Here is a 57,671-nt window from a genome sequence, read left to right on the forward strand (position 1 = left end):
GCCGATGACTTAGTAATAAAAGGAAGAAATGTCACCAATATAAACATCTCTGGGCTTCGGCTTAAAAGTAATTACAGTGGTGGAGTTAGGGCGTTAATATCTATCACACACTCTTCAAAGATAACGATCAGCGACAGTAGTTTTCACCGTTTTAAAAAGCACGGAATCTACTTCAATCACACCCGTGACGGTAATGTTAAAAACTCCAAATTCCAAGATGCCACTGACCTTAGCGGTGGAGGGCATGGTTACGGTGTAGTTTACACAAACGGATGCGAGGGAGGCAGAGTCGATAATAGTTATTTCTATGGCCCCAATATTCGTCATGGCGTAGTGATTCAAGGTGACCCTCAATATGGTCCAAGCCATGGCATCGTGGTGAAAGGAAACTATTTCAAAGAAACGACTCAAGACGCCATCGACTTACATGGCTCAGGCGAATACAACAATCAAATTATGTACAACACAATTGAAGGAGATCCCGCCAAGGGCGGGAAGGGACAAGGAATTGGAATCGGAGAAAACGCCCATAAAGCATCCGGTAGTGGAAATGTGATTAGAAATAACGTCATTCGCAATACGCTTTATGGAATTCGCGTAATGCAAGGCTCTCCAGGAGCTATGATCAAGAACAACGAGATATACAATTGCAAAGAGCACGGCATTTATATCGAAAACGGTATTGGGACCGAGATACGCGGTAATATCATTGAAGGATGCCAACATTGGGGTGTTTTCGTTAAAGATGGAAACAATACAATCATTCGTAAAGGAAAAGACGAAAACAACGAAGACACAATAAACCAAATAAATGGTAACGGGCTATCAAACTCCACAACTGGCTTCGGAGGTATTCGCGTCAAAGCAGGAAATACAGGGGTGTATGTTCTAGACAACGACCTCTGTGAGAATGATAACTACGGAGGCGTAAACCTCTCATTCGAAGGCCAGGGCACGGTTAAAAACAACCTCTGCCAATAACTTCTTTGGGTCCTTGAAATTGCGGGACTACAGCCTGCCGCCCCACCAAGGTCAGGCAGGCTGAACTCGCGTCAACTTGGACCGTCATATGCCTGGCGTCAAACCCCTGGCTTCCATATTGCGCTTCCGCTCTGCGGAGTCAGACGCACTAACCACCCTAAACATCAGAAACAAAGGATATTTTATGAAATCAGCAATAGGAGCCCTGTTTGGGTGCGCGCTCTCTGGCGCCTGTTTCGCCACCAACTTGAACATCATCGACTACGGCGCCACGCCAGACGATCACAGCGACGATGACTCCATCGCCATCAACGCCGCCATTAACGCCGCTCGCGATGGCGATACCGTTATCATCCCTGAAGGCACCTTTCACACCCGCGAGGAAATCATACTGAAGAGTCGTGTTAACTTGAAAGGCGCAGGGTACGCCAAATCGACGATTACTGCGGTATACACCAGTATGGGCAATGACGACGAACATCAGACCTTAATTAAAGGCAAGAACCTGTCATCGGTCACCATATCCGGGCTGAGACTGAAAACCACCCACTCTGAGGGAGTCAGCCAGCTAATTTCCATCATAGACTCTGAAAATGTCAGCGTTAATGAAAGCAGCTTTTATCGGTTCATAAAGCATGCCATTTACTTTAATAACACCATCAACGGCAGAGTCGCTGACTCTCGATTTCAGGATGCGACTATTACAGCAAAGGGTGGACATGGCTATGGCGTGGTCTATACAAACGGGTGTGATAGAGGCAGAGTGGATGACAGCTACTTCTATGGCCCCGATATTCGTCACGGCGTAGTGATTCAAGGCGACAAAAAAACTAACCGACCTAGCCATGGCATCACTGTAAACAACAATTACTTCAAAGACACAAAACAAGACGCCATTGATCTGCACGGAACAGGTGAATACGACAACATCGTTATAGACAATACAATTGTGGGCGACCCCAACGACAAGACGTTAGGCCGAGGAATTGGCGTCGGCGAAGATGTGCACGGCCCTTCTGGTAGCGGGAATATCATTAAAAACAACGTTATTCGTAATACTCTTTACGGCATACATGTCCTTGCAGGTTCGCCCGACGTCAAGATCTCGGGGAATAAAATATACAATTGCGATCGCATGGGTATATTCATTGAGAACGGTCAAAACGTAGATGTACGAGCCAACACAGTAGAAGGGTGCAAATGGTGGGGCATCTATGTGGAGAATGGCGACAATACCACCATTGCCTCAGGAAGCAAGGAGACAAACGAAGTGCACGGCAACGGCTGGGGCTCCAGTGGACGCTGGCGTTACCCAAAGGTATATGGCAACGGCGGCGTACGCGTAATGAGCCAAAACTCTGGGATGAATGTGCGAAATAATAACTTTTGCGATAACGAGAGCAATGGCGGCCCCAACTTCCAGTTCGAAGGGCAAGGTACAGTCCTGAATAATCAATGTCAGTGAGGAGAACTAACTCCTCTCACATATGATTAATGCCTCGCCAGGGCAGCTACAAACTGCCCTGGCAGCTTCCCGCGTCTTCAGTCCAGCCCTATGAATCGCTAATACTCCGTCTTGGGAAACTCATTTTTCGATAACCAGTAATAGAAGATCGAGTAAATGGTGTCGTAAAAGTCCTGTATCCCATATTCCATTCTTTTACTGATCAGGCTGGAAGCGCCCGATTTATAACACTCAATCGCTGTACGTTCATGGGTGGATTCCGTCAGAACGACAATGGGCGTAAAACGATTATGATCCGATTTACGGATCGCCTGCATGACTTCATAGCCGCTGGCGATTGGCAACCCCAGATCCACCAGAATGAGGTCGAAGTGGGCGTTGTGAACCTTGAACATCGCCTTGGCGCCATTGTCCACAAACTCACACTGGCATCGAACTTCCCGACGCTCCAAAACTCTGCGCATAAGGTCCACCGTGTCCTGATCGTCCTCAATCACCAAAACCCTGCGGTTATGCGAAGTGCTGCTTTCCAGTAGATGGTAATCTGCGTAAGACACGGTATTCCGCTCCTTATGAAACGCATTATTCAACTGTTCGCTCAGAGGTTGGCGCCGGGAAGGTCGCATTTCTGCGAGACGCGGACGATGAGTAAACGTAAACGGACATCGGGCTGACCATAACCTGCCAGATGAACCGCTCCCTGACGATAATTCGATTTAAGCATAGTTTAAATCGAGACTTAAGGCCGTGCTTGACCCAGAAACGAAAAAAGCCAGCCTTCTCAGGCTGGCTTTTTCAGCACATGCGACTGGTGTTTAGCCTTGCATTGGCACCAGTTTCAGCTCAACGCGACGGTTGGCTGCGCGCCCTTCGGTCGTGCTGTTGGTGGCCACAGGATAACGCGGACCGTAACCGATAGTTTGTACTCGTGAACTCGCCACACCTTGGGAGATCAGATAACGGCCAACGCTGCTGGCGCGCTGCTCACTCAAACGCTGGTTCAGGTCCAGGCTGCCGGTAGAGTCGGTGTGACCGCTAACCTGGATGATAGTTTTGTCGAACTCTTTCAATACCAGACCAACTGAATCCAGCGTGTCGTAGAAGTTCGCTTTAACTTCCGCACGGCCTGTATCGAAGGTGATGTTGCCTGGCATAACCAGTGTAATCTCGTCGCCGTTACGCACAACGCGTACGCCGGTGCCTTCCAGACGGTGGCGCAGCTCAGACTCTTGCTTGTCCATGTAGTAGCCGATGCCGCCGCCCACAGCGCCACCAGCGGCTGCGCCGATCAGTGCGCCCTTGCCGCGGTCTTTCTTGCTGGATGTGGCCGCGCCGATCGCTGCGCCCGCAACTGCGCCGATCACAGCGCCAGTAGTCGCGTTAGCGGTTTTCTTCTCCCCGGTGTAGGGATCGTAGGTTTGGCATCCAGCGGCCAGGGAACCCGCTACTACAAGAGCACAAAGCTTAAATTTCATTCTCTATCTCCAGATTTATCAGAGTTGGCGGTAATTGTAGTTTCATTTTTCTTAACAGAAGCTGAACGCTGACCAGCGATAGCCCTGTCAAAAGCTTCACTGATCCAGCCAAAGACCCTTGCCCGGATCTCTGGCGACTCATTTACCAGTTGATGACGTCCCGTCTCCAGATATTGCACTTCCGCATTCGGCAACAGGCGCTGTAATTGCGGAATATTATGGCGCCAGTCCACAGTAGTGTCTTCCTTACCTTGCACAATGGTGACAGGTTGCTCCAGCGGGTCCGTGCTTTCAATACGTTTTACCCACCGTCGTAACGCGCCAACCCAGTCAATGGACACCGCCCTCGACTGCAAAGGATCTTTGTCTTTGAGAAACTTAATAAATTCGGGGTCGTTGGAATTGACCATAAATACCCGACGCCAAGTACGGATAAAAGGCCCGAATAACGTATGCAGCATCACTACAGAACGCCACCCTTGCGGACGCACCAGCGGCGCCAAAAACGCCCAATGCAGGAACGGACTGCTTTCAGGCGTAAACCGGTTACTGAACAGATATTCCACTAAAACCGCCCCTCCCGTACTTTGCCCCACCGACATCCAGGGTTTAGGCATATGGCCGTCGCACAGCATCAGACAGGCTTCCAAAATAGACTGATATTGAGCGAAGTTCTTGATCGAAACGGTCTCCCCGCTGGACAGCCCATGACCGGGTAAGTCGTAGGCGACCACCGCGTAGCCATCGCGCAACAAATGTTCAACCAAATGGCCAAACAGCCCCACATGGTCAAAGTAACCATGAAACACAAACACCGTGCCGCGCGGTCGTGGCGGCGTATACATATGACAGGCCAGACGATAGCCAATGGCCTCGAAGTATCCCAGGCGATGCGCCACGCCGGTAATGCGGGTTTCTTTATCGATGCGATAGTAACTGCAGTAGTGTTTTTCTATCTCAGTCAGATGGGGCGCGTCTTTAAATGAAATCGGACGCAGTTGCTTGCGCAGGAGTTCTCTGTCCCAGAATGGCGTCATGAAAAAATCAAACCTTAATTTCAGGTCGGGCCGGCCCGCCCCAGATTCCTTTTGGCGAAGCTATCAGTGCCGCCGCTATCTTCATCGTCGCGCCGGATATCAAACCGACGTCTGTTCAGCATAGACCAATACACGGGCTCGCGGTCCGGGCTAATTTAGCATGATCCGACTTGGGCCAAGATTAACAATAAAAAAGGGAACACCCATCGCATTATCTGCGATGGGTTATTCCCTTCCTTAAGGTCTTATGCAGTCAGTGGATCAGTTGATCTTCTGATCAAGCTCACCACGAGCGTAACGCTGGAACATGGCTTCCAGCGACATCGCCTTGATTTTGCTTGCCTGACCGGCGGCATTGAACGCTTCATAACGCGCCACGCAGATTTCCTTCATAGCCTTGGTGGCTACAGCCAAGTATTTGCGAGGATCGAACTCAGACTTGTTCTGCCCCATGAAACGACGGATCGCGCCGGTGCTGGCCAGACGCAAATCGGTGTCGATGTTCACTTTACGCACGCCGTACTTGATGCCTTCCTGAATTTCTTCAACCGGCACACCATAGGTTTCCGCAATCTCACCACCGAACTCGTTGATGATCGCCAGCCAGTCCTGTGGAACGGAGGAAGAGCCGTGCATAACCAGGTGCGTGGTGGGAATACGTTCGTGAATCGCTTTGATGCGATCAATCGCCAGGATGTCGCCTGTAGGCGGACGGCTGAATTTGTAAGCGCCGTGGCTGGTGCCAATAGCAATAGCCAGCGCGTCCACCTGGGTCTTCTTAACGAAGTCCGCTGCTTCATCCGGATCTGTCAGCATCTGATCGTGGCTGAGAACGCCCTCAGCGCCAATGCCGTCTTCTTCGCCCGCCGTGCCGGTCTCCAAAGAGCCCAGACAGCCCAGCTCGCCTTCCACGGAAACGCCGCAAGCATGGGCCATTTCCACAGTGCGACGGGTGACGTCAACGTTGTATTCATAGGTAGTCGGGGTCTTGCCGTCTTCCCCGAGGGAGCCGTCCATCATGACGGAGGAAAAGCCCAGCTGAATGGAACGCTGGCATACTGCCGGCGAAGTGCCGTGATCCTGGTGCATCACTACCGGAATATGAGGAAATTCCTCAATCGCCGCCAGAATCAAATGACGCAGGAACGGCGCCCCGGCGTATTTGCGGGCGCCCGCAGACGCCTGCACGATCACAGGACTGTCAGTTTGGTCCGCAGCTTCCATAATGGCCCGCATCTGCTCCAGGTTATTGACGTTAAATGCAGGAACGCCGTAACCGTGTTCAGCCGCATGGTCCAGAAGCTGGCGCATGGTAATCAGTGCCATTTCTCTTCCCCTTAGTGTTCAATTTTTAGTTAATTAATCTCTCGCATCGACCATCGCGACGGATACTTGGCCCGTCGCGTTTTCTGAGCCGACAATCTGACTACAGTCTGTCCCCAAAACTTACTCGGCGGCCCGCTTCTGCAGCATGGCCACAGCCGGCAGGGTCTTGCCTTCCACAAATTCGAGGAAGGCGCCGCCGCCGGTGGAAATGTACGAAATCTTATCAGACACGCCATATTTATCGATCGCCGCCAGGGTGTCCCCGCCGCCAGCGATGGAAAACGCATCCGATTCAGCAATGGCTTTGGCCAGGGTTTTGGTGCCTTCGCCGAACTGATCGAATTCAAACACGCCGACCGGACCATTCCACAGAATCGTCTTAGCTGACTTAAGCAGCTCCGCCAAGGCGGCCGCAGACTGAGGTCCGATATCCAGAATCATATCATCGTCCGCCACCTCGGCAATCGGCTTAACGGATGCTTCGGCGCTCTCGCTAAACGCTTTCGCTGTAACTACATCCGTAGGCAGCGGAATTTGCACCTTGGCCGCAATGCTGCGAGCGGTGTCCAGCAAATCCATTTCGCATAGAGATTTGCCGACTTTGTGATCCGCCGCCGCCAGGAAGGTGTTGGCGATGCCGCCGCCGACGATCAATTGATCGCAGACTTCCGACAAAGAGTTCAACACGTCCAGCTTAGTCGATACTTTGGAGCCCGCCACGATAGCGACCATGGGTCTTTGCGGTTTATCCAAAGCCTGACCTAGCGCTTCCAGTTCCGCCGCCAGCAAAGGTCCGGCGCAAGCGACGGGCGCGAATTGAGCAACGCCATGGGTGGAAGCCTGCGCACGGTGCGCGGTGCCGAATGCGTCCATGACAAAAATATCGCACAACGCCGCGTACTTCCTGGACAGCTCTTCGTTGTCCTTGCCTTCGCCGACGTTGAAGCGCACGTTCTCAAACAGAACCAGACCGCCCTCTTCCACCTCGAAATCGCCGTTCAGATAATCACGCAAGACTGGCGTTTCGCGTCCTAACAGGCTGGAAAGATGAGCGCCCACGGGCTGCATGGAGTTTTCTTCGGAGAACTGTCCTTCCTCTGGACGTCCCAGATGAGACATCACCATCACTTTGGCGCCTTGCTCCATCGCCAGTTTGATAGTGGGAAGCGCCGCCTGGATACGCGCGTCGGACGTCACTTTGCCGTTTTTGACGGGCACGTTCAGGTCTTCACGGATCAACACTCGCTTGCCGCGCAAATCCAGATCCGTCATTTTAATCACAGACATAACAGTTCCTCATTTCAACAAAACAGTTGTTATCGTTTAAATCCCTTCCCTAAGGCGTCGGCAGGATAATCCCGGCGAGCGCCGCGGCGGCCGGGATCTGGCGCTAAAGACTCAGCCAATGCGCTGACGTATCCAGCATGCGATTGGCGAAGCCCCATTCGTTGTCGAACCAGGCCATTATTTTTATCAGTCGTCCGCCGCTGACTTTGGTTTGATTGGCGTCCACCACCCCGCTGCGTGGGTCGTGGTTGAAATCACAGGAAGCCAGCGGCTCTTCAGAAAAGCCCAGGATTCCAACATACGCGTTCTGTGATGCGGCCTTGAGCAAGCCATTGACTTCCTCCATATCCGTCTCACGGGATACGCACACCGTGAGATCCATCATGGATACGTTGATAATCGGCACCCGCACTGCGTTCGCTTCAAATTTACCGACCATGGACGGCAACAGCCTTTCTATGCCTTTCGCCAAACCGGTGTTCACCGGAATGATAGACGCCATCGCGCTGCGCGTGCGGCGCAGATCATGATGATGGTAGGCGTCGATGACCGGCTGGTCGTTCATGGCGGAATGGATCGTCGTGATCACTCCACGCTCCACGCCAAGATTGTCGTCCAACACTTTGATGATGGGGACGATGCAATTGGTGGTGCAGGAGGCGTTGGAAACGATGCGATGACTTTGCCGCAATCCGTCGTGATTAATACCGTATACCACGGTGTAATCCACGTCGGCTTCGGCCGGTTGGGAAAACAGCACGCGACTGGCGCCGCTGCGCAGATGTTTTTCAGCGGTCATGCGGTCGGAAAAGGCCCCGGTGCATTCCAGCACCAAGTCCACTCCGATATCCGCCCAGGGGGCCCTGGCCGGATCTTCTTCCCGCAGGATGCGGATTCTGTCGCCATTGACCATCAACTGCCCGTCCCGTAAAGACACCTCCCCACGGAAACGTCCGTGGGTGGTGTCATAACGCGTCAGGTAAGCGATGGTTTCCGCGTCCGCCAGTTCATTGACGGCGACAATTTCCATGGATTGGCGATAGCCGGATTCGTACAACGCGCGCAAGACGCTTTGCCCGATCCGGCCATACCCATTAATGGCAATACGATGGGTCATACCGCTAAGGCGTTCTTCTGTTAGTAAGTGGATTTATGCATCCAGCGAGTCTAACAGATCTTGCGCCTGGGCCACCACGTTATCCACGGTGAAGCCGAACTCTTCAAACAGCAGGTTCGCAGGCGCGGACTCGCCGAAAGTGCTCATGCCCACGATGCGTCCATCCAGGCCCACATACTTGTACCAGAAGTCCTGATGCGCCGCTTCAATCGCGATGCGAGCGCTTACTTCCAACGGCAGCACTTGCTGGCGGTAGTGGAAGTCCTGCTTGTCGAAAACGTCGGTGGACGGCATGGACACAACGCGTACTTTGTGGCCTTGCGCAGTCAACGCTTCAGCAGAGGCGACAGCGAGACCCACTTCAGAACCGGTTGCGATCAGAATCAGGTCAGGCTGGCCTGCGCAATCCTTCAGGATGTAGCCGCCCTTCTCGATATTCGCCACCTGTTCAGCGTCACGGGGCTGATGCGGCAGGTTCTGACGCGAGAAAATCAGCGCGCTGGGGCCGTCTTCACGTGTGATCGCGCTTTTCCAGGCGACAGCGGATTCAACCGCGTCACAAGGACGCCATGTGCTCATGTTTGGCGTGGTGCGCAGGTTGGCCAGTTGCTCGATCGGCTGGTGAGTCGGGCCGTCTTCGCCCAAACCGATAGAGTCGTGGGTGTAAACCAGGATGGAGCGTTGCTTCATCAGCGCAGCCATGCGCACCGCGTTGCGCGCGTATTCCATGAACACCAGGAAAGTAGCGCCGTAAGGAATGAAGCCGCCATGCAGCGCCACCCCGTTCATGATGGCGGACATGCCGAACTCACGTACGCCGTAGTAAATGTAGTTGCCATCAGCGTCTTCTTTGCTAACGCCTTTGCTGCCTTTCCAGATAGTCAGGTTGGAGCCCGCCAGGTCAGCGGAGCCGCCCAACAGTTCCGGCAACAGCGGAGCGTATGCATTGATGCTGTTCTGAGAAGCTTTACGGCTGGCGATGGTTTCGCCTTTGGCCTGACACTCAGCGATATAAGCGTCTGCTTTAGCGGCGAAATCTTCCGGCAGTTTGCCCGCGCTACGACGCAGCAGCTCTCCAGCCAGCTCAGGATGCGCCTGCTGGTAGGCGGCGAATTTCTCAGACCAGGCTTGTTGCAGAGCCGCGCCTTTTTCTTTCGCGCTCCAGGCGGCGTAGATGTCTTCGGGAACCACGAAAGGCTCGTGGGTCCAGCCCAGCGCCTGACGCGCGCCAGCGATTTCATCGTCGCCCAGAGGCGCGCCGTGACACTCTTCTTTACCTTGCTTGTTAGGAGCGCCGTACCCAATGATGGTTTTGCAGCAGATCAGCGTCGGCTGAGAGGTATTGCCGCGCGCTTGCTCAATCGCCTGTTTGATGGCGTCGGAGTTATGCCCGTCCACGCCGGGAATCACCTGCCAGCCGTAGGCTTCGAAACGCTTAGGCGTATTGTCGGTAAACCAGCCTTCCACTTCGCCATCGATGGAGATGCCGTTGTCATCGTAGAAACAGATCAGTTTGCCAAGCCCCAGGGTGCCCGCCAAAGAACATACCTCGTGAGAGATGCCTTCCATCAAACAGCCGTCGCCCAGGAACACATAGGTGTAGTGGTCGATAACGTCATGGCCGTCGCGGTTGAACTGTCCCGCCAGCGCTTTTTCAGCCAGCGCCATGCCCACTGCGTTGGCGATGCCCTGCCCCAAAGGACCGGTGGTGGTTTCCACGCCTGGCGCGTAGCCGTATTCAGGGTGCCCGGGAGTTCTGGAGTGCAGCTGACGGAAGTTTTTCAGGTCTTCGATACCCAGATCGTATCCGGAGAGGTGCAGAAGGGAGTACAACAACATGGAGCCGTGACCGTTGGACAGAACAAAGCGGTCGCGGTTAATCCAGGAGGGATCGGTCGGGTTGTGGTTCAGATAGTCGCGCCACAGCACTTCCGCAATGTCCGCCATACCCATCGGGGCTCCGGGATGTCCTGACTTGGCTTTTTGCACAGCATCCATACTCAACGCGCGAATCGCGTTGGCGAGTTCTTTACGAGATGGCATTCAGCTCACTCCCTCTCAGATCGAGTTTTGGTTTGTGATTAGGGGGGTCAAAAACGAGAGCGTATTTTCATACATTAAAGAGGTAGGAGCAAATTTCATCGCCCCAATCGCCCAGTTTATCTCCCGTTCGTCCCTCAAGCCCGTCTTCAAGGCGGTGACACCGCCTTGTCCTACTGGCATTCACCGAAAAAAACAGCCCATTTTTTACGCCCAACAAACTATATCAAAATTCTTTGATATAGTTCTTGTGCGCATTTTTTGATGTTGCTAAACTTTCGGCCTATGAATGATTCCATGCTCCCACACAGCGACGGCGCGGATACTGAAGCCGCTGCGGACTACGCAGAACTGGCTGGCGTTTATAAGGCCTGCGGCGATGCGTTGCGTCTGGAAATATTGCGTGTCCTGGAACGGAACGCTTACGGGGTGCTGGAATTGTGTTCGATATTTGACGTCAAGCAATCCGCCATGAGCCATCACCTGAAAGTGTTGGCCAAGGCCAGGATGGTGGAAGCCCAGCGGGAGGGCAACAGCATTTTCTACCGGCGTCCTATTCTGGCCGGCGACGACAGCGCCGAGCTGGCGCGGTTACAGTTGTACAGCAATCTGGACCTGTTGCCGTTGACCACGGATACCCGCGACCGTATTGGTAATGTAGGAGAGCAACGCGCGCAGCAAAGTCAGGCGTTTTTCTCCCGGTACGCCGAGCATTTCCAGGCGCACCAGGAGTTGATAGCGGAATATCCGTTATACGCCACGCCTGTGCGGGATATGTTGCAACAGCAGTTGGCCGGTGAGAAGGTCAGCACGCTTCTGGAAATCGGCCCTGGCGAAGGCGCCTTTCTGGAAGATCTGTCGCAGATGGCGAACGCCGTCATCGCCTTGGATAACTCCGAGGAAATGTTGCAAAAAGCACGCGATTTTGCGGACGCCCGACAATTGTCAAACGTGCGCTTTATCGTAGGAGATACGCGCAGCGCCCTCGAACAGGGCGTCAGCGTTGATGTGATTGTGATGAACATGGTGTTGCACCATGTGGCGTCGCCGGCGGACATGATTCGCGATTGCGCGGCCTTGTTGCGTCCAGGCGGCATGTTGATTTTGAGCGACTTGAGCCGCCACGATCAGTCCTGGGCCAGAGAGTCCTGCGGCGATTTGTGGCTGGGCTTCGACAGCACTGAAATTTCCCGTTGGGGAGCGCAGTCGGGCCTGGCGGAAGGCGAAAGCATTTATATAGGCGTGCGCAATGGGTTTCAGATCCAGGTGCGCCAATTTTTATTGCCCAAGAACGGGAGCCGAACGTTGACCGACGCAACCGCATGTCAGTCCGAAGGTTCCGCAACATCAACCCACCCCAGTCATTGTAATCTTTAACCATAAGGACGCATGCGATGAGCGAATATTCCATTTTTACTTCCGAGTCAGTATCTGAGGGCCATCCGGACAAGATGGCGGATCAGATTTCTGACGCTATCCTTGACGCCATCATTAAAGATGATCCGAACGCGCGAGTGGCGGTTGAAACTTTAGTGAAGACGGGCATGGCGGTTATCGCCGGCGAAGTGCGCACCAACACTTACGTGGACTTGGAAGACATCGTCCGCGGCGTCATTCTGGATATCGGTTACAACAGCTCAGACGTTGGCTTTGACGGCGCGTCCTGCGCAGTACTGAACGCCATCGGCAAGCAATCTGGCGACATCGCCATGGGCGTGGACGAAGCCAGCGAAAAAGATTTGGGCGCCGGGGACCAGGGGTTGATGTTCGGTTACGCGACCAATGAAACTGACGTGCTGATGCCCGCTCCTATTTATTACTCCCACCGTCTGGTGGAAAGACAGGCTTACCTGCGCAAGAACAGCATCCTGCCCTGGTTGCGTCCAGACGCCAAGAGCCAGGTGACCCTGCGTTACGAAAACGGCAAGCCGGTAGCGGTTGAAGCGGTGGTGCTGTCCACTCAGCATACTCCTGACGTGAAGCAATCCGACATCCGCGAAGCGGTGATGGAAGAGATCATCAAGCACGTGTTGCCGGAAGAATGGCTGCACAGCGACACTCAATACCACATCAACCCAACTGGCCAGTTCATCATCGGCGGCCCAGTGGGCGATTGCGGTCTGACCGGTCGTAAGATCATCGTCGACACCTACGGCGGCATGGCCCGTCACGGGGGCGGCGCGTTCTCCGGTAAGGATCCATCCAAGGTTGACCGTTCCGCAGCCTACGCCGGCCGCTACGTAGCCAAAAATATCGTCGCTTCCGGTCTGGCGGCCAAGTGTGAAATTCAGGTGTCCTACGCTATCGGCGTATCGGAGCCCACCTCTATTTCCGTGAACACGTTCGGCACCGGCAAAATCAGCGACGACAAAATCGCCAGCTTGGTGCGCGAGCACTTCGATCTGCGTCCGCGCGGCCTGATCGAAATGCTGGATCTGAAACGTCCGATCTATCGTCCGACTGCGTCTTACGGACACTTCGGCCGCACCGGCGACAGCTTCAGCTGGGAAAGAACCGACAAAGCCGACGCACTGCGCGCCGCAGCCGGTATCTGATTCCCATAGCAAAGAGCCTCCCCTGAGGCTCTTTTTGCAACAGACCGAGACTTCCGGCGGGTTCGCCCCGCCCCCCCTCATTAGGATCAGCAATAGGACACCAAACATGGCTCAGTTACAATCTGTAGATAACTTCAGCGACTACAAGGTCAAGGACATCAGCCTGGCGGCATGGGGACGTAAAGAAATCGACATCGCCGAAGGCGAAATGCCTGCGCTGATGACGCTGCGTGAAAAATACCGCGCGCAACAGCCCCTGGCCGGCGCCCGCATCCTGGGATGCATTCACATGACCATCCAGACTGCGGTGTTGATCGAAACCCTGGTGGCGTTGGGCGCAGAGGTGCGCTGGTCCTCCTGTAACATTTTCTCCACTCAGGATCACGCAGCGGCGGCGATCGCGGCGGCGGGCATTCCCGTATTCGCCTGGAAAGGAGAAACTGAAGAAGAGTACGTCTGGTGCATCAAGCAGACTATCACTAAAGACGGACAGCCCTGGAACGCCAACATGGTGTTGGATGACGGCGGCGACCTGACAGAGATTCTGCACAATGAATACCCGCAAATGCTGGACCACATTCACGGCATTTCCGAAGAAACCACCACTGGCGTTCACCGTCTGCTCGACATGATGAAGAAAGGCGAGCTGAAAGTGCCTGCAGTCAACGTCAATGACTCCGTCACCAAGAGCAAGAACGACAACAAATACGGTTGCCGTCACTCACTGAATGACGCGATCAAACGCGCCACCGACCACCTGTTGGCAGGCAAAAAAGCGCTGGTCATCGGCTACGGCGATGTGGGCAAGGGCTCCGCAGCGTCGCTGCGTCAAGAAGGTATGATCGTCAAGATCAGCGAAATCGATCCGATCTGCGCCATGCAAGCCTGCATGGACGGTTATGAAGTCGTGTCTCCCTACATCGACGGCGTCAACACTGGCAAAGCCGACGGCGTCAACCGCGATCTGCTGGCCCATACCGACCTGCTGGTCACCACCACTGGCAACGTTAATGTGTGCGACAAATTCATGCTGCAAGCGCTGAAATCCGGCGCGGTGGTGTGCAACATCGGCCACTTCGACAACGAAATCGATACCCGTTTCATGCGCGATAACTGGGAATGGGAAGAAGTGAAGCCGCAAGTGCATGTCATATACCGCAACAAAGATCAAAATGACCACCTGTTGCTGCTGTCCGAAGGTCGTCTGGTGAACCTGGGCAACGCCACCGGTCACCCCTCCCGCATCATGGACGGCTCTTTCGCCAACCAGGTGCTGGCGCAAATGTACCTTTTCGAGCGTAAGTTCGCGGATCTGCCAGCGGATGAGAAGAGCAAGAACCTGTATGTACGCGTCCTGCCCAAGCAATTGGACGAAGAAGTCGCACGCTACATGGTGCAAGGCTTCGGCGGCGTCATCACCAAGCTGACTCAACCGCAAGCCGAGTACATCGGCGTGGAAGTGGAAGGTCCGTACAAACCAGCGGACTACAAGTACTGATCGACCGCCGGTCTGGCGCGGTTCGCCGCGCCGCCGGTTGTCCAGAGAGATACCCTAAACCGGAGGCAATACGCTAATGGAATCCCAAACTCAGTTTAAACGGCGTTTCAGTTTTGAATTCTTCCCTCCCAAAACCCCTGAGGGAATGGAAAAACTGCAGGCTGTGCGAGACAAGCTGGCCAAGCGCAAGCCGGATTTCTTTTCCGTGACCTACGGCGCAGGCGGCTCCACCCGCGAGCGCACTATCGACACCGTGCTGACGCTGCACAGACAAGGCATTTCCACCGCGCCCCATTTATCCTGTATCGGCGCCACCAAGGAATCCATCGGCGAACTGCTGGACCTGTACCGCTCCAACGGCATTCAACGCATCGTTGCGCTGCGCGGCGACCTGCCTTCCGGCATGGGCGCGCCTGGCGAACTGCGCTACGCCAACGAACTGGTCAGCTATATTCGCGAGCGCACCGGCGATCACTTCTCTATCGAAGTGGCGGCTTATCCTGAGTTTCATCCCCAGGCGCAAAACGCCGAAGCAGATCTGAATAACTTCCGCCGCAAGGTCGAAGCCGGCGCCACCAGCGCCATTACTCAGTATTTCTTCAATGCCGACTCCTATTTCTATTTCGTGGAGCGGTGCGAAAAAGCAGGCCTGAACCTGCCCATCGTGCCCGGCATCATGCCGATCACCAACTACAGTAACCTGGCTCGTTTCAGTGACATGTGCGGTGCGGAAATCCCGCGCTGGGTGCGCAAACAGTTGGAAGCCTACGGCGACGACTCAGCCAGCATCCGCAAGTTCGGCGAGGAAGTGGTCACGCGTCTGTGCGAACGTCTGCTCGCCGCAGGCGCTCCCGGCATCCACTTCTACACCTTGAATCAGGCCGAACCAAGTCTGGCGGTCTGGGACAATTTGAACCTGGGCGACAAAATTTCTTTCTGACCCAGACTCGAACGTCGGCTCAAAAACAGGGCCTGCATGGACTCTCCGGCAGGCCCTCCGTTTAACCAGCTGTTCTCATCTGGCTTTTCAACGCCTCATCCCACTCCCTGATTTTTTCCTCGCCGATAAACCTCAGTGTTTTAAATACTCTCTTATCTGCTACGCAGGAGTTGCGCTGCAGCGCCCGGCGCTTCGCCAAATACCCACCCATTACCTATACTGAATCCATAAACCAGGGGGCAGGCGAATAATGAAGTTGGGGGCCACCGCGGGCAGACTCGCAGCGCTGCTGATTATTCTCGTAGCCTGCGTCATACTGATCCTGCTTGATTACCGCGAACGCACGCGCAATTACTACCAATCCATGCAAGTGGAGCTGCAACAGACGCAGAAGAACGTCAGCGCCTCTACTCGTCGCATCATGGAACACATCGCCATTCTACGCCGCACAGCGGAAAGTTATTTATTGAGCAATCACGAGGATCATCTGTACAGCGAGCTATCCGCCAATCTCGCCTATGACCCCACGCGAAATCTCTTCGCCATGGATACCCTGCAACCGCCATTCACCACAAGCCAAGTGGGCAATCTCACTGGCCTGGGGGATATTCAGGGACGCCAGCCGAATTACTATCGCGAAATGGAAATGGCGCTGGCGTTGACGCCGATCTTCCGCGCCACCAAAGAGAATCTGCCGGAGTCTAATTGGGTTTACTATATTTCCCAGAACCGCTTCCTTTATATTGCGCCCTGGATTGAGTCCGATAAATTCGCCTACACCAATGAATCGCTGTCACTAGAGTTCTTCACCCTGGCCCTGCCCTATCACAATCCCGAACGCACCCCCTTCTGGACCCGGGTGTACGTGGATGAGTTTGGTGAGGGCCTGATGGTCACCGCCGCAGCGCCCATTTACGCCAGTGACGTTTTCAATGGCGCTGTGGCTATCGATATTACTCTCGATGTGCTCAAAGGGTTTGTGCGCAACCCCAACTTGTCGGCGGGAGAGCTGTTTATTGTCAACCAGTCGCACCAGTTGCTGGCGCATCCGACTTTGACGTCCTCCCACGCGAATACCGCCGCCACCTTTCCTGAGGCGTTGCCCAACGGGGTCGACAACTTCATTTCTCACCCCAAGGACATCCCCACCGACACGTTCCTTGAGATCAAAGGCTACGCACTGATACGCACCAATATAGATGAGACGCCCTGGCACCTGCTGCTGAGTGTGGAGCAGTCCGCCATACGCTACGCCATCATTGAGCAAATGACGCCGGAATTGGCGCTGGCGGCGTTAATCGTTCTTTTCGCCGCATTTATACAGCGTTATTTTCTCACCGCCGGTCAACTGGAGCGCAGCCAGCGCCGCTATCGGCAAATGTTTGAACACTGCGACGCCGTGCAGATTATTCTCGATCCCCAGAACAACAAAGTCATCGACGCCAATCCCGCCGCCTGCGATTTCTTCGGATTTTCCAGCGAAATGATGGGAAATATCTCCGCTTCGCGTTTATTTCTCTCTGAAAACAATGAGATGCTGGATGAGAAGTGGCTGCCGTCCTTACAATCCGGAAAGACAGTCATTGCCGCCCGCCGCGGCGACAACCGCTCCAGTCTGGTGGAAATGTACGTTTCCGAAATCAAAGACAAGGTCTGTTCCTACCTGTATTTGATTGTGCATGACATTACTGACCGCAAACGCAGCGAAGAGCAGATCCGCTTGCAAGCTTATTACGACCCTCTCACCCGACTGCCCAACCGCAGTTATCTGTTTGAGCACCTCAATTCGCTGATCGCCAGTCACAAACGGGAACATGCGCGTCTGGCGGTGCTGTTCATCGATCTGGACCGCTTCAAGCAAGTGAACGACAATCTGGGACACGGCGTGGGAGACAAGCTGTTGCAGCAGGTCTCCAACAGGCTCAAGTCGCGGCTCAGAGAAAGCGACATGTTGGCGCGCCTGGGTGGAGACGAGTTCACTGTCGTCCTGCCGCACCTGCGGGAAGAGACCGACGCCATTCATGTCGCCAAGATATTGCTGCAGCAACTGGCGGAATCCTTCAGCGTGGGAGACTACGAACTGCATATCGGCGCCAGCATTGGCGTGACGCTTTTCCCCAAAGACGGCGAAGACGCCTCCACCCTGATCAAGAACGCTGACATCGCCATGTACAAGGCCAAGGATAACGGTCGCAATCAGTATCGTTTCTTTGAGGAGCGCATGAACGAAGCCGTCGCCAGTCGCCTGATGCTGGAGGGCGATATCCGAGAGGCCACCCACAATGAGCAATTCCATTTAGAGTTCCAGCCCATCATAGACCTGAAAAATATGCGCCTGGCCGGCGCGGAAGCCCTGTTGCGCTGGCTGCATCCCCGCTTCGGAGAACTGCACCCCAGGGAGTTCATGTCCATTGCGGAAGAGACTGGCAATATCGTTCAGATCAGCGAGTGGTTGCTGCAAAATGCGCTTAATCTGGCGGCGGAGTGGCAGTATTCCCGACCTGCAGATCAGCAACCGTTCATCGCTGTTAATATGTCCCGGCGCCAGCTGATCAATTCGCAACACGTCAAGCGCTGGCGTGACATCATCCGTCAAAGCGAAGTGCCGCCGAGCTCACTGGTGCTGGAGCTGACCGAGCACAACCTGCTCAATGAATTTGAAGAAAGCCGACGCAGCCTGATGGAGCTGCATCAGATGGGCGTCCGATTATCCCTCGACGATTATGGCCACGGCGCGTCTTCCCTCACGCTGCTGAAAGACCTGCCTATCTCCATGCTGAAACTGGACGGCTTGCTGATCCGCAATCTCGGCCGTAAAACCAAAGAGGAAGTATTGATGGACGCGTTGGTGAAAATGGGGCGCGCCATGGATATGAAAATTGTCGCCGAGGGCGTGGAAACGCCGCAACAGCTCGCCGTGCTCAGGGAATCCGGCTGCGATTACGGCCAGGGATATTTGTTCAGTCCTCCGGCGCAGCCTCGCGAACTTTCCATGATGCTGGAAAAAGTGTTTAGCGTGCAGACCCAGGACGATTAAGCCTTTTGTCGACCTGCAGCCAGACTCCACCCGGGCGCCACCCTATGTCACAATAGGCGGCGAATTTACCGGACATAATTAGGAGCCTGGAATTGACTACCAACGCAGAACTGCGGGAACGCGATCTCAAGCGTGTGTGGCACCCCTGCACCCAGATGAAGGACCATGAGTTTCTCCCTCTGATTCCGATAAAAAGCGGCAAGGGCGTCTGGCTGGAGGATTTCGACGGCAATCGCTACATCGACGCCGTTAGTTCCTGGTGGGTGAACCTGTTCGGCCATAGTCATCCCTATATCAATGACGCCATCAAGTCCCAGCTGGAACAGCTGGAGCACGTCATTCTGGCCGGCTTTACCCATGAACCGGTGGTGAGGCTGTCAGAACGTCTGGCGGAAGTGACGCCCGCGGGGCTCAATAAGTGCTTCTATGCCGACAATGGGTCCTCCGCAGTGGAAGTGGCGCTGAAGATGAGCTTCCATTACTGGCGCAATAGCGGCCAACCGAACAAAACCCGCTTCATCAATCTCAGCAACAGCTACCATGGCGAAACCCTGGGCGCGCTCGCCGTAGGCGACGTCGCCTTGTACAAAGAAACCTACAACGCGCTTCTCAATCCTGTCATCAATGTTCCCGGTCCGGATTGCTTCCACCGCGAAGCTGGCGAATCCTGGGAGGCGTATTGCCGACGCCAGTTTGCGCACATGGAGGAAACGCTACAGAAGCACGCCCATGAAACGGCGGCGGTGATCATTGAGCCGCTGGTGCAGTGCGCCGGCTCCATGCGCATGCACCACCCGGTGTATCTAAAGTTATTGCGGGAAGCCTGCAACCGCCATGGCGTTCACTTGATCGCGGATGAGATTGCAGTCGGCTTCGGTCGCACCGGTACGTTGTTCGCCTGCGAACAGGCGGATATTTCACCGGATTTCCTGTGCCTGTCGAAAGGCCTGACCGCCGGCTATCTGCCCTTGTCCGTGGTCATGACTCACGACTTCATTTACGACGCCTTCTACGACGACTACGCCACCATGCGCGCCTTCCTGCATTCGCACAGCTACACCGGCAATCCAATCGGCTGCAGCGTGGCGCTGGCGACGCTGGACATCTTCCAAAATCAGCCCGTGATCGAGCAAAATAAGCGCCTTGCCGCCTGCATGCGCGAGCATACCGCACATTTTGAGGACCACCCCAATGTAGCGGAAGTCCGCCAGACTGGAATGATCCTGGCGATTGAAATGGTGCAGGATAAGGCCTCGCGCACGCTCTTCCCCTGGCAGGAGCGGCGCGGCATACGGGTCTATCAGCATGCGTTGAAAAATCAGGCGCTGCTGCGTCCCCTGGGCAATGTTATTTACTTCATGCCGCCTTATGTGATCAGCGAAGACGAGATCGCTCATCTGGCCAAAGTGGCCTGGGATGGGCTGCAACTGGCGGTTAAGGACTGAACTTGAGAAACAACCGAATCTTTATCGACCAGCCTCTTGATGGTCTTAGTCAACTGACGCTGACCGGCGATCAGGCCAATTACGTGGGGCGCGTGTTGCGCATGCGTCCCGGCGACGCTTTTCATTTATTCACTGGGGACGGCCGCGATTTTCCCGCCAAAGTCCTGGCGGTGGGTCGCAGGGAAGTGGAAGTGGCGCTGTCCGCACCACTGGCGGTCGACGCGGAATCCCCTCTTAGCGTGCATCTGGGACAGGTATTATCCCGGGGCGAACGCATGGATTACGCGGTGCAAAAGGCCACGGAAATGGGTGTTACGGCGCTCACGCCACTGCTGAGCGAGCGTTGCGAAGTGCGCCTGGATGGAGAACGCCAGGACAAACGCTGGCGTCACTGGCGGCAGGTGTCGATCAGCGCCTGTGAGCAATGCGGGCGCGCCCGCGTTCCCGACATCGGCGACGTATCGCCACTGGAAAGCTGGCTGCAAAACGTTACGGCGGATCTGAAGCTGATCCTGCATCCCGGTGACGCGCGCGCCTGGAGTCCGGCGCAACGTCCCGCCAGCGTATGCCTGTTGATTGGCCCTGAAGGCGGCTTTACAGATGAGGAAGTGTCTCTGGCGGAGCGTCATGGCTTCGTGCATGCGCCGCTCGGCCCACGCATTCTGCGCACAGAAACCGCTCCCGTGGCGGCGCTGGCGTTGATGCAATGGCTGTGGGGAGACTTCAGCGATTCTTCGTCAGCATAAACCAAACTCCCTTACGGCAAGCAGGTAAAGAGAAAGCGGGTGCTTACATACACTTCCTCGAGCGCCCCTGAGAACGCCGATATTTCGTCCTAAAATACCGCACAAAAAATGGGCGCCCTGTGGATAACTTTGTGGAAAAGCGGCTTAACCGGGTCGCTTTTTGCCGCCATTTCCACAAATGTGCGTCCGTCCGTATTTTTGGGCTTTCTTTTTCTTTTATTTTTCAGTCTATTATTGATTCCCTCCGAAAACGGCGGGCACGTTTCAAAACTTTGACGCTTCAACGCCACGTTCAATTAGTGTGCATAACCTATGACATTTTAATGACAATAGCGCGCCCACCTTTGCAGAGAGAGTGAAACGATGGATTGGCAGTGGTTACAGAACCCCGAGTTTTGGAAATATCTGAGCATCCCCCTGGTCGCCGCCCTGATCGGTTGGAGCACCAACTGGCTGGCGATCAAGCTTACCTTTTATCCTCTTGAATTCATTGGCTTTCGCCCCTTCTTCGGATGGCAGGGCATCATTCCTTCAAAGGCCGGCAAAATGGCGGTTATCAGCGTGGATTCAACCATTTCCAAGCTGGGAGCGGTGGATGAGCTATTCGACCAGATCGACCCACAAGCGCTGGCCGGCCACATCGTAGCCGGCATATTGCCCCGGGTGGAGGAATATGTTGACGAAATCATGCTGTCAGAGCACCGCACGCTGTGGGAAAACCTGCCGCAGGCAGTGAAGAACAAGGTCTACGAGCGCGTACGTAAGAACGCGCCCCGTCTGATCGATAATCTGGTTAGCGACATTGGCCGCCAGATTGAGGAGCTGCTGGACCTCAAACATATGGTAACGGAGCGGCTGGTCGCGGATAAGGAGCTGCTGAATCGCATCTTTCTGGAATGCGGCGCCGCAGAGTTCCGTTTTCTGATTCACAGCGGACTCTGGCTGGGCTTCGGTTTCGGCGTTCTGCAAATGGCCCTGTGGTTCTTCTATTCTGTTAACTGGGTGTTGCCGGTATGCGGTTTTCTAGTGGGCTGGGCCACCAACTGGATCGCTCTCAACCTTATCTTCCGACCTCTCAACCCCGCCAAGGTCGGTCCGGTGACCATCCAGGGCCTGTTCCTGAAAAGGCAGCCCCAAGTGGCGGCGACCTTCTGTCGCATCGTCACCCACGATATTCTGACCGTAGGCAACATCGTCAACGCCATGCTCAACGGCCCCAACGGAGCGCGCACCCGCGCCCTGGTGAAGAAACACGTCAAACCGCTGGTGGACGTGACGACCGGCGTCGCCAAACCCATCACGCAAATCGCGTTCGGGCCGACCGCATTCGCCGAGTTAAAAAAGAAAGTCGGCGAGAAAGCCCTGGAAATCTCCAAGACCGCCTTCAAAGACCCGCTTTTCAACGAAGAACGCGCCATCGTGGTGGAAAACATCATGCGCACCCGCATGGAGGCGTTATCCCCGGAAGAGTTTCAGGACCTGCTGCGCCCTTGCTTCCAGGAAGATGAGATCAAATTAATCGCCATTGGCGGCGTATTGGGAGCGTTAGCCGGGCTGGCGCAAGTATTTTTTGTGTTCAACTGATCAAATTAACGCCAAAAACGAGAGGCGCGCCACAAATTTATTAATACTTTTGGCCTATTACTTTTGACAAGTAATGTTATTTATCTACAATTACGCAAAAAGTAACAGAGTGTGACATTCATGGCGATCAATAACATTCCAACAAAGTTATCGCACAACGCCAGCTCAAAGGATCGACTGGAAAGACAGCTGTTCAGAGACGTACAGCGACTCATCCGGTATCTGGACGGCCGGAAGTCGTGCGGCTCCAGCAATCCTGCAATGGTTGAATCCTATGAAAGGATGATCCTTGAGCGTTGCGACGTGCTGGGCCAAATCTCGCGCATGTGATCGCGCCGGAGACTCAATGCCAACGGATGGCGTATTTCCCCTTGGATAGCCGCGCAGGACTGGCTAAACTTTCCGTAACCTTCTGACACGACTCGGCTTTCGGCGTTTACTCGCTTGTAGGCCGAAGACGGCGGGCGACGATTAAGAAAGACTCCGCTATTGCGCGGGAAGCCACGAAAAAACACCAAGGGCGCCGATATGCAGCGAATCATCCGCAGAACGTTAATTGCTCTGTTGAGCATTCTTTGTCTGTTGATTCTGGGGATATGGGGGCTCGGCCCCTACGTCGCCAAAGACGCGCTCACCAAATACTTCGCCGAGCACAACGCAGACTTCTCTGCGGAATCCCTCTCCATCAACCCCTTCACTTCCGAGATCAACGGCCGCGGCGTCAAAGTGACGACCACGCGAGGACTGGAGCTCAAATTCGAAGCCCTGCAGGTCTCCGCGCAGTTGACGCCTTTGTTTGAAAACACCGTGGTCGTCGACAAAGTCACCCTCGACGGACTGCAACTGAATATAGCCCAGGAGCAGAAAGGCTGGCGCGTCGCCGGGGTGCTGTTCCCAACGGGAACCGAAGAGTCTCCGCCCCCTGCTCAGGAATCAGCCGGGGAAGACTGGACGATCAGCCTGCCCTCGATTCAGTTGCGCAATTGCACGCTCAATATCAGCCGGCTGCCGCCAGCGGACGCCGCCGATCAGGCGCCCTTACAAGACGAGATTCGCCTGTTTAGCCTCAACCTGAAAAACATCAAAGGCAAAGGCGCGGAGTGGAACGGTTTCGCTGATGTGATGACGCAGGTGAACGGCGCCGACATCGTTCTCGCCACCGAATTTCGCGTCGGCCCGGACAAGTTCGTGCAGTGGCTGGACATCAGTTCACTCAAGGCACGAATGCAGCAGTTTGCGCATTATCTCCCCGCCGATCTGCGCGACAGCAACGCCAGCCTGGACCTGAATGCGGAAATCGTAGTCGATTGGCGCAATGGCGCCCTGACCCTGACCACAACCACTAAAAAGCTGGATATCTCCCAGGTCGACGTGAAGCTTAAAGACATGACGATCGAAAGCGACATCACCAGCATCGATCTGAACCCTCTGCAAATCAGCATTGCGCCGGACGGCGAGCCGGAAGTCGCTTTCAACGGCAAGGTCCACAGCGGTAAAACCCGCATCAATGACAGCGCCGGGCGTTATATCCTGGCGGGCTGGGACAAACTGGACCTGACGCCCGTCTCCTTCAGCATGGACGAGACGCTTAACGTCAAGGTGGATCAGATCAGCTCGCAGAACCTGGTGCTGTCACGCTCCGCCCTCGACAACGAAGAGCTGCCGCCGCTATTGCAAGCGGGAACTCTGTTTGTGTCGAATGTGGAGGCCAGCGACAAACGGGCCTTTATCGAAATGGTGGAGCTGAGCGATATACGCTCCAATGTGCATCTGGATAAAGAGCGTAATCTGATTACCCTGGCGCCCATGTCGGCGAACGCTCCTGCGGAGGAAGCGTCGCAAACGCCACAAGCCGACGCCCAGGCCGCCGCTGAAGCGCCCTCAGCAGACGATGCGCCGAAAAGCTCGCCATTCAATCTGGTAATCAATCAAATCTCCGTCAAAGGAGACTCACTGCTCAGTTTCACGGATGAGGGCGTGAAGCCGCCTTTTCAGCAGGATATCCGCATCAACTCACTGGTCGCCGAAAGCCTGACCACCGAGAACCCGGCGCAGGCGTTCCATATCACTATGGATGCGCAGACTGACCAATATTCCAAGATTCAGTCAGACACGCGTATCTGGCCGTTCGCGCCCAAGCTGTCCCTCGACACCCGCACCAACATCGCGGAAATAAACCTGCCGCCGGTATCGCCTTACCTGAGCGACGCGCTGGGTTATGACATCAACAACGGGCAGTTTGATATGAACCTCGCCATGACCATTGATGAGGGACGCATCAGCGGCGACACAAAAATCATGCTGCGCGGCATGGATTTGGGGGCGGACAAAAGCGCTGACGCTATTCAGCAAGGCGGGGCGATCCCGTTAAATGTGGCGCTGGGGATGCTGAAGGATGGCAATGGCAACGTGGAGCTCGCCATGCCGCTGTCCGGTGATGTCGACAGTCCCAGCTTCGGCTGGAGCGGTTTTGTCGCGCTGATTGCGCAAAAAGCTATTTTCGAAGCCGCCAGCGGCTACCTCATCAAGACATTCGTGCCCTACGCCAATGTCGTCACGGTAGTGAAGTTTGCAGGCGAGCAGGCGCTGAAAGTCCGAATCGAGCCATTACCCTATCAGGCTGGCCAGTCTGACGTGGGTCCAGAGCAACAAGCGTTCGTCAATGAGTTCCGCCAGCTGCTGTTGGACAAAGAGGACATGCAAGTGAAAACCTGCCCCATCGCCTCCCCCGCAGAATTGAATTATCCGCCCGATACGAAAGCCTTAACGGTAGAGCAACTGAAGACGTTAAAGCAGTTGGCGGAGGAACGGGGCCAGAAGTTCAAAGCGAAGGTGCTGGAAGGCGGAAAGATCGCCTCTTCCCGCATCCTGTTGTGCAATCCTGAGGTGGAAAAAGACGGCGACGGCAAAGGCCGCATCGAATTCGAAATCTAGGGAGAAGGGCGTGGGCGCGCCCTTGCTCAACTCGCCGCTCTCTCCGGCGGCGTCGCCTCTCTGACAAGTGGCTCCTCGCCCCGCACCCAGGACGCCAGGGTCATCTGCCCAAGCGATGCTTCCATTGCCGCCGTCACGCCCTTGGCGATAGCGTCCACGGACTTATCCGAATACAACGAAGCAGGCAGACTGTGCTCCGGCGAACGCAGCACGTGCATCAATTCCGCCAGGGTAATGCGGTCTAAAGGACGGGCGGGAATCAGTGAGTCCGCTTCATCTCCCATAATGGCCAACACGCCCTTCTTCAATAGCTTGTCGATGATGCGCTGTATCGTATCGGGGCCTACCGACAAGGTATCCTCCAGATCAGAGATGCTCTCACCACCTCCCTGCTGATCGAACTTTTTCGCCACCTTGTACACCAGAGCAAGTCCCGTCCGCTCGTCAATCACCGCACAGGGATGCACCCGCCGCTGCCGGGTGATCTGATGGGAATGCTGGGCGTAAAACGCCACTGACGCTCCCATCAACAGGATAAGCCAGGAGATATACAGCCAGATCAGAACCAGGATGCCCACCGCAAACCCCGAATAGATCGCCTCGTAATTGGACGTGCCGACAACGAATTTGGCAAACACATAGCCCGTTGTCTGCCAGGCGATCCCAGCGCCTAAGCCGCCAATGAACGCATACCGGGTGCGCACTTTGGTATTGGGAATAAAGCGATACATGAAGGTGAACAGCGCCACGATGATGACATAAGGCGCCATCCGGGTGGCGAGTGCGAACAGGCGTCCAAAGGGCTCAATGCTCAAAACGGTTTGCGCCACGTCCGTGCCCACCAATGTCGCTGTAGCGCCCATGGCGGAAAACGCCAGTAACGGACCGATGACGATGACGCTGAGGTAAGAACTAAAGCGCTGCGCCAGAGAACGAATCTGCGACACCCGCCAGATTTCGTTAAAGGAGCGCTCCACTTTCTGCACCAGAGAGATAACCGTATAGATCAATAACCCCAGGCCCACCGACCCCAACACGCCGACCTTGACGTTGTCGACGAATGCGAGCACGTTCTGCACCAGTTCTGGCCCTTTTTCCCCGAACGCCTGGAAAACATTTTCCAGCAACGGTTCCAGCTGATTATGAACGCCAAATCCTTTCAATACGGAAAAACTCAGCGCTAACAACGGCACAATGGAAAGCAGAGTTGTGTACACCAGCCCCATGGCGTGCAGTGTGACATGGCCAAATAACACATCGCGCACCACCGCAAACAGGACCCGCGCACTGTGCCACAACACTCGCATGAAGCCGCCTGCAGCGCCGCCGGTTTCATTTTCCCAAAGCCAGCGATCCAATCGCGACACCCAGGTTTCTATCGTCGCTTTACTCATAGTTGCTCTCGTCTTGCGCCGAATTCAGACATATCAGGTTGTTCAAAAGCAGCCATCCTGTGTTGTTTTCTCCAAATTGTAGCCGCCACCCCGCACACACCGCCATGCAGGCAGCGCTCGCCATCGCATGGCGTACGTATGACATAAAAGTGAACGTCTTGAAAGGCTTGTTGGAAAAGCCCGGTAAAAACATTGTATATCAATGGGCTGGTTCGTATGTACGCCAAAAGTCCTGCTCCCAATGGCGGAGCGCTAGCGACTTGATAGAGACGGACTAACGTTGCATGGCGCAGGCGAAAACAGGAAAACGGGGGCCTTCAGATAGCACCCGCTATATATAGCCAGCCCACGCAATAAAGCGACCATTTTCTATTAGGCTCTATTCGCCCCAAATAGTCGCTACGACTTTTCTCACGCCGCCATGATTGCGGTGTTCGCAGAGATATATGCCTTGCCATGTTCCGAGATTAAAACGTCCATCAGTGATCGGCAGACTAACGCTGCTCCCCAACAGGCTGGATTTAAGATGAGCCGGCATATCATCGGAGCCTTCATCAAGGTGCCGATAATAAGGTTCATTTTCTGGAACCGCACGATTGAAATAACTTTCAAAATCCTGGCGAACGGTTGGGTCCGCATTTTCATTTATCGTCAATGAAGCGGAAGTATGCTTTATAAAGAGCTGCATCATCCCAACTCTGAATGTCTTGAGTTCCGGAAGTTCTCGTACTATTTCATCAGTAATCAAATGAAAGCCCCGTTGCCTGGGCTTCAAGCGTATTTCTTTCTGCAGCCACATATATCCGCCATCTCAACTCATATTGCTCCAAATGGGAACTTTACCACAGGCCAACAGCGAACGCCTGACGTTCCTTAAGCGTTCCCGCTTCCCGCTTTTTTACAAGCGCCAGTTCTCCTGAATATACGGTTTGTTCTATATCGGCAGCCGTCTTAAGCGGTATGTAGGTTGGATTTAGGTTCGAGATATTGGAAACAAGCTTTCCAGTTTTTGGTCTGGATAGATTAATCCAATTCGCCTTTTCCTACGTAAGCTGGCGCCAGCGTGTAAATGGCGAATTTCAACGTCCCTACATAAATTTGAAACATCACTGAAGGGTTATCCCAATAATACAGTCCATATAAGTTATAGCGATTATCTGCACACATCCCCCTCCTCCACCGAAGCTACCACCCAACTCAATGACGTCGCTAACCTAATGCCTCGTCTGGCTTTTTCCAGCTTCACAATGATGAGTTCGCGCTAGATTAAAAGCCTCCTGAATATGATAGTCAGCGTCCCGACAGCAGCGCTTAGTGGCGGGAGAATGAGACAGTGGTCATGCACTTTAAATATTCTCGACGAAAGTTATTTGCCTCCTATTAACATTCGATAATAATATTTCTTATAATTTTCTGGAAATTTAAACTGTTAACGACTATAAAAACCAGAACGCCGTTGTTGCATTAACCAGAGGAGATAAGAATGAAAAAACTAAACGCTTATAATTCCGCTATTGCTGAGCTTGAAGCACTGCAAAAAAGGATCGAAAGTCTGGAAAAAGACGAAGGTCTGAAGAAAGAGCTGGAGTTTAAAAAGAAGCTTGAAGATCTGATGGCCAAATACGACGTCAACCTGGACGATGTATTGAAGATGTACGGCAAAGAAAAGACTTCGCCGAAGCAAGACAAACGTCGCGGCAGCCGTCCTTTAAAAGTGTATAAAAACCCAAAAACCGGTGAAGTTGTTGAAACCAGAGGCGGCAATCACAAGTTGCTAAACGAGTGGAAACAAAAGTTCGGCAAAGAGAAAGTTGAAAGCTGGCTGGTTGCATAATTAACGCCAGTTATATTGCCGGACCTAAGCGTCGCGCAACAGCGTAATAACAATAAGGATGTAATATTTACCGCTAATCAGAATGATCGAAGTCGTCGACCCGGAATGCGCCGGCGACTTCTGACGCCGCAACTTTTTTAATATTGCGGCGTATCCTTCTCAAACCGTTTTCCTGTTTGCTATAAACGCACCTGCCGTTCTTCGCGATGAGCGAATGCCGCAATATTTTCTCCCGTTTTATCCACCAGTCTTTGTCTCGCTTCCCGACTGGCCCAGGCGCAATGCGGTGTAATAATAAGATTGGGGATATCCTGGGCCAGCAACAGATTGCCATTCACCGGCGGCTCTTCCGTCAATACATCGAACCCGGCCCCACCAAGGCGACCGTTACGCAGCGCATCCGCCAGCGCCGCCTCGTCCACCAGCCCGCCGCGGGCTGTGTTGATTAACAGGGCGTCAGTCTTCATTAAAGCCAACTCGTCAGCGCCGATCATATTGCGCGTATCCTCCGACAGCAGACAATGCAGGCTGAGCACATCCGCCAGGGACAGCAGTTCCTCCAGCGGCAGATAATTCACGCCATCCCTGACGCCAGGCTCTGTTCCCGGACGGGCGCCGACTTTGACTTCCATACCAAACGCCTGCGCCACCGCGCCGGTGGCCCGTCCCAAGTCGCCATATCCGACGACGCCGAATACTTTGCCGCTCAGCTCGCGAATAGGATAATCCATCAGACAAAACTGACGGGCTCTCCCCCAGTCTCCCCGCTCCACCGCGGCGGCATAGCGCAGCAGATTATTCGACAACGCCAGCACCATGGAGAACACATGCTGGACAATAGTGGCGGTTCCATAGTGGGCGACGTTCCTGACTTCCACGCCATGGTTCTTCGCCGCCGCCATATCTATATTGTTGACGCCAGTGGCGGTGACGGCGATCAGCTTTAACTCAGGACTGCCGATCATGTGCGCTTCATTTAGAACCACTTTATTGACAATAACGATGTCCTTGCCGGCAATGCGTTCAGCCACTTTTTCCGGGGGCGTCGCCGCATAACTGTCAAACGCGCTCACATGTTCTTTCAATGAGTCCAGACTGACGTCCGCGCCTAGACTTTCGGCATCCAATATCACAGCTTTCATGAAGATAAGTCTCCCCTTTCCGTATTCCGGCTCTACAGGATTCGATAACATCGGCTATAAATTGTAAGAACAACGACAACAATACCCATCGAGCGCGGGAAATTTTCAAAATCGTGAACTTTATACGCTCTTTTCGGGGGCTTATTCAATGCGCCCGCCAGCGCCGCCAGCCTAGTGCGGTCTCACCCCTTCTTCGCAGCGCAGCCATGTGCGGATTATTCCTGCTATGCGTACAGGCCCTCGCTTCGACCTATAACTCCATTCAACTCACATCCCGCCAGGAACGTCTGGATGTCGCCCCATATCTCTGGTGGGTGGCGGAAACCCATGGAGAGATTAAAGTCCAGGATATTCTTGAGCGCAAAACCGCCCCGATGGGGTGGCGGCAAAACAGCCGCTTCGACCCCAACTTCGGTCTCGACGTGTCGCCGCACTGGTTTCGTTTCAGCATCACTAACGCCAGCGCCGAGCCCGTGGAACGCTGGTTGGAAATCAGTTATCCGGTATTGGACGATATTAGGGTCTATCTGACAGAAGAGGAAAAAGTCGTCGAGGCGTATCACAGCGGCGACACGCTCAATTTTAGCGAACGCCCCGTGCTTCATCGCAATTTTATTTTCCCGTTCAAGTTCAAACCTCATAGCAAGTCGACGGTTTATATCCGCATCGACACGCAGGGCGCACTGGAACTACCAGCGGATCTTTGGTCTCCCACCGCCTTCGTACAGGCCGACCAGTGGAAGCTCGCCGCCCAATTCCTGTTCAGCGGCATCATGCTGGCCATGGCCGCTTACAATCTCGCTCTCGGGTTTGTTATCCGCGATCTGACTTTCATCCATTACGTGGGCTATGTGGTGTCTATCGCAGTCGTGCAACTGGCGTTGCATGGCACGCCATTTCAATTTATCTGGCCGCATTCGCCGCAATGGAATCAGATCAGCCTGGTATTTTTCATAGGCTGTAGCGTCACCTTCGCCTCATTGTTCGGCTATCGTTTTCTCAACCTCAATGTGCGTGGAGGATTCCTGCCCTACATCGGCATCAGTTGCGCTTTTTTCGGCTTGATCTGCTGCGCGCTTGCGTTCTCCGCCAGCTACGCCACTGGCATCAAAATAGCGGTGCTGGCCACCGGGGTGGTGTCGATAACCTGGCTGGTCATCGGCCTTCTGCAATGGTCGCGTCGCGAACCCACCGCCGCCTACTTCACCTTGGCCTGGGCCGTATTCCTGTTTGGCAATATCGCCATTTCTCTGGAGAAAATCGGGTTGATTCCGAACCTGACCATTATTGGCTTCATGCCGCAGATAGGCGCCTGCCTGGAAGTGATGATCTTCTCACTGGCTTTGGCGCAACGCATCAACATAGAGCGCCGTCGCCACATTTCCATGCGCGAGCTGGCGCTGCATCGCGAACGCAGCGCCCGGGAAGCGGAGCAATCGATGCTGATGGCGCAGCAGCAAGCCAACGATGAGCTGGAGCGCCGCGTCGCCATCCGCACGGAAGAGCTGAATGAGGCGATGAAAAAGCTATCTGTCGCCCATGAACAGCTGAATGAAATCGCCACGTTCGATCAGCTCACCCAGTTGAAGAACAAGGCCAGTTTCGAACGCGTGCTGTTGCAGGAATGGAGCCGCTGCTCCCGCTCCATATCGGCGCTGTCACTGGTATTTATAGATATTGATCGCTTCCAGAAGGTAAACCAGCAGTTCGGGCAATTCGCCGCCGACACCTGTCTGCAGGCTCTGGCCAAATTAGTCAGTTCCATGGCGCGTCGCGCTGGAGACAGCATTTTCCGCTATGAAGGGGATTGCTACGTGCTGGTGCTGGCGCATTGTTCCGCTGAAGGCGCCCTGCAATTAGCGGAGCAGATTCGCTCACGCACGGAAGCCACCTTGATTCAGGTGGATGAGGCCCGCTTCAGCGTCACTGTCAGCATTGGCCTGTCCAGCGATATTCCCAGTCAGGGTTGGGAGCCGAAGGATTTAATAGAGCGCGCTCAGGAAGCTTTGGCCGAAGCAAAAATGAACGGCGGCAACGGCGTCAGCTTCCGTATGTAACAAACGCGGGCGGATCAGTGCTCCTGTAACGCCTGCAACAGCAATTCGCCGACATCAATGCTGTTGGTGGCGTGGATCACGGTATTGCAACTGACCGTGCGGGCGATGGGCGCCGCCTGGATCGCATGATAAGCGTCGTCCGCAAACACCGCATGCACGCCAATGCAGACAGGGCGATGCAAGCCAGCCGCCACCAGTTCCGCAGCGGCTTCAATCATCGTGCGCCCGGTGGAAATAATATCGTCCACCATCACCGGAGAATATTCCCGATACTTCTCCACGTTCCTGGCGTCAATAATAACGTCTTTGTCGCCAAGGCGGGTTTTGCTGAACACCAGCCGGTCGCATCCCGCCAGCTCCGCCACATGACTGACCCATTGATCGCTTTCGCTATCGGGCCCAACGATGACCGGCTTGTCCAGATGCGTGCGAATCCAGTCCGCAATCGCCGGCGCCGCCGCCAATGAGCGGGCGGGAATAGTGTAAAGTTCGTCCAGTGAGTGATAACGGTGCAGATGAGGATCGATTGTCAGCAGGCGATCAAAATGGGCGGAAATCATGCGGGCGAAATAACGCGACGTCACTCCCTCGCCAGGATGAAAGCGGATGTCCTGACGCATGTAGGGCAGATAAGGCGCCACCAGGGTGATATGCTCAGCGCCCAGATCCCTCAAGGTGGCGGCGAATAATAAAACGGGCAGGATTTTCTGATCCGGATTGGAAAGATCAGCGCACACAATCGCCTTTTTCGGCGTTTCGCCCTCGATGCGGATATAGGTTTCGCCATCCGGAAACTGCCGCAATTGATAGTTACCGACGTCCATCCAAGGGGCGGCGGCGAGCCTCTCAGCCACCGGATGCCCCGGCGCCAGATTGTAAAGCAACATTATAGACTTTCCTCTTCTATACGGATTTCATTGGGATGGTCGCGCAAAAAGTCCAGTGCGTACGCCAATTCGCCAGGCGCTTCCGCATAGATGCTGAACAGCGGTTCTCCCACTCTCACCTTTTGCCCCAATTTAACATGGAAGTCCACACCCGCAGACGGGTTTGAGGGGGCTCCCGCAAGTTTCGCCAACTTGGCCACGAAACGGTTATTCACGAAGGAAACCACCCCGACCCGATCGGCGGTGGCTTCATAGCAGTGCGGCGCCAGCGTCGGCTCATGGAATCCCCCCTGCGCTTCGCAAATGGCCATGAACTTAGTCAGCGCCGCGCCGGACTCCAGCGTCTCCCTGGCGCGGGCGACGCCGGCGCCATGGCTGGCGACGCCGCCGATCTCCAATAAACGTCCGGCCAGCGTCAAAGCCCGTTCGCGCAAATCAGCCGGCGCTTCCGCCTGATTACGCAGCACCGCCAATATGTCTCGCGCCTCCAGGGCAGGCCCAATGCCTCGCCCGACCGGCTGTGCGCCGTCAGTGAACATTGCTTCCACCTGAATGCCCAGCTTCTCTCCGGTATACCGCATATGGGAGGCCAGACGCTCCGCATACTCCGGGCTACGCACTTTGGCGGTCATGCCGATGGGAATGTCTATCAGCACATGAGTGGAACCCGCCGCCACTTTTTTGGAAATGACTGACGCCACTAATTGCCCTTCGCTATCCAGGTCCAACGCCCGTTCAATGCGAATCAGCACATCGTCCGCCGGGCTCAGGCTCACTGAGCCGCCCCAGGCGATGCAGCCGCCTTCCTGCTCCACCACCTGTTTCATTTGCGCCAGAGAAAGATTAACCGGCGCCATCGTTTCCATAGTGTCGGCGGTGCCCGCAGGCGACGTAATCGCACGGGAGGATGTCTTCGGCATACGCAGGCCGCAGGCGGTGACGATGGCGACGACAATCGGCGTGGTGCGGTTGCCCGGCAGACCGCCGACACAATGCTTGTCCATGATCGGAGAGGTTCCCCAGTCGATGCGCTGCCCCACCTTCACCATGGCGCTGGTGAGCGCCGCCACTTCATCCTGATTCAAGCGACTACCAGCGCAGGCGGTGACGAACGCCGCCAACTGCACGTCTGAATACAGGCCGCCGGCGATATCCCTGACCACTTCGTCTGCGCTTTCCTGCGTCAGCGCGGCGCCATACAGTTTACCGCGCACATGACTCATTGAATCCACCGCTTTGGTGTGGCTGAAATAAGCCACCTCACCGTCTTCCGCGTCCAGCAGACGCCACGCGGCGTCCGACAGTCCCGCTTCCTGGTGCGACAGCCAGCCGTCAGTGACCTGGTTAACTGTCGCGATGATACTGCGTTTGTTGGTCGTCACGCGCACCCGCGAGTGCGCATTGAAGCCTTCCGATCGGCATACGTGACAATCCTGCCGCATATACACCACCGGCTCTTGATGGGTATTAATGCCGATCCGTTTAAGAAATAAATAATTAAGTTCGCGTTGCTGCATATTGTTTTCCGCACGTTGTTCGAACTTCGCCCCGACCGGCCCGCGTCGGTGACGCCGACCTCTTAACCGCTTCTGGACTAAGATAATAACAGGCTACATCAGGGCGCATCTAAGACCAGTGTAATAAACACGAGTACGGCTTATCTGCGTTAAGTCAAAAACCCAAGCTCACTCCGCCATTACAGTAGACGGAATGCTTATTTAATTCTTCAGGGAGTCTCACAATGCATCTGAAATTTCTCGGCGCGGCGGGTACGGTGACAGGGTCCAAATATTTACTCAGCGAGGGCTCCGGGAAGTTTTTGCTGGATTGCGGTTTATATCAAGGCGTGAAAGCCCTGCGTGAGCGTAACTGGAAACCTTTCCCCGTCAAGGCGTCGGAAATCAAGTCTGTGGTGCTCAGCCACGCCCACCTGGATCACAGCGGCTACATCCCCGCCCTGATGAAACACGGCTTCAAAGGCAAAGTCTTTTGCACTCCCGCCACCTATGCGCTGGCGAAAGTGCTACTGCCGGATTCCGGTTTTCTGCAGGAGGAAGACGCCCGTTACGCCAACAAACGCAAGTTTTCCAAGCACAGCCCCGCATTGCCTCTGTACACAGAGAAAGACGCATGGGAAGCGTTGAAGCATTTTGAAACCGTGGACTTCCATGAAAAGTTTTCCCCACTCCACGGCGTTACCGCAGAAATACACCGCGCCGGGCATATTTTGGGAGCGGGCAGCGTACAACTGAGCGGCGCCAAAGGCTCCATCGTGTTCTCCGGCGACCTGGGCCGGCAGGATGATCGCATTATGTATCCGCCGGAAACCATTGCGGCGGCGGACTATCTGGTCGTGGAGTCGACTTACGGCGACCGACTGCATGACAACATCGATGTTCGCGCGCAACTCAGCGAGGCGATCAACGCCACCGCCAAGCGCGGCGGCGTCGTATTGATCCCCGCCTTCGCCGTAGGACGCGCCCAGCACCTGCTTTACTTGATCCAGTTACTCAAGGCCGACAACAGCATCCCCGACCTGCCGGTGTTTCTCAACAGCCCAATGGCAATCAGCGCCACCGAGATTTTCTGTCACTATCACAAAGAACACCGCCTCACCACGGAAGATTGCGCCCTGATTGATCAGGGCACGCATTTTGTCCGCACCGTAGAGGAATCGATAGAACTCAATCGCAAGAAGTTTCCCTGCATCATAGTTTCAGCCAGTGGCATGGCCAGCGGCGGTCGAGTACTGCACCATCTCAAGACCCTGTTGCCGGACCATCGCAACACCATTGTATTCGCCGGATTCCAGGCCCCGGGCACACGTGGAGATGCTCTCACCCATGGTGCGGAGAAAGTCAAAATTCATGGCGAATATTTCCCGGTAAAGGCGGAAGTGATCAATTTGGAAAGTCTGTCCGCGCATGCGGACTATGCGGAGATTTTGAGTTGGCTGAGAGGCTTCAAGCACGCGCCCCGGCACACCTATGTCACCCACGGCGAGAGTGTTGCGGCGGATGCGTTAAGGCTGCGCATCGCCGATGAGTTGGGCTGGCGCGCCTCCGCGCCGGAATATCTGGATGAGGCGCAACTGGAGATCTAGTCTTCAGCCGCCCACGCGTCGATCTACACGCGTGGGCTTTCCGGCAACGGCAGTAGTTTCGCCTCATCCGACGACACCACCGCGACGGCGACCACGTCATTGCTTTGTTCAGGATGAAAGCGGCTCCAATTGTCCTGCGCCCTGGCGATGGCGATAATGCGCGACGGCGGCGTCTCTCGCGCATACTTTCGGTTGAAGCTTTTCAGCGAATCACAAAAGTAGCCGTTACAAATGTCTGAACGCATCTCCCGCGGGAGACTGCAGCCTTTGTTTGTATGATTGATGCAAGAGCCGCGAATGGACTTACCGGAAAGTTTTTCCAGATAGAGCTGTAGAACGTGGCGGGGACGAAGCTCAGGATTTTCACGCATAAAACGCCGAATAACGCTGGCCGACAGATAAGCGTGCTCACGCCCGCTGGTGCAGCAGCCGCCCTTACACATAGTGCAAAGATGCATGTTCATATTGGCCAGGGTTTCGGAGTGCTCCAAAGGCTTGTTATTGGCTTCCGCCCGTGCGCGGCTGTCGCGTTCGTCGGAACTGTCCTCCAGGCCGTGCATACAGGCCTCGCTGATAATTTGAGTAAGGAAGTCGCGATACTGCCGAATACGATGTTTCGGCAACGTGGCGAGGCGCGTCGGCGCAGTGGGAATGGTGACCGGCGTCCCTTCGGGATCCAGGCCCTCCGACTTGGCGAGGTGAGCATACAGCGCCTGATTCTGCTTCGCTTCCTCCGCGCTTTGAGTTTCTATCCGGCGCTGCTCCGCTTCCGCGAGGACTTTTCTTTCCTGCATCCGCTGACGATGAAATTTCACCTGTGCGTCAAACAGGGCGGGCGGTGTTGAAGCTCTGCGCTCCGACAGACGTCGGCATTCCGGGTTATCGCAAGTCAGTTCCGACAACGCCGCCGCGCCCACCACAACACGTTGCACCGCCTGACCGCAAATAAAGCAACTCTTGGCGCCATGACTATTTACGGCGCCGTGGCTATTGGCGACACCACGAGTATTAGCAAAAACAGCGCTGGGCAATGAAGACACGAACCACCTCCTACCGTCACATCAAGCGTATGCAACGCCGGCCATGACATGATTATTGTGAAATCCTCTAACAGTTTCGCGTTCAAAAGCCGACGTCGTCGCCAGCCGCGTCGATGCAAAACTGCACATTTGCGAAAACGCCTGAACTACATCTATACGCGGCAAAATGGCGAATATCCAGTCACTCGCATAGCATTAAATCCATGTTAGGGTTCCCTTTTCAATATGGAGCCGTCGAGTAGGCGACCGCCAGAAAGAGATTGATCAGAGTCATACACGCAATCACGGCATAAGTTATGCTCGGAAATACAGGGACCGGTAAAGCGGAATATGGAATATGAAACTCATGATATGCGGAGCGTGGGAACTATTGCGTGCGCTGATCAGCTATCGTCAGGAGACGGATATTGCGCTGGAGCTAATGGACGCGGACGAAGGCGAGCTCAATAATGCAGTCGCCACATCACTGAAAAGCGGTCGTGGCCAGCGCCATGTTTCCAAATCCGCTGAACCCGCCGCCGATCTCAAGTGTAAACAGCGCCCACTTAGACAGCGGTTAAGAATCAGACTGGTTCGCTTCAGTTTGTGCGCCGGCGTATCCCGCGCAGAGCAAGGCGTTAATGAGCTGTCCCGCGCCCAGAATACCCTCTCCGACTACCTCAGCGGGCTGTAAAACAAAATGCAAACTCTGTCACAAAAAATTAATGGGAACGTTTCCATGACAGGTTGGTGACAGCTTAGCTCTCTATATTCGGGAAGAAGCATCGCCCCTGCTTTTTTTCTGATCAAAAAACAGGCGAAAAAGCGAGTTCGTGTTTACAGAAATCTCGTTTTTTCTCAGGCGCTTATACGTTATGCTCGATAAAAATAACAGGAGCAGACCATGAAAGCAGTATCTTCAAAATCTTCCACTCCCTGCGTATTTCCGCACGCTGCAAACAAGCGTAACGGACAATATTCGTCGCCGCGCGACTTACTCCTGTAATCCAGTTCAAATCTTACCTAGAATCTCAAGCACAGGAGGTAGACGCATATGCCAATATTTTTCAGGAATGTGAAAACGTTTTTACAAGCCGCCGCTCTTACGCTGGCGCTCGCCCCGACCGCTCACGCTGATGTGCAAAAGTTTCTCATCCCCGCAGGCGAAGGCGGCGGCTGGGACACCACCGCCAGAGAGACCGGCGCGGCGCTTACCAAAATGGGGCTCATTGGCGGAGCCAAATATGTGAATTATTCCGGTGAAGGCGGCGGGCGCGCATTGAACGCACTGGCGACATCCAAAGAATATAAAGACGCTTTGATGGTGCAGTCGCTGCCACTGATTCTGCGTAGCCTGTCAGGCGTTTACGAACGCTCATTCCGGGACGTCACTCCGGTCGCCATGCTGATCGCCGAGTATCAGGTCGTGGTAGTGGACAAAGATTCCCCCTACAAAAATATGAATGAGCTGCTGGCGGCCATCAAAGAGATCGGAAAACGCAAACCTATTGTTGGCGGGTCCGCCAAAGGCAGCCTGGACCACATTACCGCATTGGCGGTATTGGAAGCAGCCAACATGTCCTCTAAAAAACTGCGTTACTCCGCCAGTGACGGCGGCGGCGACGCCATGCGTAAATTCTCCAACGGCTACGCTTTGGCGATGGTGACCGGCATGGGCGAAGTCGTAAAACAGATCAAATCCGGCGAGTTGCGCGCACTGGGCGTCACCAGCGCCGAGCGTTTGGAAGGGTTTGATATCCCGACCATGAAAGAGCAAGGTCTGGATGTTGTCCTGGCCAACTGGCGCGGCTTTTTCGTCGCCCCCGGCACGCCTGACAAAACCGTCACCAAATATGCGGACATGCTCGCCAGTCTGGATAAATCCCCAGACTGGAAAACCGTCAGACTAAAATACGGCTGGGAGTCTCTGTACATCCCAGCACAGGACGCCAGAAGCTTCCTGGAAGAGCAAGAAGTCACCATTCGCAGACTACTGAGCAGCATCTAAGCGCTCTAAAGCAGACTTCCAAGCATCAAGGTTCGAAAAGGGGCTCCACATTGGCGGCCCCTTTTCATTTCTACTCCAAGCTTTCCGTCTCCAGCGCTTCACACCATCCTCTTCTGGCTCACCCCTTCTGGCTTCCCCCCCCTTCTGCAAGCCCAACCTTCTAATGACAATTTCATTCAACGCCAGCCTGATCGGTTTTTAACCACACCATCCGTAACGCTTGCGGGACCCGGCCTACACGTACTCAAGTCTCCAAAATTATTACTTTTTACTGTAACTTATTTTTAATATTTCAACGCTACAAGCTCCGCAAAATAACGCCAATTTGCTGACATGACTGAAATACACAAGAAATATTTAGTTTGTATTCTAAGTATTAACTGTTTAGAATCCTCCACCCCATGAGAAACAAAATTACAGCTATGCACATTCCAGACAGGCGTCAGCCAGAGATTATTCTGCGCACGCCCACCGCCGACGACGGCCCTTCCGTTCACCAACTTATCTCACACTGTCCGCCACTGGACGAAAATTCGGTTTACTGCAATCTGCTGCAATGCACGCATTGGGCGAACACCTGCGTCGTGGCGGAAAGCGCTGATGAAAGTGGAAAGATAACCCCAGGAGGATTTATATCCGGATACCTCCTGCCGGAAGACGCCAACACCCTGTTCATCTGGCAGGTGGCGGTTGATAGAACCATGCGGGGAAAAGGACTGGCGGGAAAAATGCTGCGCGCCATTCTTGCGCGTGACGCCTGCCGAAACGTATCGCATCTGCAAACGACCATAAACCCCAGCAACCAGGCCTCCTGGAAACTGTTCGAAAAACTGGCCGGGGACTTGGGAGCGGAGATGCAACGACGCACCCTGTTCGATGCGTCGCAGTTTACTGACGATCACGAAGAAGAAGTATTACTGACCATAGGCCCGTTCGACCCATCCTGTCTGCGCGATTGACGCAGACTTAAGCGATCCGGTCGCAGGACCCATATCCGGAGCAAGGGAGTGTATTCGGATTAAAACCAGACGACGGAGCATTTCGCCGTCGCGGGCTCACCACACCATGCTTGACATTCATCAGCTACGACAAGGAGAAACCATGAATATTTTCCAAGAAGTAGAATCCGGCGTACAAAGTTACGCCCGCTCATTTCCCAAAATTTTCAACAAGGCCAAAGGCGTTCATCTTTATGACGTTGACGGCGACAAGCACCTCGATTTTCTGGCTGGCGCCGGCACATTGAATTACGGGCACAACAACCCTGTACTGAAAGAAGCGCTGCTGGAATACATCAGTCAGGACGGCGTCGCCCACGGTCTCGATATGCACACAGACGCCAAAGCGCGTTTTCTGACCGAATTCAAAGAGCGCATCCTGGAGCCACGCAAGCTGGAGTATGTTGTCCAGTTTACCGGCCCGACCGGCGCCAACGCCGTGGAAGCCGCACTCAAAATCGCTCGCAACGTCACCGGACGGCACAATGTTGTGGCCTTTACCAATGGCTTTCACGGAGTCACTCTGGGCTCTCTGGCGGCCACTGGTAACAGCCATCACCGCGATGCCGCGGGCGTGCCGTTGAACTGCGTCACTCACTTACCCTACGACGGCTATCTGGGCAAAGACGTAGACACCAGTAAATTCCTCGACAAGATGATCTCTGACAACAGCAGCGGCTTGGACCTGCCAGCGGCGGTTATCCTGGAAACCGTGCAGGGCGAAGGCGGCCTGAATGTGGCCAGCGAGCGTTGGCTGCGCAATGTGGAGGCCATCTGCCGCAAACACGGCATCCTGCTGATCGTGGACGACATCCAGGCCGGCTGTGGCCGCACAGGAACCTTTTTCAGCTTCGAAAAAGCCGGGATCAAACCGGATATCGTCACGTTGTCGAAGTCGCTCAGCGGTTTCGGACTTCCTTTCGCCGTCACCCTGATCAAGCCCGAACACGACCAGTGGAAGCCGGGCGAGCATAACGGCACTTTCCGCGGCAACAATCACGCTTTCGTTACCGCCGCCGCCGCCATTCGCCACTACTGGTCCACCCCGGACTTCGCCGCGGAGATCGAACGCAAAAGCGAAATCCTGCGCACTGAATTGAACAAGATCGCTGACAAGCACGGAAAAACGCTCATGCAGGCTCGCGGCCGCGGCATGATGCGCGGTCTGAATTGTCGCGACGGAGATCTGGCCGCCGCTATTTGTAAACGCGCGTTCCAGAAAGGCCTGATCATCGAGACCAGCGGCTCTGAATCCCAGGTAGTGAAGTGCCTGTGCCCGCTAGTGATCTCTGAGCAGGAACTGAAAGAAGGGCTGGCGATTCTGGCGCAGTGCGTAGAAGACGCTCTGGTGCATGAAATCAGCAAAGCCAGCTGAAATCCTTCTCACTCGTCACACATCCGTCACGAATTCAGACTTATTGCAGGAGCCAAATGCAATGATCGTTAGAACACTGGAACAAGCCCGCCAATCTGATCGCAGAGTAAAAGCGGACAATTGGGAAAGCGTCCGCATGCTGTTGAAAGACGACAACATGGGCTTTTCCTTTCATATCACCACTTTATACGCCAACAAGGAAACGCCGATTCATTACCAGAACCATCTGGAATCGGTGTATTGCATTTCCGGTGAAGGCGAAGTGGAGACCGTCGCTGATGGCGAAGTTTACGCTATCAAGCCCGGCACCCTTTACGTGTTGGATAAACACGACAAACACCTGCTGCGCGCCTTTAGTGAAATGACCGTCGCCTGCGTCTTCAATCCGCCGCTGAACGGCAAAGAGACCCACGACGAAAATGGCGTGTACCCCCTGGAAGCAGAAACCATAATGGAGTAGACCAATACCATGAACATGATCCTTGATAAAGCCCACCTCACCCCGCCGGACCCTTATCCCTCGCGCAAAAGTTCGGAAGTCTGCATTCTCAAGCGTTGTGATCCGGTGGTTTACAGTGAGTACGACGCCTCCTGCCCTCTGACTCAAGAGCAGGTGGAAAGCTATGACAAAAACGGCTTCCTGATGCTGCCCGAACTGTTCTCTCAGGAAGAAGTCGCGCTGCTGACCGAAGAAATGGAGAGAATGCGCCGCAATCCCATGATCGCCAAGCGCAAAGAGACCATTACGGAGCCGGAAAGCCAGTCGGTGCGCTCCATATTCAGCGTTCACCAGCTTAGCCCGTTATTTTCCAGGCTCGCCACCGACCAGCGACTGGTGAACATCATTCGTTTTATCCTCGGCGACGATCTGTATATCCACCAGTCCCGGCTGAACTACAAGCCTGGTTTCCGCGGCAAGGAATTCAATTGGCACTCCGACTTCGAAACCTGGCACGTGGAAGACGGCATGCCGCGCATGCGGGCCCTCAGCGCCTCCATTACCCTGACCGAAAATTTCGAATACAACGGTCCGCTGATGCTGGTGCCCGGTTCGCATCAATACTACATCGCCTGCGTCGACGGCACCCCAGAGGATAACTACAAGACGTCTTTGAAGCGCCAGGAATATGGCGTCCCTGACGACATCGCCTTGAGCACGCTGGTCAACGAAGGCGGCATCGCCACCGCCACCGGCAAACCCGGCTCCGTGATATTGTTCGACTGCAACACCATGCACGGCTCGAACAGCAATATCTCGCCTTTCCCGCGCTCCAACGCCTTCTTTGTTTACAACGCCTGGAGCAATCGCCTGGAAACGCCTTTCAGCGACCACCAGCCGCGTCCGGAATATATCGCATCCCGACAAGCAACGGCGCCGCTTAAGGCCGGATCACTGACAGATCCTTCCTGAGCCTGATCAGGTCCCGGCGCCCAGCTAAGGGCGCCGGCCTCATCCTTCGGACATCTCGCGCATCGCCCCGCGCAGCTCCTGCATCACCTTATCCAACAGCTTCGCCTTTACCGGCCGCTCACACAAACCGACGCCGAGCCTTAACAACCTCCCCCGCCATCCAGAGGAGACGCCACGCACTTCTTCCAGCACTTGCGGCCACACTACGTCCAGGCGATCCCGAATCCACCCTTCCGCCAGCGTCAACTCGGCGCGACTCAGAGCGCCAGGCCATCTCGGCATAGGACTTTCCGTTGCGTCGCCTTCAAAATGCTCACTGACGCCAGCCATCAAAGGCGCGATTTGATAATGATCCCGCCGAACTCGAGAGGCGAAACGCTCCCGTCCGGCATCGCTGAGCGAGGCGTATCCATGCTGGATGATGGGGTTGGCGGCGGGCAAAACAAACCAGTCGCGTAGAAACTTATATCCGTTAAGCCGTCCAAGAAAGAAGTCATGATGGCGATAGGACTCCGCAAAGAATCCAAGAAAACCCTGTAATCCGCCAGCGGCGATATCCAACCTTCCCTTTTTGCCGGGACGCCGAGGCGCCACCAGAAAACGGGAGTAAATATCGCCAGAGTCCGCCAGACGAATGTCCTGACAATCAAACCGGGTTTGATTCTTGAGACCGCTAAGCAACCCCACGAGGATATGAGCCAGGGAGCCCTGATCCGCCAGCCCCGGCGCAGGCGCTTCCGGGAACGGGTCCAGCATGATAACCGCCCGATTCGCCGCAACGCCGGAGCGAGGATTACGTCCATCCAGGCCGGATAACGTCCGCCGGGCCAACTGAAACGGCTCATTGTTCATCACGCCGCCATCCACATTGAGAAAGCAGTAGGACTCGTCTTGCTCCTCTTCCTGTCCCCACGCCGGCGTGACAAACCGGTATACCCCCTCGTCATCGCAGCGAATAAAGCGCCAGTCATAATCACTACGGGGACGCCGCAAGGTTCTCGCCTGCAACGCAACAGGAAAAGCCCCCGCCGCCAGCGCTCCCTGTATCAGGCCACGCCAGGATTCATTCAAAAAATCCAAGGGCATTGCACGATGGTCCGGCGGAAAATCCAACGCCTGAACAACCCCACTAACCGGGACTGCGAAACTCAAATGATCCTGATGCAACCGCGAAAGATGCCCTGTCAGGTCACGCGCCCCCGGGCCCTCTCCCTTTGGCGCAGCGAAAGCGAATACATAGGGAACGCCGCGTAAGTTGGATACCGTAAAGTGCAGGCTGAAGGCGTCTCCCATCCAGGGCCGCTGAAATCCATCAGACGACTCTGCGGTGGCGTCCAGGCGTCGCAACAGGGATTCCGCCACTTGATCCAGGTGCGCAGAATTCAAAAGCGATCGTAACGCCGAACCCTTTCCCAGATCGTCAGGACGCAACAGGCGTTGGGCGTCAATATCTCTGACCCAAACCTGATAAAACGGATTGTTGAATAAGTAGCCGGACTCCTCCCTGGGATGGCGCCCGTGCTTGAAGCTTCGTCTGGCGAACAGCGCCGCCAGCGCGCCGTTCATAGCCCCGGCGGAAGCGCCGGATACCGTTTTTAAGCGCACGTGGTGAACGGGAACGCCCGCCAGCCCCCTCGCCGCCTCCCATGCATCCATAACCTCGAACAACACATCCATAAACCCCGCCGCGTAGGCGCCGCCAGACACCGCGCCAGCCAAAGCCAGAGCAAACTCAAAAGTATGGGGAGGTACAGGATTTTCCTGCGAAATGGAGCGGTCTTGCGGAAACCAACGTTTCAATTCGCTGACGCATTCCGAATATTCATGGCGCTGAGATATTGATTGCATAACAGACCTCCTTATCATCCGATGAAAAAGGCGCGCATGGCGTCCGTCGGGAAGAACGAAGACGTCATGCGCGAACTTAAATCAGGCCTTACTGCGCTATCCAGATTACGCATCAAAACGACCAAATTGGACTCCATGTTCTCGCTGTGGCGGATCACTATGCGCCCCATTTGAGGGCATATATGTACTTCAGGAAAGTAAAGGTTCAATATCGGTGCTTGAGTGAATCGCCGGTGACGCAGCCCGTCGCTGAATACGGCGGTAGTTTCCGCAAACCTGGCCGGCTGGTCATAAAATTGCTTCTGCATCAGCGGCGGCCGCTGAGCAGAGGCTACCCGCCGTCAATAAACAGAAAAAAACGATCCGGGAGCATAAATTACGATGTTGAATTTCAGCATTACTGCGTTACTCAAGAAAGCCCGTCAACCGCTGATCGCCGTGTTCGGCGCCGTGGCGCTGCTGACTTCGCTCATCAGCAACGCAGAGGAGCCCTTTAAGGTGGGGTTTGTCTATGTCGGCCCCATCGGCGATCACGGCTGGTCCTATCAACATGATCAAGGCCGTCAGGCGTTGGGGAAGCATTACGGCGACAAAGTCAAAACGGCGTATGTGGAAAATGTGCCGGAAGGCGCCGACGCAGAGCGAGTCATTCGTAATCTGGCCAGGTCCGGGCATAAGGTGATCTTCACCACCTCTTTCGGTTTCATGAATCCCACCCTGAAAGTGGCGGCCCAGTTCCCTAACGTTGTATTCGAACACGCCACCGGCTACAAACGCACCAACAATGTCAGCACCTATATTTCCAATACCTACGAAGGACGCTACGTATCCGGCTATGTGGCGGCGAAAATGAGCAAAACCGGCAAACTCGGTTACATCGCCTCCTTTCCCATTCCTGAAGTCATTCGCGACATCAACGCCGTGCGTCTCGCCATGAACAAGGTCAACCCGGATTATGAACTGAAGATTCTCTGGGTCAGCAGTTGGTTCGACCCGGCGAAAGAAGCGGAAGCCGCCAACGTCATGATCGATCAGGGCGTCGACGTCATCCTGCAACACACGGACAGCCCCGCCGCCATGCAAGTGGCGGAGCAACGTGGCGTGTACGCCGTCGGACAATCCTCCGACATGTCCCGTTTCGGACCCAAAGCGCATCTGGTGTCGGTAGTGGACGACTGGTCCTACCACTACATACACACTGTGCAAAGCGTCATGGACGGAACCTGGAAGCCCCGCGATTATTGGGGCGGCATGGCGGAGGACATGATTCTGTTGCCGGAGTTCAGCAAGGCGATTCCTGCTGATGTGGTGAAAGACGCGGAAACCATGATCGCAGACATCAAGTCCGGCAAACTGAAACCTTTTACCGGCCCTATCTACAACCAGAAAGGCGAGTTAAAAGCGTCCGCCGGTGAAGAGCTGTCCCACGAAGAAATCGCTGGCATGAATTGGTATGTACAGGGAATCAAAGGCGAAATTCCGCATTAAGAGATCGCATCAAATAAGCGCGACAGGCCGCAAAATGCTATGTTTAAGGCATTAGCGGCCTACGGCCGAATCTCAAATAAGATCGCAGGAATTTGAATATGCAAGACTTTCTGAAAGGACTTCCCAAGGCGGAGCTACATTTGCACATCGAGGGCTCGCTGGAGCCGGAGCTGATGTTCGAGATCGGACGCCGCAACGGCGTCGCCTTGCCTTTCGCCAATGTGGAAGAAGTCCGCGCAGCTTACGAGTTCAACAACCTGCAAGAGTTTCTGGATATTTATTACCAGGGCGCCCAGGTGTTGCTGCACGAGCAGGATTTTTACGATATGACGTTCGCCTACCTGCAACGGTGTCGCGAGCAAAGCGTCATCCATACGGAAATGTTTTTTGACCCGCAAACCCATACAGATCGCGGTGTGGACATTAGCGTGGTGATACGCGGCCTGACTCGCGCGATGGAGGATGCGGAAGCGCAGTGGGGACAATCCAGCAAACTGATTCTCTGTTTCCTGCGCCATTTGAGTGAAGAAGCGGCGATGGAAACACTGCGTCAGGCGCTGCCTTATAAGCAGCACTTTGTCGGCGTTGGACTCGACAGCTCGGAAGTCGGCCACCCGCCGGAAAAATTTCAGCGCGTGTTCGAGCAAGCGCTGAACGCCGGCTTATTGAGCGTGGCTCATGCCGGCGAAGAAGGACCGCCAGAGTATATCTGGCAGGCGCTGGATTTGCTGAAGGTGAAGCGCATCGACCACGGCGTACGCTGCATTGAGGATGCTTCACTGATGCAACGATTGATCGACGAACAAATTCCCTTGACCGTCTGCCCTCTCTCTAACATCAAGTTGTGCGTGTTCGACTCCATGTCAGAGCACAACATTCTGCGTCTATTGGAAAAAGGCCTGAAAGTGACGGTGAACTCGGATGACCCGGCGTATTTCGGCGGCTATATGAATGAGAACTTCATCGCCATGCAGGAGGCGCTCTCAATGAGCAAAGAACAGGCGGCGCAATTGGCGAGAAACAGCTTTGAGGCCAGCTTTCTGACCTCAGAGGAGAAAGCGCGCTTACTGGCCCGTCTGGACCAGTATCTGCAGAATCACTGAGTCAGTCTCACTCGCAGCATTTTTTATTCTTCTTACCGCTGCCGCAGGGACATGGATCGTTCCTGCCGACGCTTAATGCCGTCCAGGCGGCGTCTCCATCCACATACAACCAGCGCTCCTGCTCTTTGACGAATCGGGAACGTTCCTGCAACTGCATCCATTTGTCTCCCTCCTGAAACGTGGCTCGAAAGTTTACCCAGCCCTGGTCGTCTTCCGCGCCGCTACCCAGCAATTCCAAACGCTTCCACTGGATACTTTCGTTCGGCTGCAAATCCGCCGGGCGATGCTGCGCGCACCAAGTCTGCTGCAGATACTCCATTAACCCCATCGCAAAAGCGGTATACCGGGATCTCATCAGCTGTTCCGGCGTCTCCGCAGCCTTGCCGGAATGCAGCGGCTGGCAGCACTCTTCATAAGGCAAACCGGAATTACAAGGGCACAGGTTATTCATAACTACTCTCATTCAGTCAACAAAGGTTCGGATGCCCGCCCTTTTTTAGCGGACCGCGCCTGAATCGCCAGGCCGGCGATAATAAAACCGAGACCCACCAGGGTCAGCATGTGAATTTTCTCGCCCAGGATAAAGTGGATCAACAGCAGAGAAATAAACGGCGAGATGAATATCAGATTACTGATGCGACTGGCGTGGCGGGTATACTTCATCGCCATCAGCCACAACATAAAGGTCACGCCCATCTCGAACAGCCCCACATAAACCGCACCGCCCAACGCAGCGGGCGCCAGATTCAAAGGCCAGGCCAACACGGCGGCGCAAGGCGTGGCGAATAAGAAGTTTTGAAACAAGCCGATCACAGGATCACGCTTGTCTCTGGAGTTCAAAATCCAGTACGCCGCCCAGACCAGGGTGCTGACCAAAGCCAGCGCAATACCCAGGAGATTTAAGGATTGCCCGCTATCATCGCCGCCAAAGGAAATCACCACCACACCGCTGTAGCTCACCAACATGGCGATCACATCCGTGAGCGTGAGCTTGTGGCCGAGAAAAGGCACGGCGAGAAACGCCAGCATCAACGCCCAAGTGTAATTAATGGGTTGCGCCACCTGTGCGGGAAGCAGATCGTAAGCGTAAAACAGAATGTGGTAGTACAGTAGCGGATTCAATAAACCGAAACACAGCGCCCGCCAGCCATTTTCCTGCAGAGAACGCATCGCCTCAGTAAGTCGTCCCTGCCAGAGCAGCGCCGCCCCCAGGGCAAAAACGGACGTCAGACTGGCGAAAAACACCAGCTGACTGACGCTTTGCTGCGCCAGCGCCAATTTGAACGCGGTGGCCACAGTGGACCACAACAAGACGGCGGACAAACCATAGCGCAACGCCAGCGATTCGTTAGTATTGCGCGAAACTTCCTGAGACATAGCTGCGTCCTGTACTTCTATCCTGACGACAAATATCGAAGATTTCGCCAATCCGCAATATTTGGACTATGTTTAATTTATGCCGCTGACGATGTCGTTAAAGCGACCCAACCCACATATCGCCACATCTCAGCGGCATTCCTTCATGCACTGCTGCCGGGCGAGAACGATGCGAGTCCATCCTCCAACTCTTTTAATCCTTAGCATAGCCGCCCTGGCGCTGATGACGGAACGGGGCGCTGCGACGGAGTTGTCCGCCTGTGAATCTGAAAGAGAAAAAATGACGCAAACTTTGAGCGCCGTTTTCAGACCTTATCTAAAAAAACACGAGTCTCTGATCAGCCAACGCGGCAATATAATCGACTTGAAAGTCAGCCTCAACGGCTGGGTGGAAGACATCGCGCAATGTTATCGCAACGTCTACGCAGAACGAGGCGCCCCAGAAGACGACAATGCCCTGAATAATGGTTTGCACTGGGCGGGAGCCCTGACCGAATTTCATGAACTGGTGAAGACCCTGAACCGGCAGATTCAAGCCGAAGCCCAGAAAGAAGCGGAATCTCTAAGCGAAAAAGACCCCGCCTTCCGCCACCTCCTGCAACAAGTCCTCCTGCCCAACTTCCCACTACAGGCGGAAAGATCGGGGGGAGAGTTTATTTAAGTCTAAAGAGTGTTGTCGCAGGATCTAGGCGCTTCAAAACGATCCAACTTCAGCTCCTCTTTAACTCTCTTGATTTGCGAGCAGGAAATAGAATTACTGTCGTACAATTTCAACGTATTAAGGTTAGGCAGACCAAATACAACATCAATGTCATTTAGTGGCGCCCGGGCTAGCGTCAACGATCTAATTCCCAGATTATTTTCCATAAACTTCACGGTAGTAACTGGGTTACCAGCAATGTACAAGGTTTCAATCCAAGGCATCAGTCCAATAACGGAGAAATCCTGAATCTCATTATTCGCAAAATTGAGTGACTTCACAGACTCAAGCTCATAAAGCCTGTCCAAATCCGTCACATTCAATCCATCAAGATACAAATAATCCAAACCTTTCAATTGCGTCAAAGGCGCCATACTAACCTTGCCTTTGGCCTCAATCATGAGTGATCTCAAGTTCGTAAGCTTCGCCAGAAAAGAGAGGTTATCAATAGACGAAGATGTCGATATGCTCAAGTAGGTCAGCTGAGTCATACCTTCAATAAAGGAAAATTCGTAAACCGCCGCTTCTTTCAAAGATAGCTGCTTAATATCCTTAAGGTTGGCGACGTATTCCGCTTCATTCTGATTCAGGCCGTATATATCCAAAGAATTATACGCAGGGAGATCAGATAATTGCTCAATGGAACTCAGTTGCCCTGCGCTGATCGTGAGAGATGAAACGCCCGGGTGAGAAATAATCGGCTCTAGAGATGGAATAGTACTTCCATGAACATCCACGTCGTTCAACTGGGTCAACTTGGACCATATATCAAGCTCCTCCAAGTTGAGCCCCACTAACTCCAATGTGGTCAAATCAGTCATTTTTTCAATGATATGCATATCATCTAAAGTGACTTTTTTCAGACTTAATAATCGAAGTTTGGTTAGTTTCAAAAGCTCCTCAGAACCAGTAACTGTTTGCGGGCTATAGCTATGAAGATTAAACGACTCCAGATTTACAAACTCCGCTACGCCGCGAATGTTATCGACTTTGATATCAGGACAGTAAACTTCACGTACATAACCGATGTCTTTTTTCTCTTCGTCACGAAAAGTCTCTTTGATGCAGGACTTAAATTCCGGAGTCAGACCGACTTCACCTAACATTGGATAGGCTTTCAACTCGATCCTGATATCGCGCGTTCTCATCTCACCCGAAGCGCCCTTCACAGACTCCTCAATTAAGACTTCCGCATCTGCATCAATCTCCGGCATTTTGTAGGAGACATGATTTAAATCTATATCGGTTTTCTCAACGGCTGGCCCACTTATCTGAACCCAGGTATAAACTTCTCTTAGGCTGTCTCTGGAGAGCTCTACGCGATCTCTCTCATAAGCATTAATTAACAGTGTCTCTACTGGATCTGTTGGATCTGTTGGATCTGTTGGATCTGTTGGATCTGTTGGATCTGTTGGATCTGTTGGATCTGTTGGATCTGTTGGATCTGTTGGATCTGTTGGATCATTATTTCCATCGCCATTTCCGTCGTCCACTTGCCCATCATTACCGCCATCCACTTGGCCACTATTGCCGTCGCCAGCGTCCCCGCCATCACTTTCAGTCACAGGCGTGGTTGTTCCGGGCGTCTTATCATCGCTTCCTGAACCACCTCCGCCGCCACAAGCAGCCATCATCGCGGTTAAAAGCAAAATGGAGGAATAACGAAGGCCCTGGTTGATTTTTCTGAAGGTAAAAACGCTAGAACTGCCCATATCCAAGTTATGGCTCCCTGTAATGAGGTCACAAAAGGCGGGATTATAATTAATAACTGATCAACATAATACATTTAAAACAATGTGTTATCTTTTCTTCCTCATCCCGGAGTTATCACGGAAAGATAAATTGGCCGCCTGCGTTTATACTTAACGCCATCAACGAAATATTGCGACACCAACGCCATGGCCAGGGATATGCGATCAAGTTCGTTTGCAATCTGGCGTAGGACGCCAACCGCTTCGGGATTGCGTTTTTACATGCAGTTTCCCGCAAGACTGTTATGGCTGCTTTATTTCGCTTTCTCCGCGTCTTTCTTGTTCTCATCTTTCACAACCAAAACCCTTGCCGCAGAAACAGACGTCGTGGACGCGCCCCGTAAACATCCTCCTCAGGTATGGACGCTTGATATACAAGGGGCCATTGGACCCGCCAGTGCGGATTTGTTCATGCGTGCTTTAGAGGAGGCGAATGAAGCCGACGCGTCCCTCTTCTTGTTGCGTCTGGATACTCCGGGCGGTTTGGACAAATCCATGCGCGACATGATTCAAGCGATTCTGGCCTCATCCACTCCGGTCGCCGCCTACGTTTATCCCAAAGGCGCCAGAGCAGCCAGCGCCGGAACTTATATCCTGTACAGCTCCCATGTCGCCGCTATGGCGCACGCCACCAACCTGGGGGCTGCGACGCCAATATCAATCGCCGCGCCATCGTCACCAACGAAGCCTGACGGTGACGCAAAAGGCGACGAAAAAGGGCTGAGCACGCTTGAGCACAAGCAGATCAATGACGCTGTCGCCTATATTCAGGGTCTGGCGAAATTGCGTGGTCGTAACGCAGAGTGGGCGGAAAGGGCTGTACGCGACGCCGCCAGTCTGAGCGCGGAAGAGGCGTTGCAAATGAATGTCATTGATATGATGGCGGATTCAACAGAACAACTGCTGGCCCAATTGGAAGGGAGACAGGTCAATCTTGATAACGGCGCCGTAACCTTAAAACTGTCTGGATATGAGTTGCATCCTGTCGTACCGGATTGGCGCAACCGCTTTCTCGCTGTCATTACCGACCCCAGCGTCGCGTATATCCTGCTGCTTATCGGCATCTACGGACTACTGCTGGAAGCCTACAACCCTGGAGCCGCCCTCCCTGGCATCCTCGGCGCCATTTGCCTGTTGATCGGCCTGTATGCATTACAATTGCTGCCTATCAGCTACGCAGGATTGGGACTCTTGTTGCTGGGCGTCGCGCTGATGACCGCGGAAGGATTCGCGCCCAGCTTCGGCGCTTTGGGCTTGGGCGGCGTAGCGGCGTTTGTTCTCGGCTCCGTCATGCTGATGGACACGAAGTCACCCGCTTACCAGATCGCCCTGCCCGTCATCATTGCTGTCGCCGCCCTGTCCGTCCTGGTGCTCAGCGTATTGCTGCATTTCGCCTTGAAATCAAGAAAGCAGGCTGTGGTGTCCGGCATGGAGACCCTTATTGGTTCACAGGCGGAAGCCATCGCCGATTTTACAGGGAGCGGCCGGGTCGCCGCGCAGGGACAATTATGGATGGCCTATTGCGACACGCCGGTCACACAAGGCCAAAAACTCAGAATCACAGGAATACAGGGACTGACCCTGCAAGTGGAGGCTATCTCATGATCGCTTATGTTGTTTTGGCGCTGGTTATTATTGCGCTCGCCCTGCTGTTGACGATGTTTCGTGTCATGCGCGAGTATGAGCGCGCAGTGGTGTTCTTGCTGGGCCGGTTCTATAAGGTGAAAGGGCCTGGACTAATCATCATCGTTCCCATTATTCAGCAAATGGTGCGAGTCGATTTGAGAATTGTGGTCATGGATGTGCCGACCCAGGACGTAATATCCCGGGACAACGTCTCCGTTAAGGTCAACGCAGTGGTGTACTACCGGGTTCTGGACCCGCAGAAAAGCGTCATTAACGTGGAGAATTACAATGAAGCCACCAGTCAATTGGCGCAAACCACGCTGCGTTCTGTACTTGGCCAACATGAGCTGGATGAAATGCTGGCGTCGCGGGAGGATCTGAATGAGGACATTCAGCGCATCCTTGATGTCCAGACCGACGGCTGGGGCATCAAAGTCTCCAACGTGGAAATTAAACATGTGGATCTGGATGAGCGCATGATTCGCGCTATCGCCAAACAGGCGGAAGCGGAACGTATCCGACGCGCTAAAGTCATTCACGCCACCGGTGAGCTGGAAGCATCGGAAAAATTACGCGAGGCCGCCTCGATTCTCGCCAAACAGCCGCAGGCGATTCAGCTACGCTACCTGCAGACGCTCACAGAGATCGCCAGCGATAAAACCAACACCATCGCGTTTCCGCTGCCGCTGGAAATTCTCAAGGCCTTCGGCATCCAGGAGAGTGAGTCAAGCTAACCTCATCGTCAAGCCTAACTCGCCCCTGAAAACCGACTCAGGGTATGGATTCCGAACAGGGATAGTTGGATAAATTCTGCAATACGCTGAATTGCGCCGCTGTAGCGGTTTTTATCTGATAAGTTACTTGTAGTCCGCCAAAGTCAAATTGGGCTTGGCCAGACGTGGCCGACTCAGGCGTAATCCGCGCTTGCTCAAGGAAACGAAACAACGCCCACTCCCCCAAGAAGTCAAACCGTTTACGGTCGCCGTTCAACGTTTCTACTTCCACGTATGCGTCCGGATGGCTCGCCGGCCAGGAGAACTCGGACCAAAATCTCGGTCCGAGCACGGAAGCCGCCTCAATCTCGCCGATTACCATATGAATCCGTCGAATTGATGGAGGCATCGTCAAAGGCCTAAGGCTCACTCTGAAACCAGCCTTTGGCGCGTTTTCAGAAGAAACGGCCGTTGGGCTCGCTATCGGGGATGCGGACAACGCCTCCATAACATCGTCTCGATAGCATTCAACCTCTGCCGCCATTGCGTTCAGACAGTTTCCTGCAAGCAAAGCAGCCCACGCAAACGCCTTCATCAGGAACCTCATTTACGCCCGCTTCTCACGCCAAAAAAGAGACAGAAAATCACCTATAAACCTCCCCATTGCCAAGCCCACCGCAGGATAGCATTATTGGCGAATCGATTTCAGAAACGGCGAAAATCGCCTCAAACAACAAGCAGGGAAGCCCGTCACCACTACCTTCCCTGCCGTCATCCCTACAAAAAGTTATAACGAGAATATTGCAATAATGACCACGAAAAAAACGGTGATGCTGAGCATGAACTTTCTTGTGGATATCGAAGAGAGCCCAGAGCACAGCACTTTAGCGTCTATAGAAGAAAAACTTCTGTCTCAAATCAAGCACATGCTTGAGGAAGAAGGCTTAGAGAAGCTCCCAAACTCATCTTTCACTTTGAGTGAAAGTAGTGATTGCGGCCAGTGCAGCGCCTGTGGCAAGTGGGTGAGAGCAAGAAACTGGACCAGCAGCTTCCTGGATGTAATCCCGGCTGGCATCTGGAGCCATACTGATTTGCTCTGTACCTTCTGCTATCCCAAAAAACGTCAGGCGACGGAGCATGTGAGGTCTGAGGAGTGGAGTTCAAGTAAAGAGGAAAGTTTCTGGGAGCCCCCCTCGACCAAACCTGACGACTGGGGGAACTCTGGCAACGATGCATGGTAAGCGCTGAGAGTATTTTCAGCACCTCTTTTAAAACTACAGCGAGAACAAACCACTGTGACAAAGAAGACCATCCATTTAAGCCTCACATTAATGGTCGATGTTGAAGACCCAAATTCAGATACGGCTGCAAAAATGCTGAGCGGCGTAAAAGACGCTATTGCCGCATCGCTAAACGAATTTGGGGGCGTAAAGGAGAGAGACTGGAAAGCATCGACGGCTCTTGAACTCGATCCAGACACAATGAATTGCGATAGATGCGCGAAGTGCGGCCAGTGGGTCAGCGTTAACAGTATCTGGGGCGGCCCTCATATCGACTCGTTACCCTATAGCGTAGAAATCGATAAAGAGCTGCTCTGCAATACATGCGCACCAGAGCCTGTGGAGTGGGCGCCAGCAAGAGAGTATATGAGAGACGGTAAGAGAATTAAGCCAAGTGAGTGGTTTATGAGCGAGGAAAGTTGGGGGTGTTCGGAGCCGACATTAGACGCAACCAATAATAGAGACGACGATAGCTGGGGCAATTGTGACTATCAGGATAATAGCGCCTCCTGGTGAAACATCCTGGTTAGTAATAACCATGAAGGGGGACCAGCCCCCTCAGCGCTCAAACTTCGTCGATAACACAATCGACGACATGGTTTTTTCGATGCCTTCTATTTCACCGATGTGATCCAGCACTTCATCGATCTGTTCCGTGGTTTCCGCGCGGATCAGAGCGATGAAGTCATATTGGCCGTTGATCGTGTACAGCGACCGCACTTCGTCTATGCGCCGCAACGCGGTTTCCACCTGCTTGTTCAGCTTCGGGTTGATTTCGATCATCACCTGAGCGCTGATGCGCTTTTTCTCATATTCCTTGTCCAGACGGACGGTATAGCCGCGAATGACGCCTTCCGCCTCCAGCTTGGCGATGCGTTCATGCACTGCGGTGCGGGACAGGTTGAGTTTTCTCGCCAGTGACGAAGTGGCTTCTCGCGCGTTCGCCTGCAACAGATCGAGCAAACGTTGATTTTTTTCATCCATATGATGATTTCACTACAAATATAGATATTTCGTCTAAATTTATCAGTAAATTCGTCAGTATGACAGTTACAATCCGACATCTGCGCCTCCTATTATAGATTTATTCATCCAATAACAATTAGGAGAGGCACATATGAAACCCATCGTTGTTGTAGGCGCTGGTAAAATCGGCTCAATGATCACGGATTTCCTGAACGGCACTGGCGACTACAAAGTCACGCTGGTGGATCAGAATCAGGACGCGCTGGACCGCATCGCCGAAGAAATTCCCGGCATCTCAACTGTGAAGGCGAACGCCTCTAACCAGCAGGAAATGGAAGCCGCCTTCAAAGGCCACTTCGCCGTTATCAATTCCTGCCCTTTCGATATCAGCGCATCCATCGCTCACGCAGCCGCAGCGCAGCAGGTTCACTACCTTGACCTGACTGAAGACGTCGCCAGCACCCGTCTCATCAAGTCATTAGCCAAAGACGCCAAGTCCGCCTTCATTCCTCAGTGCGGTCTGGCTCCTGGTTTCATTTCCATCGTGGCCTATGATCTGGCGCGCAAATTCGACTCTCTGCACAACGTTCATATGCGTGTCGGCGCATTGCCCAAGTTCCCCTCCAACGCGTTGAAATACAACCTGACCTGGAGCACCGACGGCCTGATCAACGAGTACTTGAACCCTTGCGAAGCCATCGTTAACGGTCAGTTACGCGAAGTTCCTCCGATGGAAGAGCTGGAGCATTTCTCCCTGGACGGCGATGATTACGAAGCTTTCAACACCTCTGGCGGCCTCGGCACGCTGTGCGAAACGCTGGAAGGCAAAGTGTCCAACCTGAACTACCGCACCGTGCGCTACCCCGGTCACCGCGACGTCATGAAGCTGTTGCTGAACGACCTGCGTCTGGGCGAGCGTCGCGACCTGTTGAAAGAAATCATGGAGTCTGCGATCCCTGTCACCATGCAGGACGTTGTGTTGGTATTCGCCAACGTCAGCGGCGTGAAGAACGGCCTGTTCCTGCAGGAAACCTTCGCACGCAAGATTTACAGCCGCGAAATCAACGGTAAACTGCGTAGCGCCATCCAGATCACCACCGCGTCAGGCATCTGCGCCGCGCTGGACCTGCTGGCGGAAGGCAAACTGCCGAATCAAGGCTTCGTACGTCAGGAAGATATCCGCTTCGAAGACTTTATAAACAACCGTTTCGGCCGCAACTATATGGAAGACGACGGAAAACATCCTTCGGCTTCAGTGCGTCGCGTAGCCTGATAAAAAATGGGCGCGGCGACCCCGCGCCCCGGCATCAGGATAAGTAGCGAACCAGAAGATCGCTACAAGGACAACCAAACGCACTTACGACTCTTTACGGGAGGACCGCTATGAATATCCAAGAGATTTTTTCAGCCCTGGACATGGACCAGGGCATTCTTGCTTCAGGGGACTACAAAATCAGCTCCCCGGTTGACGGCAAAGTGATCGCCAACCTGAAACTGGACAGCAAAGACGAAGTAGAAAAGAAAATCGCCGCCTCCGCAGACGCCTTCAAAGCCTGGCGTCGCCTGCCCGCTCCTCAGCGTGGCGAGCTGGTGCGCATTTACGGTGAAGAACTGCGCAAGCACAAAGAAACTCTGGGCGCCTTGATCACACTGGAATGCGGCAAGATCATTTCTGAAGGCCAAGGCGAAGTGCAGGAAATGATCGACATCTGCGATTTCGCCGTCGGTTTGTCCCGTCAACTGTACGGCCTGACTATCGCTTCCGAGCGCCCCAATCACGCATTGCGCGAATCCTGGCACCCCATGGGCCCGGTCGGCGTTATTTCCGCGTTCAACTTCCCCATGGCGGTTTGGGCCTGGAACAGCGCACTGGCGCTGGTTTGCGGCGATCCGGTAATCTGGAAACCTTCCGAAAAAACGCCTCTGTGCGCCCTGGCCTGTCAGCATCTGCTGGATAAAGCCATCGCTCGCTTCGGCGAAGCGCCAGAAGGCCTGTCCAGCGTCATCATCGGCGAGCGTGAAGTCGGCGAACAATTGGTTGACGACAAGCGCGTCCCCTTGATCAGCGCCACCGGCAGCTGCGCCATGGGGCGCGTGGTTGGCCAACGCGTCGCGGCGCGTTTC

At 54.3% G+C, this 57,671-nt stretch carries 49 protein-coding genes (2 of these 49 cut by a window edge); 29 read left to right on the forward strand and 20 right to left on the reverse strand.

Going from position 1 to position 57,671, the window contains the following annotated elements:
• Both O5O45_RS18530 and O5O45_RS18535 read left to right on the forward strand, forming a co-directional pair.
• Positions 1-981, forward strand: partial view of a right-handed parallel beta-helix repeat-containing protein gene (locus O5O45_RS18530; protein WP_305900843.1) — the 3' portion only. The gene continues 282 nt to the left of window position 1, outside the view; only the last 981 of its 1,263 coding nucleotides appear in the window; the start codon falls outside the window, past its left edge; the stop codon is at positions 979-981.
• Positions 982-1,165: 184 nt separating this feature from the next.
• Entirely contained in the window at positions 1,166-2,446 is a 1,281-nt protein-coding gene (locus tag O5O45_RS18535; RefSeq protein ID WP_305900844.1) for a right-handed parallel beta-helix repeat-containing protein, read from the forward strand.
• A 98-nt stretch (positions 2,447-2,544) separates the two neighbouring features.
• Here O5O45_RS18535 and O5O45_RS18540 read toward each other — a convergent pair whose 3' ends face one another.
• From O5O45_RS18540 to tkt, 7 genes are all read right to left on the reverse strand, one after another.
• Positions 2,545-3,003, reverse strand: coding sequence for a response regulator (locus O5O45_RS18540; protein WP_305900845.1), 459 nt, complete (start codon positions 3,001-3,003; stop codon positions 2,545-2,547).
• Positions 3,004-3,261: 258 nt separating this feature from the next.
• The gene (locus tag O5O45_RS18545; protein ID WP_305900846.1) at positions 3,262-3,921 is read right to left on the reverse strand and encodes an OmpA family protein; all 660 of its coding nucleotides are present in this window, start codon (positions 3,919-3,921) and stop codon (positions 3,262-3,264) included.
• Complete coding sequence (locus tag O5O45_RS18550; RefSeq protein ID WP_305900847.1) at positions 3,918-4,958, reverse strand: alpha/beta hydrolase; 1,041 nt, start codon at positions 4,956-4,958, stop codon at positions 3,918-3,920. The genes O5O45_RS18545 and O5O45_RS18550 overlap by 4 nt, the downstream gene beginning before the upstream one ends.
• A 261-nt stretch (positions 4,959-5,219) precedes the next feature.
• Positions 5,220-6,284, reverse strand: coding sequence for a class II fructose-bisphosphate aldolase (gene fba / locus O5O45_RS18555; RefSeq protein ID WP_011395469.1), 1,065 nt, complete (start codon positions 6,282-6,284; stop codon positions 5,220-5,222).
• A gap of 120 nt (positions 6,285-6,404) precedes the next feature.
• A complete protein-coding gene (locus O5O45_RS18560; RefSeq protein WP_305900848.1) occupies positions 6,405-7,571 on the reverse strand; it encodes a phosphoglycerate kinase in 1,167 nt (388 codons plus the stop codon).
• Positions 7,572-7,674: 103 nt separating this feature from the next.
• Positions 7,675-8,688, reverse strand: coding sequence for a type I glyceraldehyde-3-phosphate dehydrogenase (gap, locus tag O5O45_RS18565; RefSeq protein ID WP_305900849.1), 1,014 nt, complete (start codon positions 8,686-8,688; stop codon positions 7,675-7,677).
• 33 nt (positions 8,689-8,721) lie between these two features.
• Positions 8,722-10,731 carry a transketolase gene (gene tkt / locus O5O45_RS18570; RefSeq protein WP_305900850.1) on the reverse strand — a complete coding sequence of 670 codons (2,010 nt, stop codon included), beginning with the start codon at positions 10,729-10,731 and terminating at the stop codon, positions 8,722-8,724.
• 294 nt (positions 10,732-11,025) lie between these two features.
• Here tkt and O5O45_RS18575 point away from each other — a divergent pair, with 294 nt between their 5' ends.
• The 9 genes from O5O45_RS18575 to O5O45_RS18615 all read left to right on the forward strand — a co-directional run bounded on the left by O5O45_RS18575 (position 11,026) and on the right by O5O45_RS18615 (position 25,467).
• Positions 11,026-12,105, forward strand: a complete 1,080-nt coding sequence (locus tag O5O45_RS18575) for an ArsR/SmtB family transcription factor (protein ID WP_305900851.1) — start codon at positions 11,026-11,028, stop codon at positions 12,103-12,105.
• A 17-nt stretch (positions 12,106-12,122) separates the two neighbouring features.
• Positions 12,123-13,283, forward strand: a complete 1,161-nt coding sequence (gene metK, locus O5O45_RS18580; RefSeq protein WP_305900852.1) for a methionine adenosyltransferase — start codon at positions 12,123-12,125, stop codon at positions 13,281-13,283.
• Positions 13,284-13,389: 106 nt separating this feature from the next.
• Entirely contained in the window at positions 13,390-14,781 is a 1,392-nt protein-coding gene (ahcY, locus tag O5O45_RS18585; protein ID WP_305900853.1) for an adenosylhomocysteinase, read from the forward strand.
• 76 nt (positions 14,782-14,857) lie between these two features.
• Positions 14,858-15,721, forward strand: coding sequence for a methylenetetrahydrofolate reductase [NAD(P)H] (gene metF / locus O5O45_RS18590; RefSeq protein WP_305900854.1), 864 nt, complete (start codon positions 14,858-14,860; stop codon positions 15,719-15,721).
• A 250-nt stretch (positions 15,722-15,971) separates the two neighbouring features.
• Entirely contained in the window at positions 15,972-18,758 is a 2,787-nt protein-coding gene (locus tag O5O45_RS18595) for a bifunctional diguanylate cyclase/phosphodiesterase (RefSeq protein WP_305900855.1), read from the forward strand.
• A gap of 92 nt (positions 18,759-18,850) precedes the next feature.
• Complete coding sequence (locus O5O45_RS18600) at positions 18,851-20,203, forward strand: adenosylmethionine--8-amino-7-oxononanoate transaminase (protein WP_305900856.1); 1,353 nt, start codon at positions 18,851-18,853, stop codon at positions 20,201-20,203.
• A gap of 2 nt (positions 20,204-20,205) precedes the next feature.
• Positions 20,206-20,949 carry a 16S rRNA (uracil(1498)-N(3))-methyltransferase gene (locus tag O5O45_RS18605; RefSeq protein ID WP_305900857.1) on the forward strand — a complete coding sequence of 248 codons (744 nt, stop codon included), beginning with the start codon at positions 20,206-20,208 and terminating at the stop codon, positions 20,947-20,949.
• Between the two features lie 363 nt (positions 20,950-21,312).
• The gene (locus O5O45_RS18610) at positions 21,313-22,533 is read left to right on the forward strand and encodes a DUF445 domain-containing protein (protein ID WP_305900858.1); all 1,221 of its coding nucleotides are present in this window, start codon (positions 21,313-21,315) and stop codon (positions 22,531-22,533) included.
• A 528-nt stretch (positions 22,534-23,061) separates the two neighbouring features.
• Positions 23,062-25,467: a DUF748 domain-containing protein gene (locus tag O5O45_RS18615; RefSeq protein ID WP_305900859.1), complete on the forward strand. Its 2,406-nt coding sequence runs from the start codon at positions 23,062-23,064 to the stop codon at positions 25,465-25,467.
• Between the two features lie 26 nt (positions 25,468-25,493).
• Here the strand turns inward: O5O45_RS18615 and O5O45_RS18620 are convergent, their stop codons facing one another.
• Both O5O45_RS18620 and O5O45_RS18625 read right to left on the reverse strand, forming a co-directional pair.
• Positions 25,494-26,861 carry a YihY/virulence factor BrkB family protein gene (locus O5O45_RS18620; RefSeq protein WP_305900860.1) on the reverse strand — a complete coding sequence of 456 codons (1,368 nt, stop codon included), beginning with the start codon at positions 26,859-26,861 and terminating at the stop codon, positions 25,494-25,496.
• Between the two features lie 379 nt (positions 26,862-27,240).
• Positions 27,241-27,660, reverse strand: coding sequence for a secondary thiamine-phosphate synthase enzyme YjbQ (locus O5O45_RS18625; protein WP_305900861.1), 420 nt, complete (start codon positions 27,658-27,660; stop codon positions 27,241-27,243).
• 684 nt (positions 27,661-28,344) lie between these two features.
• Between O5O45_RS18625 and O5O45_RS18630 the strand changes: the two genes are divergently transcribed.
• Positions 28,345-28,695, forward strand: coding sequence for a histone-like nucleoid-structuring protein, MvaT/MvaU family (locus tag O5O45_RS18630; protein ID WP_305900862.1), 351 nt, complete (start codon positions 28,345-28,347; stop codon positions 28,693-28,695).
• 179 nt (positions 28,696-28,874) lie between these two features.
• Here the strand turns inward: O5O45_RS18630 and O5O45_RS18635 are convergent, their stop codons facing one another.
• Positions 28,875-29,837 carry a D-2-hydroxyacid dehydrogenase gene (locus tag O5O45_RS18635; RefSeq protein WP_305900863.1) on the reverse strand — a complete coding sequence of 321 codons (963 nt, stop codon included), beginning with the start codon at positions 29,835-29,837 and terminating at the stop codon, positions 28,875-28,877.
• 206 nt (positions 29,838-30,043) lie between these two features.
• Between O5O45_RS18635 and O5O45_RS18640 the strand changes: the two genes are divergently transcribed.
• Complete coding sequence (locus O5O45_RS18640) at positions 30,044-31,894, forward strand: sensor domain-containing diguanylate cyclase (protein WP_305900864.1); 1,851 nt, start codon at positions 30,044-30,046, stop codon at positions 31,892-31,894.
• 14 nt (positions 31,895-31,908) lie between these two features.
• Here the strand turns inward: O5O45_RS18640 and O5O45_RS18645 are convergent, their stop codons facing one another.
• Complete coding sequence (locus tag O5O45_RS18645; protein WP_305900865.1) at positions 31,909-32,781, reverse strand: ribose-phosphate pyrophosphokinase; 873 nt, start codon at positions 32,779-32,781, stop codon at positions 31,909-31,911.
• Complete coding sequence (locus O5O45_RS18650; protein WP_305900866.1) at positions 32,781-34,298, reverse strand: thymidine phosphorylase family protein; 1,518 nt, start codon at positions 34,296-34,298, stop codon at positions 32,781-32,783. Before O5O45_RS18650 ends, O5O45_RS18645 begins: the two co-directional genes overlap by 1 nt.
• A gap of 224 nt (positions 34,299-34,522) precedes the next feature.
• On the opposite strand from O5O45_RS18650, the gene O5O45_RS18655 reads away from it, so the two are divergent.
• Positions 34,523-35,884, forward strand: a complete 1,362-nt coding sequence (locus O5O45_RS18655) for an MBL fold metallo-hydrolase RNA specificity domain-containing protein (RefSeq protein ID WP_305900867.1) — start codon at positions 34,523-34,525, stop codon at positions 35,882-35,884.
• Between the two features lie 23 nt (positions 35,885-35,907).
• Here O5O45_RS18655 and O5O45_RS18660 read toward each other — a convergent pair whose 3' ends face one another.
• Positions 35,908-36,924 (reverse strand): hypothetical protein, encoded by a 1,017-nt coding sequence (locus O5O45_RS18660; RefSeq protein ID WP_305900868.1) that lies wholly within the window; start codon positions 36,922-36,924, stop codon positions 35,908-35,910.
• A 337-nt stretch (positions 36,925-37,261) separates the two neighbouring features.
• Between O5O45_RS18660 and O5O45_RS18665 the strand changes: the two genes are divergently transcribed.
• The 6 genes from O5O45_RS18665 to thpD all read left to right on the forward strand — a co-directional run bounded on the left by O5O45_RS18665 (position 37,262) and on the right by thpD (position 42,695).
• Positions 37,262-37,597, forward strand: coding sequence for a hypothetical protein (locus tag O5O45_RS18665; RefSeq protein WP_305900869.1), 336 nt, complete (start codon positions 37,262-37,264; stop codon positions 37,595-37,597).
• 360 nt (positions 37,598-37,957) lie between these two features.
• Positions 37,958-38,911, forward strand: coding sequence for a tripartite tricarboxylate transporter substrate binding protein (locus O5O45_RS18670; RefSeq protein ID WP_305900870.1), 954 nt, complete (start codon positions 37,958-37,960; stop codon positions 38,909-38,911).
• A gap of 401 nt (positions 38,912-39,312) precedes the next feature.
• Complete coding sequence (gene ectA / locus O5O45_RS18675; protein WP_305900871.1) at positions 39,313-39,870, forward strand: diaminobutyrate acetyltransferase; 558 nt, start codon at positions 39,313-39,315, stop codon at positions 39,868-39,870.
• 142 nt (positions 39,871-40,012) lie between these two features.
• A complete protein-coding gene (gene ectB, locus O5O45_RS18680; protein WP_305900872.1) occupies positions 40,013-41,284 on the forward strand; it encodes a diaminobutyrate--2-oxoglutarate transaminase in 1,272 nt (423 codons plus the stop codon).
• Between the two features lie 61 nt (positions 41,285-41,345).
• Entirely contained in the window at positions 41,346-41,744 is a 399-nt protein-coding gene (locus O5O45_RS18685; protein ID WP_279505445.1) for an ectoine synthase, read from the forward strand.
• A 9-nt stretch (positions 41,745-41,753) separates the two neighbouring features.
• On the forward strand, positions 41,754-42,695 hold the full coding sequence (thpD, locus tag O5O45_RS18690; protein WP_305900873.1) for an ectoine hydroxylase: 942 nt from the start codon (positions 41,754-41,756) through the stop codon (positions 42,693-42,695).
• A 39-nt stretch (positions 42,696-42,734) separates the two neighbouring features.
• Here thpD and O5O45_RS18695 read toward each other — a convergent pair whose 3' ends face one another.
• Positions 42,735-44,543: a patatin-like phospholipase family protein gene (locus O5O45_RS18695; RefSeq protein ID WP_305900874.1), complete on the reverse strand. Its 1,809-nt coding sequence runs from the start codon at positions 44,541-44,543 to the stop codon at positions 42,735-42,737.
• Positions 44,544-44,557: 14 nt separating this feature from the next.
• Positions 44,558-44,851 (reverse strand): hypothetical protein, encoded by a 294-nt coding sequence (locus tag O5O45_RS18700; RefSeq protein WP_305900875.1) that lies wholly within the window; start codon positions 44,849-44,851, stop codon positions 44,558-44,560.
• A gap of 73 nt (positions 44,852-44,924) precedes the next feature.
• Between O5O45_RS18700 and O5O45_RS18705 the strand changes: the two genes are divergently transcribed.
• Both O5O45_RS18705 and O5O45_RS18710 read left to right on the forward strand, forming a co-directional pair.
• Positions 44,925-46,031: a BMP family ABC transporter substrate-binding protein gene (locus tag O5O45_RS18705; protein ID WP_305900876.1), complete on the forward strand. Its 1,107-nt coding sequence runs from the start codon at positions 44,925-44,927 to the stop codon at positions 46,029-46,031.
• A gap of 98 nt (positions 46,032-46,129) precedes the next feature.
• A complete protein-coding gene (locus O5O45_RS18710) occupies positions 46,130-47,134 on the forward strand; it encodes an adenosine deaminase (protein WP_305900877.1) in 1,005 nt (334 codons plus the stop codon).
• Between the two features lie 7 nt (positions 47,135-47,141).
• Here the strand turns inward: O5O45_RS18710 and O5O45_RS18715 are convergent, their stop codons facing one another.
• The gene (locus tag O5O45_RS18715; RefSeq protein ID WP_305900878.1) at positions 47,142-47,585 is read right to left on the reverse strand and encodes a YchJ family protein; all 444 of its coding nucleotides are present in this window, start codon (positions 47,583-47,585) and stop codon (positions 47,142-47,144) included.
• Between the two features lie 8 nt (positions 47,586-47,593).
• Positions 47,594-48,511, reverse strand: coding sequence for a DMT family transporter (locus O5O45_RS18720; RefSeq protein ID WP_305900879.1), 918 nt, complete (start codon positions 48,509-48,511; stop codon positions 47,594-47,596).
• Positions 48,512-48,791: 280 nt separating this feature from the next.
• Between O5O45_RS18720 and O5O45_RS18725 the strand changes: the two genes are divergently transcribed.
• Positions 48,792-49,172, forward strand: a complete 381-nt coding sequence (locus tag O5O45_RS18725) for a hypothetical protein (RefSeq protein WP_305900880.1) — start codon at positions 48,792-48,794, stop codon at positions 49,170-49,172.
• Positions 49,173-49,174: 2 nt separating this feature from the next.
• On the opposite strand, the gene O5O45_RS18730 is transcribed toward O5O45_RS18725, so the two are convergent.
• Entirely contained in the window at positions 49,175-50,929 is a 1,755-nt protein-coding gene (locus O5O45_RS18730) for a leucine-rich repeat domain-containing protein (protein WP_305900881.1), read from the reverse strand.
• Positions 50,930-51,184: 255 nt separating this feature from the next.
• Here O5O45_RS18730 and O5O45_RS18735 point away from each other — a divergent pair, with 255 nt between their 5' ends.
• Positions 51,185-52,567, forward strand: coding sequence for an NfeD family protein (locus O5O45_RS18735; RefSeq protein WP_305900882.1), 1,383 nt, complete (start codon positions 51,185-51,187; stop codon positions 52,565-52,567).
• The gene (locus tag O5O45_RS18740) at positions 52,564-53,322 is read left to right on the forward strand and encodes a slipin family protein (RefSeq protein ID WP_305900883.1); all 759 of its coding nucleotides are present in this window, start codon (positions 52,564-52,566) and stop codon (positions 53,320-53,322) included. The genes O5O45_RS18735 and O5O45_RS18740 overlap by 4 nt, the downstream gene beginning before the upstream one ends.
• A 37-nt stretch (positions 53,323-53,359) precedes the next feature.
• Here O5O45_RS18740 and O5O45_RS18745 read toward each other — a convergent pair whose 3' ends face one another.
• Positions 53,360-53,908 (reverse strand): type VI secretion IcmF C-terminal domain-containing protein, encoded by a 549-nt coding sequence (locus O5O45_RS18745; RefSeq protein WP_371747854.1) that lies wholly within the window; start codon positions 53,906-53,908, stop codon positions 53,360-53,362.
• Positions 53,909-54,110: 202 nt separating this feature from the next.
• Here O5O45_RS18745 and O5O45_RS18750 point away from each other — a divergent pair, with 202 nt between their 5' ends.
• Together O5O45_RS18750 and O5O45_RS18755 are read left to right on the forward strand one after the other, a co-directional pair.
• The gene (locus O5O45_RS18750; protein WP_011395424.1) at positions 54,111-54,542 is read left to right on the forward strand and encodes a hypothetical protein; all 432 of its coding nucleotides are present in this window, start codon (positions 54,111-54,113) and stop codon (positions 54,540-54,542) included.
• Positions 54,543-54,596: 54 nt separating this feature from the next.
• Positions 54,597-55,097 carry a hypothetical protein gene (locus tag O5O45_RS18755; protein ID WP_305900884.1) on the forward strand — a complete coding sequence of 167 codons (501 nt, stop codon included), beginning with the start codon at positions 54,597-54,599 and terminating at the stop codon, positions 55,095-55,097.
• A 42-nt stretch (positions 55,098-55,139) separates the two neighbouring features.
• Here O5O45_RS18755 and O5O45_RS18760 read toward each other — a convergent pair whose 3' ends face one another.
• Positions 55,140-55,565: an Lrp/AsnC family transcriptional regulator gene (locus tag O5O45_RS18760; RefSeq protein WP_127972991.1), complete on the reverse strand. Its 426-nt coding sequence runs from the start codon at positions 55,563-55,565 to the stop codon at positions 55,140-55,142.
• 133 nt (positions 55,566-55,698) lie between these two features.
• Between O5O45_RS18760 and O5O45_RS18765 the strand changes: the two genes are divergently transcribed.
• Both O5O45_RS18765 and amaB read left to right on the forward strand, forming a co-directional pair.
• On the forward strand, positions 55,699-56,820 hold the full coding sequence (locus O5O45_RS18765; protein ID WP_305900885.1) for a saccharopine dehydrogenase family protein: 1,122 nt from the start codon (positions 55,699-55,701) through the stop codon (positions 56,818-56,820).
• A gap of 110 nt (positions 56,821-56,930) precedes the next feature.
• Positions 56,931-57,671 carry the start of an L-piperidine-6-carboxylate dehydrogenase gene (gene amaB / locus O5O45_RS18770; RefSeq protein ID WP_305900886.1) on the forward strand. 762 nt of this gene lie beyond the right edge of the window, so 741 of the gene's 1,503 nt are visible here — the first part of the coding sequence; it begins with the start codon at positions 56,931-56,933; its stop codon lies off the right edge, out of view.

This window comes from Hahella sp. HNIBRBA332 (assembly GCF_030719035.1).
GTDB lineage: Bacteria > Pseudomonadota > Gammaproteobacteria > Pseudomonadales > Oleiphilaceae > Hahella.

Bases quoted from the DNA above. Each gene is read 5' to 3' on its own strand.
- O5O45_RS18535 (WP_305900844.1), top strand. From the start codon at position 1,166: ATGAAATCAGCAATAGGAGCCCTGTTTGGGTGCGCGCTCTCTGGCGCC.
- O5O45_RS18545 (WP_305900846.1), bottom strand. From the start codon at position 3,921: ATGAAATTTAAGCTTTGTGCTCTTGTAGTAGCGGGTTCCCTGGCCGCT.
- O5O45_RS18550 (WP_305900847.1), bottom strand. From the start codon at position 4,958: ATGACGCCATTCTGGGACAGAGAACTCCTGCGCAAGCAACTGCGTCCG.
- fba (WP_011395469.1), bottom strand. From the start codon at position 6,284: ATGGCACTGATTACCATGCGCCAGCTTCTGGACCATGCGGCTGAACAC.
- O5O45_RS18560 (WP_305900848.1), bottom strand. From the start codon at position 7,571: ATGTCTGTGATTAAAATGACGGATCTGGATTTGCGCGGCAAGCGAGTG.
- gap (WP_305900849.1), bottom strand. From the start codon at position 8,688: ATGACCCATCGTATTGCCATTAATGGGTATGGCCGGATCGGGCAAAGC.
- tkt (WP_305900850.1), bottom strand. From the start codon at position 10,731: ATGCCATCTCGTAAAGAACTCGCCAACGCGATTCGCGCGTTGAGTATG.
- O5O45_RS18575 (WP_305900851.1), top strand. From the start codon at position 11,026: ATGCTCCCACACAGCGACGGCGCGGATACTGAAGCCGCTGCGGACTAC.
- metK (WP_305900852.1), top strand. From the start codon at position 12,123: ATGAGCGAATATTCCATTTTTACTTCCGAGTCAGTATCTGAGGGCCAT.
- ahcY (WP_305900853.1), top strand. From the start codon at position 13,390: ATGGCTCAGTTACAATCTGTAGATAACTTCAGCGACTACAAGGTCAAG.
- metF (WP_305900854.1), top strand. From the start codon at position 14,858: ATGGAATCCCAAACTCAGTTTAAACGGCGTTTCAGTTTTGAATTCTTC.
- O5O45_RS18595 (WP_305900855.1), top strand. From the start codon at position 15,972: ATGAAGTTGGGGGCCACCGCGGGCAGACTCGCAGCGCTGCTGATTATT.
- O5O45_RS18610 (WP_305900858.1), top strand. From the start codon at position 21,313: ATGGATTGGCAGTGGTTACAGAACCCCGAGTTTTGGAAATATCTGAGC.
- O5O45_RS18615 (WP_305900859.1), top strand. From the start codon at position 23,062: ATGCAGCGAATCATCCGCAGAACGTTAATTGCTCTGTTGAGCATTCTT.
- O5O45_RS18620 (WP_305900860.1), bottom strand. From the start codon at position 26,861: ATGAGTAAAGCGACGATAGAAACCTGGGTGTCGCGATTGGATCGCTGG.
- O5O45_RS18625 (WP_305900861.1), bottom strand. From the start codon at position 27,660: ATGTGGCTGCAGAAAGAAATACGCTTGAAGCCCAGGCAACGGGGCTTT.
- O5O45_RS18630 (WP_305900862.1), top strand. From the start codon at position 28,345: ATGAAAAAACTAAACGCTTATAATTCCGCTATTGCTGAGCTTGAAGCA.
- O5O45_RS18635 (WP_305900863.1), bottom strand. From the start codon at position 29,837: ATGAAAGCTGTGATATTGGATGCCGAAAGTCTAGGCGCGGACGTCAGT.
- O5O45_RS18640 (WP_305900864.1), top strand. From the start codon at position 30,044: ATGTGCGGATTATTCCTGCTATGCGTACAGGCCCTCGCTTCGACCTAT.
- O5O45_RS18645 (WP_305900865.1), bottom strand. From the start codon at position 32,781: ATGTTGCTTTACAATCTGGCGCCGGGGCATCCGGTGGCTGAGAGGCTC.
- O5O45_RS18650 (WP_305900866.1), bottom strand. From the start codon at position 34,298: ATGCAGCAACGCGAACTTAATTATTTATTTCTTAAACGGATCGGCATT.
- O5O45_RS18655 (WP_305900867.1), top strand. From the start codon at position 34,523: ATGCATCTGAAATTTCTCGGCGCGGCGGGTACGGTGACAGGGTCCAAA.
- O5O45_RS18665 (WP_305900869.1), top strand. From the start codon at position 37,262: ATGAAACTCATGATATGCGGAGCGTGGGAACTATTGCGTGCGCTGATC.
- O5O45_RS18670 (WP_305900870.1), top strand. From the start codon at position 37,958: ATGCCAATATTTTTCAGGAATGTGAAAACGTTTTTACAAGCCGCCGCT.
- ectA (WP_305900871.1), top strand. From the start codon at position 39,313: ATGAGAAACAAAATTACAGCTATGCACATTCCAGACAGGCGTCAGCCA.
- ectB (WP_305900872.1), top strand. From the start codon at position 40,013: ATGAATATTTTCCAAGAAGTAGAATCCGGCGTACAAAGTTACGCCCGC.
- O5O45_RS18685 (WP_279505445.1), top strand. From the start codon at position 41,346: ATGATCGTTAGAACACTGGAACAAGCCCGCCAATCTGATCGCAGAGTA.
- thpD (WP_305900873.1), top strand. From the start codon at position 41,754: ATGAACATGATCCTTGATAAAGCCCACCTCACCCCGCCGGACCCTTAT.
- O5O45_RS18695 (WP_305900874.1), bottom strand. From the start codon at position 44,543: ATGCAATCAATATCTCAGCGCCATGAATATTCGGAATGCGTCAGCGAA.
- O5O45_RS18700 (WP_305900875.1), bottom strand. From the start codon at position 44,851: ATGCAGAAGCAATTTTATGACCAGCCGGCCAGGTTTGCGGAAACTACC.
- O5O45_RS18705 (WP_305900876.1), top strand. From the start codon at position 44,925: ATGTTGAATTTCAGCATTACTGCGTTACTCAAGAAAGCCCGTCAACCG.
- O5O45_RS18710 (WP_305900877.1), top strand. From the start codon at position 46,130: ATGCAAGACTTTCTGAAAGGACTTCCCAAGGCGGAGCTACATTTGCAC.
- O5O45_RS18715 (WP_305900878.1), bottom strand. From the start codon at position 47,585: ATGAATAACCTGTGCCCTTGTAATTCCGGTTTGCCTTATGAAGAGTGC.
- O5O45_RS18720 (WP_305900879.1), bottom strand. From the start codon at position 48,511: ATGTCTCAGGAAGTTTCGCGCAATACTAACGAATCGCTGGCGTTGCGC.
- O5O45_RS18725 (WP_305900880.1), top strand. From the start codon at position 48,792: ATGACGCAAACTTTGAGCGCCGTTTTCAGACCTTATCTAAAAAAACAC.
- O5O45_RS18735 (WP_305900882.1), top strand. From the start codon at position 51,185: ATGCAGTTTCCCGCAAGACTGTTATGGCTGCTTTATTTCGCTTTCTCC.
- O5O45_RS18740 (WP_305900883.1), top strand. From the start codon at position 52,564: ATGATCGCTTATGTTGTTTTGGCGCTGGTTATTATTGCGCTCGCCCTG.
- O5O45_RS18745 (WP_371747854.1), bottom strand. From the start codon at position 53,908: ATGAGGTTCCTGATGAAGGCGTTTGCGTGGGCTGCTTTGCTTGCAGGA.
- O5O45_RS18750 (WP_011395424.1), top strand. From the start codon at position 54,111: ATGACCACGAAAAAAACGGTGATGCTGAGCATGAACTTTCTTGTGGAT.
- O5O45_RS18760 (WP_127972991.1), bottom strand. From the start codon at position 55,565: ATGGATGAAAAAAATCAACGTTTGCTCGATCTGTTGCAGGCGAACGCG.
- O5O45_RS18765 (WP_305900885.1), top strand. From the start codon at position 55,699: ATGAAACCCATCGTTGTTGTAGGCGCTGGTAAAATCGGCTCAATGATC.